Genomic DNA, 57,671 nt, shown 5'->3' on the forward strand with positions numbered 1-57,671 from the left:
TACACAAACACCAGCTCTATTTACCACGTCAGAGCTGATTGTATCGTTTGGTGTAATCGTTATACTAGGCTTAGCTTTTTTGATTCGCAATCATAGCAAAGCGTTCAATTTTGCCTTATTCACGAATCTCGTTGGCTTCAGTTTGCTACTGGTGACCGTTTTAGGGTTGGATAATGGTCTTGGGAAATTCCAATTCATGGTCTTGGCTGGCTTGGGGATATACCTGCCTTATGTCGCCGTACACGCGGTCGTGTTCGAACGGCTCATCGCCATGACCCGCGAACGAGCTACTGTAGGTTTTCTAATGTATATTGTTGATTCTGTGGGCTATACTGGTTATATCGGGCTGCTCATCTTACGTTATTTTACCCCGATTGGCGAATCAATCCTATCCATCTTCTTGAAACTAGCAGTCGGCTTTGGCATGTTGAGTGTGCTGATCGTTCTATTTTGCTATGTGTATTTCAGGCTCAAACTACATACGAATGAACAGCGAACAATCAATTTTCCCGCCGGGCAAAGCAGCTCTATTCAAGGGGCCGGGTAAGCCGTTTGAGATCATTGCTTCGGAAATTCCGCCGATCAATGATGGAGAGATATTGGTAAAAACCTTATATACCACCCTTTGCGGTAGTGACATACATACGTATTGTGGTCGTCGCCAGGAACCGCCAAACGTAGTATTAGGCCATGAGATTGTGGGTGATATTCTTTGGCTGCCGGAAGGGAGAACCGTTACCGATTTCAGGGGCCAACCGGTTAGCCTGGGCGACAGAATCACCTGGTCTATTTTCGCAGTACCGACTCATGTAGAACCTCCCAGGAAGGATATGCCGCAAAAGAGCGATCAACTATTTAAATATGGACATACATCAGCCAGTGGCAATGATGTATTCAATGGCGGTCTTGCCGACTATTGCATTTTGCGTCCGAATACGGCATTTATTAAACTATCAACCGACATTCCGTTAAACGTAGCGGCTACGATCAGTTGCGCCCATGCTACTGTTGCCGGAGCACTGAGGGTTGCGGGTGACATCGCCGGTAAAAAGGTGCTGGTATTCGGGGCGGGCTTGCTTGGCCTATCCTGTACGGCTATGTGTAAGGAGGCAGGGGCCAGCTGGATTGGATTGGTAGATACGGACGAATCGCGACTGGATTGGGGCAATAAGTTCGGCACGGATGAAACCTATCTGGCTACCACTACCCCATCCTGGCCAGAAGTCGATGTAGTATTTGATATGACCGGTAGCCCCGATGCCATGAAATCCGGCTTAAATTCCTTAGCACTTGGCGGCAGCGCGATATGGATAGGTGCAGTATATCCAGCAAAACCGGTAGACGTGGATGCTCAACAGGTCGTCCGTAAATTACTAACCATCAAAGGATTGCACAATTATAATTATGACGATTTCGTAAACGCAACTGCATTTATCGAAACCAATTATAAGAAATACGCCTTCAGCGAATTGGTTGAAAAAGAATATGCGCTGGTGGAAGTTGAGGAAGCCTTCAAATTTGCACATGAACACAAGCCAATACGAGTTGGCATTAAACTAAATTAATCACTCACTACGAATTCATTCAAACGCACAAACGCAGCATGGAGAACAAAATAAAAATGGTGGTTTTTGATATGGCAGGAACTACAGTTGACGAAAATAATGTGGTTTACAAAACTGTACAAAAAGCCATCAACCAATTTGGTTTTGACGTAACGCTCGACCAGGTGCTTGAGCAAGGGGCCGGTAAAGAAAAGCTTCAGGCGATAAAGTCTGTACTAAGCACGTATGTTGATAATACCGATGCAGAACTGGCAGAAACGATCTATCAGGTTTTTATCGGTGAATTAGCCGAGGCCTATAGCACGCTGGAAATACTGCCGCAACCAAATGCAGTTGAGGTATTTTCTGCCCTAATGGAACGGAATATACTAACGGTACTCAACACGGGCTACAACCGGGAGACCGCCGAAACTATCCTCACGAAATTGGGTTGGGAAGAAGGCCGGGAATTTGACGCGCTAGTTACCGCTACTGACGTTGCCAAGAACAGGCCCAACCCGGATATGATAGTATATGCAATGGATGATTTTAGCATTGAGAATGGGGAAAGCGTGATCAAAGTGGGCGATTCGATCATTGATATTGAGGAAGGCAGAAATGCTGGCTGCATTGCTTGTATTGGCATTACTACAGGCGCACATACCCGCGAGCAATTGGAAACCACATCGCCGGATTACATAATAGATAACCTGATCGAGTTGGTATCCATCATTGACGCGTATTCCACAGAAAACGCTTGACACAAACCCTGTACAGTTGGTTCAATAATAAGTACTTATCCATCCTTTGTTTTGTTAAACGCTCGCGACGATGGCTGGTCCTTTAAGGTCAAATCTGTGATTGATTCTTCGTCTCAGTTAGGAGTTTTTTTTAGAATCCACATTTAACGCCGGAATTTCCTTTTTATTCTCTAGGAGGTTAGCTACATTCAATGGATTAAGACACTAGTACTTATCAAATGGGCACCCATAAATGGAAACAAAAAGGCTGGCAGGCACTAAATCCTATAGGCTTGTTTTGCTAGTCTTGAAGAATCGAAGAAACCCTCAACTTTAGTCAGTGATTTTCTTAATTATTATGAGGATATGTGGTTGGCGTAATAGCTATCATACGATAATAATGATGAACCGTATTAGCTTGTTTCAAATAAGGATTTAGAAATTCACTCACAATTAATGACGTCGCTTTGTCAGTCATTCCAACTCTATAGTGAATGTAGGCTGTCGTAGAAGTCGAACCCGATCTAGAAAGAATATACTTGATAAGTACATTTTTATTATTCAACTCCTTAACTTCAGCACTATCTCCTACTGGTTCAAAATAACGTCGTTGAAGTATATCATTTCGGTAGAAAGAAATACTGGCGGGGGCAATATCATTGTACCCATTTCTACGAACTTTAAGTTTCTAAGAATAACCGATAGTACCAGGAGTCAATACACGAGTAGGGGTTATAGTACTGTCCCATTCAAAAGTTCCATAGGCATAGCCAGCAGGAGCATTATTGACGGGTACATCCGACGGACATCCTTGTATAGTAAGTGCGATTACTGCTATAGCTAAACATGAATATAGTCGATATATGGCATCCATAATGCTTCAGTTCAAGGATTAATCGTTTTGCCCAATAGACCCCAACTCTTGGTTCCAAACCAGGTAGGTGATAGATACCCTTATTGATTGCTGCTTCAATAAACGCCCCTATTATGAGCTGTTGGTTTCACCTTCGTAACCATTTGCAATATGTCGTCAAAGCTGTCGCAACTTATCGTCTCACAAATCAATCTTTTGATCGTCAAACTACCACAATGTCGGCTCATAAATAATCCGCCCGACACAGGGTCCTTTTTAATAAAACACCTCTATTTGCTAGCGAACTATTAATTTTCAATGCAAAAAAGAAAGCCACTCCGATGTGGAGTGGCTTTCTCAATAAACGACCTGAAACAGTATCGCCTTACTTCGCTGGTTTTTTAAATACAGACTCGTCTACTTTAGGGTTGACCGTAATTTTGGTGGTAGACATGGTTATCGCTCCCATTTGTGCGTTCGCGATTTCCATGGTATTGGGAAACTGGACACCATCTATGGCTTTATAGTCTGAAAAACTAATTTCGGCATCCTGACCATTCATAGTCGATTTGACTTTAGTCATCATATAGGTGGTGGCGTCAATATACTCGTCCACCGTCTGACCATCTTTGGTTGTCACTTTCAAATGGTAGGCGTCCTTTTTATCTACTTTTTCTTTACCCACCAGTTCAACTTTATTGCCTTTTTCTTTGTAATTGACCAGCGGTCCAAATGGGTCTAGCTGACCTTTTTGTTGTTTAATCTGATCGGCAGGCATGTCTTCGGGTTCGCCTGTTCCCTGCATCATAGTTGGGCGTAGCATCCAGCCGGTTTCGCCACCGTTGTCGACTACCTGAATCATTGAATTCCCCATCACCGACGATTCGGTTCGTAACGCCTTATTGACTACCATCGTCGTTTTGCTGGGTATTTCCATGCCTTGTACCGAAAGAGATCGTTCTACGATAAGCGTATTTATCCCTTTTAGTTTATCCAGACCACCCAGAGCGGCAACGTGTTTGTCAACAATTTCGTCGACTGTTTGAGCATAAGCACTTACTGATACAAGGGCAGCTACTGCAGCAGCCAGGAATTTGTTCGTTTTCATTTTACTATAAGGGTTGTTTAAACTCTTCTCATTCGTTTTTGACCGCAATATCACTTAATTACCGCGGTGTTCCGCCACCAGGAGCACCACCGCCCGATTGGGTCTGACCGTTTCCATCACTCTTTACGTCATCGTTATTAACCGACTTGGCTTTTTTACGTGGCGCATCCATGGTCATCTTCCCAATCTTATAGCTGAATGTCAGGCGAATACCCCGGTTGTAGAGATACACATCGTTTACCTGATTGAATTGAGCTGAATTCAACACGGTGTGGATATTAAACCGATTCGAGAGGAAGTTTTCTGCAGCTAGCCCTATGCTTCCTTTTTTGTTATTGATATCCTTCTTGATACCCACTGTGTAAAACCCGAAACCACCTTGCTTCCCTTGTAATTGCACCTGCGAACCCTGCATAAATCCAAAGGCTTGAGCACCCCAGCCGTGGCCAAATTGTGCGTTGGCAAATGTTCCTCCACTAAGGTTAAAACCAGTATTGGTCAGGTTTTCGGAAACACCATCAGCATTTGTTGTCTGACCGGTTAGGCTCGTGTAAAATAAATTCAAAAACACACCAACATTAATTTTCGAGGTCACGGCCACATTGGCAAATGTGTTGGTACCGTAAGCATATTGACGACCAATGTTCTGATAGGTAGTGATAATTGCACCCGCCAAGGTATCAGATGGTTGTCTGACCTGCGTAATCGCATTGTTCGTTACCCGTCCGAAGAAGGTAGCATTGATAAATGTCTTCTTGATCGTTTTACTCAAGCCCACTTCAAAGTTGTTGGTGAGTTCAGGACGAAGAGACGGATTACCGATCGTAATATTCTGGGGGTTGGCCGTGTTAAAATTCGGATTCAACTGCTGGAGTCCAGGACGCTGAATCCGTCGGTTATACCCGAGTTTGACGGTCGTTCCATTAAATGTTTTCGAGGCATTCACACTCGGAACTAATACACCATAATTACCGATGCCAAGGGTTCCATCTTTTTCAGTACTAGCGTCAATAAAGGTATGTTCGTAACGAAGTCCGCCTTTCAGCGTATACCGTTTCTTGGTCGTGTAAGTGTATGAACTGTATGCGGCAGCAATGTTCTGGTGATACAACAGAGATCCCTGAGTACCATTTTTTTCTGTCGTAAATTCTCCCGTTGGTCCGGCCAGTAAGTAACGATAATCGCTGTTTACCTGCCGAATAATCCCTTTCGCACCAAACTCGATCAACTGATTTTTCTTAATAGGTGTTTGATAATCAGTCTGTAGCGTAAATTCCTGGTTAACGTTTTTATTCAAATTCTGCTGACGGCCAGTTAACGAACCCGTGCCGTTGAGCAGATCGGCATTGAAATTATTCGTCAGATCGTTCCGGCTATACAGTGTCGAAATACTCCACTCCTGCTGAGGTTTGAAGGTATGAAGGTAGTCGATATTGGCATCTACCGTTCCCGACAGGTTTCTGGTATCTACATTCCGGTAAGAAACTGAGCTAGGTGTTCCGTTCGTAAAAAGCTGGGTAACCAGATCCTGTGGGCTGATCATATTCCGCACGCCATACCGTACACCTGCGGTCAGGCTTTGGTTTTTAGCCAGATCGTAGTCAAACCCTAAATTATATTGCCCAAACAATCCCCGGCTTGTACCATCACCCGTCTGACGAGTCAGCGTAGACACCCCATTTACCTCACTGGTTTGATCGAGGTTGGTTTTTGTGATGGTGTTATAGATACCGCGACCGAAACCGCCAATGGTAAAACCAGCCTTGCCTTTACGATAACTGCCATTCAGCGATAACATGGAGCCCCGGTTACCAACCCCTGAATCCACGTTCAAATTAAGTCCCTGTAAACTGTTCTTTTTGGTAACGATGTTGATAATACCGCCTGAACCCTCGGCATCATATTTAGCCGACGGGCTCGTAATTACCTCTACAGTTTTAATCTGATCGGCAGGAATTTGCTTGAGTGCGTCAGAAACACTGCTGGCAACAATGGTACTGGGTTTGTTGTTGATCAGAACCCGAATATTGGAACTTCCCCGCAGCGAAACATTACCGTCGAGATCCACAGTGAGCATCGGCACTTTGCGCAGAATGTCGGTCGCATCTCCACCTTTAGCCGTGATGTCTTTATCGGCATTATAAACCAGACGGTCCACTTTTTCTTCAATGAGAGCAGCCTGTCCAGTTACAGTAACCTCGTCGAGTGTTTTCACACTAGAGCTCAGTTTAATGACACCGAGGTCCAAACTTTGTCCGTTTGCCAGAACCAGGTTATCGATCGTTTTATTCTTAAAACCAACGAACGTGATTAACGCCCTATACTCGCCTGCTACTAGTTTCGTCAGGGCGAACTTTCCTTTTTCATCCGCCACGGTTCCATCTACCGCTTTCCCGCTGGCTTTATTATAGAGTGCGATACTGGCAAATTCGACCGCCTTCGCTTGCGTCGAATCGACAATAGAACCGATTATTTTAGCGGTTCCTTTAGGGCTTTGGTCGCCTGCTGTGCCTGGCAGGGCTTTGGGTTGCGTAGCTCCACCCATTCCAGGAAATTGAGCCTGAGCAGGCGTTAGCAGATTGAACGCTAATAATGTGGCAGCAATAAGTAAACTGTACGATTTCATGGAGGTTGCTTTTAACACTACAAAGGTGTAAAGGCAACCGAAAACCCGAAACCAAAAGCGGACAAAGGGCAGAATCGACCGGATGGACATGGGTTTATTCCTGACGAACGAATTCTGGTGAGGGTTTAGATCAGTACTTCGCGATCCGACTGCGCCATCAATCCAACGCTTTCTTCCTGCAACGTTGCAACGGTCAGGCCACGAAACGACTCTTTTTCTCGTACAGGTAAATAGAAGCAAATAAGCCGTTCTGAGCTAAAAATAGGCATTATTAAGCGTCAAATGGCCCTATTTCGGAATTGAGAACGACTAAAAGGCAGCTCGTTAAATTGTTAAAAAGTCCTAAAAGCAACGGTAAGACCAGACCACCAAACCTCCGTATTCGATGATGTAGCTGTACGTTACCTTTTAAACCGTGAAACAGCGGATAACCTGAATCGCTCACCCAATGAAACGTACGCACATAGCCACCCAGACAAGTCAGCCACAAGCCACAGCACAACCTGCGCTACAAGTTTTATTATCGCAGTCCGAAGACGGATTTTACGGTAGCCTGCAACGCATTTGGAACAATGTCGTGAAACTAGAAGACATGGGTATCATTCAACAGGAGAATGATAAGTTCATGTATGCCTATCGCTTTGCCGAAGCCGAACTTCAGCGAGCCTATATTGATCAGTTCACCCAAACTCCTCCCTTAGCCGATTAATTCACCCTGATTGAGTTCGTATGAAAACCTACCAGAATGAGCATGTCATGGTGGAAGTTGATTGTAGTATACACCTGTTGCAGCAAACATGGGTAGGCTTACCAAGCAGCGAAAGCTTTCGGGATGGATCGCTGGCGATTCTGGCATTAGCCAAGCGTCACCAGGTCAAACGATGGTTGATCGACCTAAGGCAACTGCGGTTATTCAATCCGACGGATTTGCACTGGTTCATTCAACACTGGCTCCCACAGGCCAATTCAGGGCCGATTTTGCCTCAGAACGCCCGAGTCGCCATTGTTCTAAATGATCTTAACCAATTCGGGAAATTAGGTTCCGACATGCTACTGAGAGCTTCTGGCAGTCTGAATGCATCATTGGCCAGCCGCTATTTTGTTGGCAACGAAGATCCCCAACAATGGCTATTAATAAACCCATAAATCGAATTTTCTCAAAAAGCCGTGGCAAGATTTTAGTAAGCTATCCAGGCAATGCACGGCTTTTTGAGAAAATTTGGCAAAATATAATCTGATTCTGCATAGAGTTCCATAAACGCCTTCTTGCCCCTCCCCTGTTTATTCATATATCAGATTAAAAGTTGCCACATTTTAGAATTATTCAGCGTATTATTTATAAATACCCAATCGCTTAGTATCCTATTAATTACCAATTAGTGATTATCAACCATAATAGTGGTAGGGAGAACAGCGTGCGTATATTTCTGGATAACTTTACTTTAGCTGATACTTGAGTAAGTCACTATTGATCTACTCTGCAATTAAACAGTAACTTGTTAGCCTTTTTAGTATTGAATACACTTTAGTACCCCAAGAAGTACCACCCATTACAGTCGTAAAGAGAGAATGACCAGGAGATTTAGAGCGACTTGTTTATGCGTTTTTCTACCTTTCAACTTTTAGTCTGGCTTTTTGCATTAAGTTCTCCATTGGTCGTGCTGGCATCTCACCAGGTTGGCGGACAGATCGAAATGCGAGCAATAGGCGATGTATTTGGGCATTTCCACATTACCGTCACCAACTATTTAGAGGATGGAACACGGGGAGCTGCTATACAACAAACTACGGGCGTGTTAGGTATTTTTCGCCAACGCGATAATGTGCAGATGATGTCTTTTACAGTTCGTCAGACTGGTACTCGTGTTCCGATTATCTACGCCAACGAATTCTGCGCGGCTCAACGTAATCTAAAATTTATTGTCCTTACTTACGAGGCCGATATTCAGCTCAGTCCTGGTAACTATAACGATACGCAAGGCTATTATATGTCGTATCAGACACGTAACCGGAACGCGGGTATCAATAATATCAGCATTCCTGACCAGACAGGCTTTACATTTTATCTTGAATTTCCGGCTCTCGTACAAAATGGGCAAGCATTCTCAAACTCATCTCCTCACTTTGGCACCATAAATGGTGAGTACGTCTGCATAGGTGACCCGTTCAGACTCCCATTTGGCGGCACGGATCCCGACGGTGATGAACTTCGGTACTCAATGGTAACACCGCTCAATCAGCAGAGTACGCTAACGAATGCGGTGTCGTCAGGCCCCTATCCTGATGTGACATGGCTATCGGGTTTTGGCCCCGATAATGCCATTCCGGGAAGCCCTCCATTGAGCATAGATGCGCAGACGGGCCAATTATCCGTTACGGCCACCCAATTGGGCTTATTTGTCTTTGCTGTGAAAGTGGAAGAATATCGTAACGGCATAAAAATTGGTGAAGTAAGGCGTGATTTTCAGTTATTGGTTATTGATTGCCCTCCCCAAACCACGCCCGATCCAGCTGTCCAGATTCTAAATATGCCTAAGGCAACGAAAACGACCATCTGTCAGGGCGATTCTGCTATTCTTAAGGCTGCGGTCGATACCAGTTGGAATTATCAATGGCGCCGGGATGGTATTAATATTCCAGGAGCAACGAACCCAACGCTAACGGTACGCCTGTCCGGTGAGTATACATTAGTCGTATCGCAGAAAGTAGTTTGCAGTAAGGTTGGCAATTCGAATATTCTGGCCATCACCGTTATTGGAAATGAAGCGAAAGTATCGACAAGTGGGCATTTATGTGCCACAACAGGTACAGTAACGCTCTATGCTACCGACGATTCTAATGTAACCTACCAGTGGTATCGCGATGGGCAGCTTCTTTCGAGCGCACCATCGGTTGATTCGATGAAAACAAACCAGCCAGGCAAATACTGGTCTGTACTAACGCACAAAACGTTAGGTTGTAAGGCCAATACCGATACGGCTACAATTGCGCGTTCGACAGCTGTTCAGGCTGTTATTAAATCGGCTTCGGGTTTTAATCGTATTTGTCCAAATGATTCATTACGGCTAGATGCCAGTGGCGGCATTAGTTATAACTGGCAAAAAGATGATACTCAAGTAGGTAGTAGCAGTTCGCAATATGTGGCCACAGAAGCTGCGACTTACGTAGTTATCGCCACCGACATTTTTGGCTGTAAAGGCACGTCAGCGCCTGTCGAAATCACTCAGCTTGCGCCAGTAGTCGTCACCTTCGATTCCATTCCGGGAGTTTGCGGTCCTAATGTACCTGCGTATTCGCTCGCAGGTACGCCACCGGGTGGCGAATTTGCCGGCCCAGGTGTAACCGGTAGCGAATTCAGTCCCAAGCTGGCGGGCATTGGTAATCATACTGTGACCTACACCGTGAAAGCCGCTCCTGAATGTGCCGGTACAGTAGCCACGCGAATCGCCGTCGTCGCCCCCATACCGACTATCCAACTGGCCGATTCCATGACCACCTATACGGGTAATACGTTCACGATGAATCCGGTTTATACGGGAAATCCCAATCAGTTTCTATGGGCATCAGCTACGTATTTAGACAGCACTACAGTAGCGAACCCGACAGTGAGGGACATTCAGAAGGATATTACATATACCATCAATGTAAAAAACAGCACGGGTTGCGAAGCCAAAGACACCATTCATATTACAGTCTACCCTCGGGTGTACGTACCTGAGGCATTCAGCCCCAATGGTGACGGCCTCAATGATACCTGGGAATTGTTCGGTATTGAAGCTTTCCCAGATGCTGTCGTAACTATTTTCAATCGCTGGGGAGAGGTAATTTATTCATCAGGGAAAGGATATACCCACCCCTTCGATGGTACACTGAACGGTACTTCTTTACCTGTGGGTTTGTATGCTTTCACGCTACACACCGTACCACAAAAACCCGTGATTCGGGGAAGCTTAATGCTGGTTAGATAGATTTTTGACAGGATTTACAGGATAAGACAGGATTAGTTATACCTAAAAAAATTCTGTCTTATCCTGTAAATCCTGTCAAAAACTCTTCGTCATAACGTACTTTTCTTCTTGCCTGGCCCCCAGATAGCCCGCCCTGGAAAAACGTTGGTATGTTCACCATCTTTCAGAACAAGCTTCCCGTTGATCAGTACATGCTGAACACCTACGGAATATTGAAATGGATCGGCAAAGGTTGCTTTGTCAGCAATGGTGGCCGGATCGAAAATGACCACATCGGCGAAATAGCCCGAACGCAGCACCCCCCGATTGGGTAATTTATGGTTGGTGGCGGGTAAACTCGTTAACCGACGGATAGCTTCTTCCAACGACATAACATGTTCATCCCGAACGTATTTACCAAGTAGTCGGGCAAAATTGCCGAATGTTCGGGGGTGAACAATGCCATTGTCTTTGCGGTCTTCGGAAATGGATGCAGCATCCGAACCAAACGATACCCACGGTTGACTGATGCCTTTTTTTACATTTTCCTCCGACATCAGAAAATACGTCGTCTCAACCCGACTCTTATCAGCAACGATCAAATCCATCACGGTTTCGATAGGATCTTTATGCCAGATCGTGGCTAGCTGACCAAGCGTTTTCCCATTGTATTTTTTCAGCGAATCAACTTCAAAAGCGGTTAGCAGAATATTATCTGTCGATCCAGCTAGCTGAAACATGTTTTCCCAGTCCTTGCCTTTTTGCTGTACTTCGGCCTTCAATTTCTGACGGGTAGCAGGGTCCTGCAATCGTTTCCAGCCCGCCATAAATCCACCATTGAATAGGTAGGGTGGCAGACAGGATGTGAGACCGGTGGCTCCTGCCGTATACGTGTACATATTGGCCGTTACATTCTGTCCCTGCTTCCGGGCATTATTAATCAACGTAATTGTCGATTCCATTTTAGGCCAGTTTCGCTGCCCCGATGCCTTGAAATGGTAAAGTTCGACCGGTACATTTGCTCGCTTACCAATGGTAATCAACTCATCCACAGCCTCTTCAAGCCGATCTCCTTCGCTCCGAATGTGAGCAATATAACGGCCACCATATCGGCCCGCTTCCTGGCAAAGAGCAACGAGTTCATCCGTATCGGCAAAGGAATTAGGCGGATAAATCAGCGCTGTTGTAATGCCTAAAGCGCCTTCTTCCATTGCCTTGCGAACAATAGCCCGCATCTGGTTTAGTTGCGCTGGCGTTGGTTTTACGTCGTTCTCACCCAATACAACCTGACGAACCTGTGAAGCACCCAGGTAGGATGCAATGTTAGACGTAATGCCCTTATTCTGTAGTTTCGTCATAAACTCAGCCAGGGTCGTCCAGTCGCAGGTCAGATTATAGGGTTTCAAATAGAGATTAACCTGTTGACGCATGGCATCGGTACTGAGAGGCCCCCACGAATCTTCGCCAAAAACCTCGGTCGTAATCCCCTGTTTGGTGTCGCTCATAGAATGGCCATCCCGTAGAAACTCTAATCCGGTGTGCGACAACACATTGATAAATCCGGGCGCTACCGCTTTACCTTTAGCATCAATGACCGTAGCGGCCTTTGCATTGGGAAGTTTGCCAACAGCAACAACACGATCACCCCGGATGCCCACATCGCCTTGATGAGGTGGCTGACCAGATCCGTCATAGATCAGTCCATTACGGATAAGAATATCGAATTGGTTGTTTGCTGACTTTACTGATTGAGCGGGCAAGTGGCCTAAACTGGCCAGCAGCAGAATGAGGAAAGGTATAAATCGCATAGCAGGTTGTTTAATAGCCCAAAATACGAATTGAGTGGCGTAATCCCTGCATCTTTTTATGCCTAAAACTCTACTGCTCTAAACTCAGCCTGAACTTCTTTTTTTGATACCGTCTGATCTGGACAGAAACCTTTGACCTGATAAAGTGTCGCGGTATAGCTCCCGGTGACGATTGTTTGCCCATTCACTTGTTCTACTTTAGTGATGGTGACATGCCCAGGCGATGCGACATCATTATTACAGTCATAGTAATAGCTGTGATAGCTACTGGGTTGAGGATTTAGTAAATCAACCGTAGCAACAATTGCTTTCCCATTTATATGCTCTTCATTATCAGCCCCTCCTTGATAGAACGGATACGATCCCACCTGGATTGACTGTACGTGAAGATTCAATGAAAGCCCTTTTGTATTTGTAAGATTGCCCTGAATGAGATACCCTTCCCCCGTGTCGATCAAACCAAAATTGTCACAGTCGTACGTTTGCCCATCGAATATGGCCCGGAAATACGTACCCCCAATATGAATTGCTCGCTTTATAATCGCTTTTCCGGCAGCTCCTTTCCGAGGTTGTTGGCTGGGGGGCAGAAAATTATAGATTTCAACCGTTACCGTTGCGTAACCCTGTACCACATTAGCTGCGGCTAAATACGTGCCCGATACTCTGGACGCATCCACATTGAATCCCCCAGGTCCAAACAGTTGCCAGTTTCTGATGTTGCCAGGATCTTGCAGCGCATGTTGCTGCGCCAGGAAGACCTCTTCGGCATTCTCGACGCCCGAGTCTTTGTTTAATTTTATGTCATACATCGATATGGTAAACTTCGCCGATTGCCCCGGCATTACTTCATACGGATTGACTGTCATATAATATTCGGCAAAGGCGCCCCAGTCACTGAAGTGTTTTGTCGTAACGGTCAGTGTTTGAGCCGATTCGTCCAGTTCTGTATTTGTCAATGCCTTCCAGTAACCATCACTGCCCTGATAGGCCATAAATAATAACTGTGAAGAAGTTCCGTCCAGGCTGGTGGTATCGTAATGGTATTGAAGTTTAACCGGTTGAGCAAACGTTTGCCCTTCAGGCAGGAGTCGGAACGATAAGCCACCAATCAGGCCTGGTAATGTCGGTGTAACGGGTTGAACCGTAAATGTGGTGGTCTTCGCTACGGCACCCGCCGGAATCGTCAATGTAAGCGTTCCATCGGCTGAGGCCAATGTGCCCCCTTCAGGTCCGATTGCTTTTCGGACAGGTTCTCCCACGGGAGTACCTTTATCATACACAACACCCTGAATGGTGGTCGTATCTTTAGGCACAGACGGAGCAGGATCAGTAGGATTAACGGCATCCGTTGGCTTCTGACAGGCGAAAAAGCCACTCAGAATTAAAAAGGATAAAAACTTGGTGAGTTTCATGGCGAAAAAAGTAGAATTGGCGATAAAAAAGGCTACATTAATTAATGGCGATTCGTATAGCCAACACTCATGCTGTTGAAGCGGGTAGCCGACTCAGTTCCCAAGAAATCCATTGTCACTGATGGTTCGTAGACAAGCTCATCACTAAAGTCCCAGGCGTTACGAACCAACAGTTGCTCGCCCGTTGGTTTATAGACCGCCGTGACTTTATAGCGCCCCATCGGAATATCTTTTATGGTATCGTTGTAACGCTTCTTGGCCTGTAGTTTCAACACCTTACCCGTTGACCCGTCGATCAGTGGCCCAACTGGCGTCAACGTAAATTCAATGTTCTCGTTATCCCAAAGGTCATCGGCGTTCAGGTCCCGGGACATTTCCATTGTGCCGCCATAATAGAGATCCAGGCTTAAGTCGGGGATATGGCCGGTCAGTTTCCACTGGAAATTGCGAACAGGTTTTTCAGTGCTCGTAAATGGGGCATCGTTTTCAGGATCGAGATCAATTTTATAGACGCGATCATTATACTGTTTCAGAATATACCCTTTGGCGATCCATTCACCCGCAAAGTCGACCATTTGAACCTTATAGGCGCCATCAGCGGCTGTCTTAACTTCGGGACCATCGCCCGTAAAGACCGTATGATCAACAAAAACCGTTGCCTTAGGTAATGGTTTACCCTGTGGGTCAGTCACTTTACCGACTAAATAGCCATCCTGACCGGATGTGCCAGGATCAACTCCTGTTGGATTTTTGGGGTCAACGGGTTGCTTAGTGCAGGCAGTTAGTATAGATAGGCTGCCTATGAGAAGTAAAAAAGCACTTGATAGAATACGAACTGAGTGTAGCATGTTTTTCGTTAGTTGTTGTTTGATGGACCAAAATTGGTTCATCAAAGCCGCCTGCTCAACGATGAGCGGTTTGGGCTGCAACAAGCAACGTATGAGTTGGGAAAATGACCGCTTTAATCGTCGAAACTGCGGCTTAAAACACAAGCCTATTTTCGATGCCAAGGCCACTCGTATCCGATAAAGCGATGTCCTGTCAGCGTGACTTAAATAGTGGAAGCCTTCTAATGCCTACGCCAACCGACCTTATCATCGGCTTCTGTTACTTACTTTCATGTAAGTTTTTTTTTGGTAACAATTGGGTATTTGTTAACCTTGTAGTGTTTTATGAAATGCCCACCGAATATACTTACAGGAAAGAAGTAAATGAGAAAGGTGATCCTGACTCATACGCTACTATTGCTTATCTCCTTTTGCGCAACAGCACAAAAGGCAACGTTTGAGTTTTTTACGACAGCAGATGGATTAGCAGGTAATAACACATCATCAGTCACGCAAGATGATCAGGGGTTTATCTGGTTTGTGAATGATGGTAAAATCCATCGCTACGATGGGCGGAGTTTTGTCGTATATCCAGCCCCAAAGGAATTATCGACTGGGAAGGAATTTTTATCGGGCTTAACCTCATGGCAAGATTCATTACTGTTCGTATGGAGCGAGCATTTTCCTTTCCTGTTTAATCCAAAAACAGGAAATTGGCAACGCCTGCAACTTAAACAGAAAGGCACCCAGAATGATGGAAGTCGGCTTTGGACAAGTCCAGAACAAGCTAATATTGTAGTGACCAAAGTGCGAAAAGGCTCTGGTTCCCCCCATGCCTGGGATTCTAAACACGGTCAGGTCACCCCGCTCCTTTCAACAAAATACCCCCAATTACTCAACACCTATTACTGGAACTTTGCCAATGCGTTCGACTACACGATCAACTATCAGGACACACTGTATCACCTCAGCAAATCAGGTAAGGTTACGCTGGCAACACCATTGAATACCATTTGTACAAGCTATGCTAATCTTTGGATTCAGTCTGGATCGAATGAGCTAGTAATCCTGCCGCTAGACAAGCCTTTTTATAAGCTGGATAAAACTAAAAACCGGTTCGTGTTACATCCCGCCAGTCGATTTTTAGGCAATGGCCGCAATCCTTTAAGGCAGTTTATTCTGGAAAAAAATGGCAGTATCTGGGCATGTGGGCTGGATAGAAGCCTCATTTATTATGATGCCTCAGCCGATACATTGTACAATTTTCAAGATGAATTGAAAAGACTTATGCCTAATCGAAATGATTTCATGGGTCTATTTCATGACAAAAGCGGTGTTGTCTGGATAAGCACACGGCTGGGTCTACTAAAAGTAACGCCCCGAACCAATCCATTTGACACCTATTTTGATGGGTTAAATCAGACCAATGCACACTATAGTTTCAGAGGACTCACCGAGGATAATCAGGGAAGGGTCTATGGAGTGTATTATGATGGGATAGCGCGATTTGATCGTATCCACAAAAAAACATCGCAATTCTATACGTTCACCCCTCTGCTTAGTTTATTCGATCTCTCTGCAGAAGGGGATAAAATCTGGGTAAATGGATGGCAATTATTAGACCCAAAATCAGGCAAAGTAAGCAAGGTACCGAGTCCATTTCGTGAAAATGCCTTTTCAGATAGTGGTTTTTTTACCAGAGAAAAAGATGGAACGCTCTGGTGGGCTTCCCATTACCTGTTGTATCGCTTACATAAATCGACAACTGGGTTTTATTGGACTAAAGAACTAGAACTGCCAGAGCGGGTTTTTAATAAGACCGAAGCCCTCCATTTTGGTACCCAAAGCGGAAAATTATGGATCGGTTTTAATGGAAGATTACTGCAATATGATTCAAAAACGAAGAAACAGCACTGGTTCGATCCTAAGAAGTGGGGCCTGCCTGTTTCTCGTATTATGACCATTGAGGAAGATTCGGCAGGAAAACTTTGGCTGGGCACTGATGTCGGACTGGTTCAGGTTGATCCTATCAACGGAACTACTAATCACTATACAATGGATGACGGTTTGCCCAATAATTTTATTTGTGGCATGTTGACTGAGGGTGATTCCTGCCTATGGCTGAGTACCAACCACGGGCTTTCCCGTTTTCATATAGCTACTAAAACATTTGTCAATTTTTTTAAAGAAGATGGGCTGACGCACAACGAGTTTAACCGGAAGTCCTATTTTAAAGCCCGCAATGGCCGGATGTTTTTTGGCGGTATGCGGGGTATCAATGCCTTTTTCCCTAAAGAGGTCATACAGACGTATCGAGATCAGGGTTCTCAATTGGTGCTTTCTTCGTTTGAATACACAGATGAAAGGCGGGACTCTGTGCTGCGAGAAACCAAATTTGCCCGAAATCCCGAAATCCATCTCAACTATTGGGACTGGTCCTATACGTTTGAGTATGCACTGACGGATTACGACAATCCCAAAGAGATATTCTACAGCTATAAAATGGAGGGCTATAAAAACAGCTGGTCAGCCCCTTCCAAATTTAACTTTACCCGATTCAACAGCTTACCCAGTGGCCACTATATTTTCCGGGTAAAAGCGCGGGATAGTCGTGGACGGTGGCACCCAAATGAACTGGCCGTGAAGGTAGTGGTATATCCACCCTGGTGGGCTACCTGGTGGGCTTACCTCACCTATTTTTTACTTCTTTCTGGCCTTGCCTTCGCCATCTATTCGTTTTTGAAAAAACGCCTACTGCTCCAAAATGAATTGCAATTGAGGCAGGAAGAAGCCCATCGCCTGAAAGAACTGGACCAGTTTAAGAGTCGACTCTACACGAACCTTACGCACGAATTCCGTACTCCGCTAACGGTCATCCTCGGCATGATCGGTCAAATCCGGGACCAGCCGAAAAAACACCTGGAAGAAGGAACAAGGCTAATAGAAAACAACAGTCAAAACCTCCTGCGGCTCGTTAATCAACTACTCGATCTGTCTAAACTCGAAAACAAATCGTTTCAGCTCCATATGCAATTTGGTAACATAGCGCCTTACCTACGCTATGTAATCGAATCGTTCCAATCTTACGCCAATAGTCTGAACCTCTCACTTCGTTTTTTTACCACGTTGGAGTCACTGATGATGGATTATGATGCCGAACAATTGAAACAAGTGCTGATCAACCTGATTTCCAATGCGCTCAAATTTACTCCATCGGGTGGCGATATAATGGTTCGGCTGACTGAGGATGTAAATCAATTGATCATCGAGGTTCGGGACACGGGCATCGGCATCGCCGAAAAAGACATATTTTATGTGTTCGACCGCTTTTATCAGGTAGATGGCTCTCACACGCGTCTGGGCGAAGGTACCGGAATTGGCCTGGCCCATGCACAGGAATTAGTCAAATTGATGGGAGGGGCAATCAGTGTACGAAGCGAACTTGGCAAAGGAACAACGTTTATGGTTCGCTTGCCAGTGACAACAAAGTCCTCAATAAGTGACCGGCAAACGGCAATCCCCCCCCCTGCAGGTGAGATGATTACATCAAACCACGCAGCCTTGTTACTTGAGGAACACACATCACCTACCCTACATCATACATCGTTACCCGACCTTCTCCTGATTGAAGACAATCCCGATGTCGTAATTTACCTGAAAACCTGCCTCATTGGGTTATACCAGTTGGATGTGGCTTACAATGGAAAAGTCGGTATCGAAAAGGCACTCTCAACTATTCCTGACCTCATCATCAGTGATGTGATGATGCCAGAAAAAGACGGCTATCAGGTTTGTGATACCTTAAAAAACGACGAGCGTACCAGTCATATTCCAATTATATTGCTAACCGCCAAAGCGGGTACTGATGCCAAAATAGCTGGTCTGAAACGCGGTGCGGATGTCTACCTGACTAAACCCTTCGACAGGGAAGAACTGCTGGTAAGTCTGGAAATGTTAGTAGCCAAACAAAAGCGATTAATTGCCCATTTCTCAAAAAACAACCTCATTGAGGTACCAGCACCGGTTATTGAACAAGAGCCAGAGGAAGCCTTTGCCCTGGAAGATGCGTTTGTGCAAAAGGTGACGAAAGTAGTAGCGGAAAACTTCGCTGATGAAGGCTTTGCTTTACCACAACTCTGCCAGAAAATAGGTATGAGCCGCTCCCAACTGTTCCGAAAAATGAAGGCCCTAATGGATACATCGCCTTCCGATTTCATTCGCTCTTATCGCCTTGACAGGGCAAAATTCTTGTTAGAAACAACCGACCTCAGCGTCTCGGAAGTGGCCTGGCAAACGGGCTATAAAAACCCCGGCCATTTTTCTACCTCATTTCAGGGAGAATTTGGATTTTCTCCGAGTTCAATTGATAAGTAGTTGATTTTTAGATTTTTGCGCAGGCGTTTAATTGTTGTGTGCAACAATTAAACGCCTATTTTTTGCTCTATGCAACGAATTGAGTAGCATTTGGAACGAATTGAGAAGTCGATTATATTTATATGTCACATTTTTGCAGAAATTATTTGCTATTTGAGACTGCGCATTGGCTTATGACTCTGGCGTAGAAGGTGGTAGGCGGGCGTCAAGGACACTTACATCAAACGGCATAGAATAGCTAGCGTCGCAATAGACGTATGGCTTACTGTTCTTTTCAATTATCGTTTTCCCTAACTTTTAATTTTAATTATTATGTATCAAAACACAACATGTGATCAGACCGGGGCTACAATTGCAGACCCTTATAGTTGTGATCATTATTTTGAATGCAACGAGAGCGGAGGTCAAAGAGTGTGGGTTCATCAAGATTGTGCCCCTGGCACACATTGGGATAGAGAGAGAAATATTTGCAATTGGCCAGAGGAGGCAAACTGTTGGGAAATACCACTCCCTTAACCAAAAGCCTTTTGACCAATGTGGTGTCGCATCTCAATGGATGTGACACCACGTATGGTTTATGCTTCAAATCAGGCACTATAGATTATATTGTTTGTAATGGATTTTGCTCTTCTCCTTGTACAAGTATCCCTCTCCCTTGTTTTTGTCATTGCTGCTTTTGCTAAACTAGTCAGTGTAGAGAAAACGAAACGAGCAGTGGCTGATTTTGGTATCCCGGGGAAATTAAGCTTTGTAGTTGCCCTGCTTTTATCTTTAAGCGAGTTGGTCATCGGCCTTCTACTACAGCCTTTCTGTTGGCCCTGGTTTGGTGCTTCGGCAGCGCTTTTTGTACTGACTATCTTCACCGTCGCTATTGTATATCATCTACTTAGAGGGAACTCAATTAGTTGTAATTGTTTTGGCGAAATGCAGACCAAGCTCATTGGGTGGACAACTGTTATTCGAAATGGGTTCTTTATGAGCATGGCCATTTTTATTCTGACAGTGGGACCCAGCCTTAAAAGGGTTCAGGTAGCCACTTGGATGAGCGCTTTACCCGCAGACCAATTCCTTGCTTTACTAATAAATGGATTGACACTATTTATCTTGATCATTGGCGGATGGTACATTGTATACCTGTTGAAAAACCAGGGTAATCTGTCGTTAAAACTCGCTGAACTGGAAGGTCGCCTTATCAATATTGCCCCAACAAAAGGATTACCGATAGGAGCTTTTGCGCCTTTCTTTAGCCTACTCAATAAAAACAATGAAACCGAAACGTTAACTACACTTTTAGCGAGCCAAAAACCACTGCTACTTTTCTTTGTTAATCCCGATTGTGGCCCCTGTAATCAATTACTGCCCAAGATAGTAGAGTGGAACAATACGTATGTTGGTCGATTACGAATTGCACTGATTACTATGGTCAGCAGCAAAGGAACTTCTCCTCCCGACTATGCGATACTAAAAACGCTCATAGAGCAAGACAGGGTCGTATCAAAAAGTTTTCAGTCAATGTCGATGCCAAGTGCTGTACTAATCAGGCCCGATGGAACTATTGGGAGTCCGTTAGCAATCGGCGAACTCGCTATTAGAAATTTGATCAATTGGGTGCTTGATGAAGATAAGCACACTATTTAATGACTAATTGAGGAGTGGGTATTATTGAAATGCGTTTTTAAAGGATTCCATGCTGCCCAACTCTTGTCGGTGGATAAAGTTGTCATACATCATCAATTAAACCGTACAGTGTCTTAGCCCCCTATTAACTGGACAGATTTTCTGAAAAGGTTGTGTCGTAAAGTACCTGTGCTTCTTCCCATTTTTACTGGGGTGTTATAAAACCAATCGAACGGTGAAGTCGGTGAAAGTTGTAGTGGATAAAATAACGCCCTAACATTTCTTTGGCCTCATAATAGCTGGCAAACTCATTTCGCTCAATGACATCGTGTTCTAAAATGCTGTGAAAAGCTTCAATGCAAGAGTTCTCTTCGGGGGTGGCTACATGAGTGAATTCTTGCTTAATCTCTGAGCTTTTCAAAAAGTTACGTACCGAATGAGCGATAATCTGGCTGCCATTGTCATTGTGTAGAATGACGCCCTTCAGTTCATGATTCCGGTTTATGCGTCGAAAAAGATTGATTAAGTCGATTTGACGAATACTGCTGCTTCGGCGGTCCGATTTGAAACAACCAGTCCAGAATTTTGCGACTATAAACATCAATGACGCTCAGCAAATAGTAATTCCGTCGTTCCCCATGTACCCAAACGTATTTGATATCCCAGCACAGGTATTCCAAAGGCTTGGTAGCTTCAATGCGTTTGAATTTAACAAATTCCCGCTTGCCCGTTGGTCGGATCACTTTGCCTAGGAGTAAATTATGTTCCTGCATGAGCCGATACACCTTTTTCTTGTTGATCAAGTACTCTTTTTTCAACTCGTAGGTAATGTATTCGTAGCCAAGAGCATTGAACTCGACATCCAGTAGCTGACGAATACTGGTCACTATCAGTTGATTGTCTACCCACGACCCATCCAACTTCATAGTCACTTGGCTGGGTCGTGCTCCAGGCCTACCTGACTGAGGTTGGTAATAAGATACGCTCCGAGGCACACTAAGCTACTGGCATAACAGGGTACGACTAGCTTGATTTTCGAACTGTTTCATCAGGTTTAGCTTCTCCTGGAGTGAAGAGGAGTTTTTTTAGTAGTTCGTTCTTAATCTCCAGTTCCAAAGCCTGTTTAGCTACAATCCGCTTCAGGCGTTCGTTTTCCTCTTCGAGGGCTCGCAGTTGAGGATCGACGCGTTCATAGGAATCTTTCAGCCCTTCTTTGCCTTTGCTCAGATATTTCAATCGCCACTTGCGCAGCAACGAAGGGGATAAATTGTATTTGCGACAAGTCTCAGCATAGCCGTCACGAATGGCTTCCTAGACAATAGAATAGCGGTCATCGGGAGTAAAACTTCGCCTTATTTTGCTCATGGAATCTGAATGTAAGAAGACTAAACTGTTTTTATAATTTTGTCCAGCCATTCAGGGGGTTAAGACCAGTACGTCCTGTTTTATGAGTTGGATGCTTTCGTTTTTCGGGATGAACTCATGGAATGGTGCCGAAAAGGATATGATTATATAGGGGCCCCCTGGTTGGAAGGATGGAGCATGGCTACACCAACTTCTCCCTTTATTGGGGTAGGAAACGGTGGTTTTTCGTTACGAAAAATAAGCTCTCTCTTAAAAGTATCTAACTCATTTTCTTACATCTTCTGGCCGTCCGAATTGTGGAAAAAATTTCAAGCGGTATCATCTAGAGACAAGCCAGCGGCTTTGGTGGACTTGGCTAAAAATTTGACTATCAGGAACAATACGTTTCACTGGTTTAACGACAGGGCAAAGACGGAGGATGTCTTTTGGGGCATGTTCGTCAAACGAAACTTCACCTGGTTTACAATCCCTGATGCCGAAGAAGCCACACAGTTTAGCATCGAAGCACAACCTCAGCGTCTGCATGAATTGAATCAGCACCAGCTGCCCTTTGGTTGTCATGCCTGGTGGAAATATGATCTGGAATTCTGGCGACCATTCATTCGCGAGTTTGGTTACGACATTTAAATGTGTCCCGACCCAATTAAAACCCACCACCGTAAACAAGTTTTTAACATGCACGCTAATATTCATCCAATTTACGACTGCCTGACGCCCCGTCATGAACGGGAAGCACGGCTTGGGCAGCGTGGTAAAGTTCTGTGGCTGACGGGCCTTTCGGGCGCAGGGAAAAGCACGATTGCTGCGGGATTGGAGCAACGGCTATTTCGCGAAGGTTTTTTTGCACAGGTACTCGATGGCGACAATATCCGCACGGGAATCAACAGCAACCTTGGGTTCAGCCCTGAGAGCCGATTAGAAAATATCCGCCGTATTGCCGAAGTTGCCAAACTGTACCTTATCAGCGGGATCATCACCGTCAACTGTTTTATCAGTCCGGCCCGTGAAATGCGTGAACTTGCCAAAGCGATTATTGGAGCCTCCGATTTTATAGAAATTTATATTAATGCACCTCTGGATGTTTGCGAACAACGCGACGTTAAAGGGCTCTATCAGAAAGCACGTCGTGGGGAAATCAAGGAATTTACGGGCGTCGACGCTCCCTACGAACACCCAGAAAAACCCGCTCTGGAAATTCACACTGCCGAAACGACGATTGATGCTGCTGTAGAAACAGCTTTCCAGTTTTTACTACCCCTTATCACGTTAAAACAGTCCCTAGATTCAATAAGGACCGGAGTATAGCTATTAAATTTATATCGCCTACCCAGGCGAAACGTATTCTACAACTATCTCCTTATTTACTTTGTGGCAATAGATATACTATTCACTGGCGTAGATATTGCTGGTTTTGAGCTATAAACTCAACTAGCATGGCTACAAAGAATTCGCTTGTACCGAATCCCTGGGCAATAGGGCTACTTATAATCTTCTCGTTGCTACTGCTGACCTCCAAATGGCTTTGGGCTCACTTATAGTAAAGTAAATACTGTACCGTTTAATACCATTATGCCTCCTCTAAAGCCAACTCATAAAATTTTACGTTTATAGTATAACTGGATGCATACTGCTATGGCTATACGATTTTGGATAACATCGCTCAACTTGCCCAAGGTACTTGTCTGGATAGGCATGCTGGGCCTTTCCCTCCTATTCTGGGGGTTAATCATCCGGCTTTTGTTTTAACTATTTTTCTATTATTCGGTCAATCTAAACCACCTACGCCTGGCGTATATGTTACTTACTTTTTTGTAACTACTACAGCCATGACTACTAAAAAAGCTTACCCTTTCCCGTCTGCCGGTCGCTACTGTTATTCTGTACCTGTAAGTTGCTCTGGGTCATTGTGGAGTGGGTTTGGTGGATGGCTTTTTCGGGCTTTTTCCTGGGAAGAACACAAGCGTCGCGCTAAACGAAGTCAGCGAAGACTCATACGTAGAGCCTGTTTGATCATACAGCCAGCTATTGATTATATCGATCGTGCTTACCCATCCGGTCATCTCTATCCCTGCCTATCTCAACGAAGTAGTCTACTTTTCGGCACTCATTCATCAATTCCTTTTAGTAAACCTTGTCTGGTAATACGTTTATGGAAATGAGAAAAAGTAAATCGTTCGTCCATGTTAACTCAAAAGCTGCTTTAAACTACTTAAAGAGTAATTTTCAAGCAATCTTTAAAACACCATCCCACCCATTATACACTTATAATCAAATACTTACAAATTATATCTCTTAATTTTTAGCCTAAAAAGACAATTGGCATTAGAATTGCTTTGCGTTGGTAGTAACGATCTCTTACTCTACCATGACTATTCGCATTCGCATTACCTATTCTGATGCCATTAGTGCAGCTATCTGGCTGGGTTTACTGACCTTTTCTGTTGCCTGCTGGGCTTGTATTCTTCACTTCATCTTTTAATTCTCGATAGTAGCCTAAATCGCTCTTGTTACCGCTACTCAAATTACTTAATCAGGTAATCTATTTCTTGCTTGAACTAAGTATGCTGGCATCATTCGGCTACGCTGGCTTTCATAGCAGTGATCGTCCCTATCGTAATTATTTAGTAGGGTTTGGTCTTCCTTTGGTAGCAGCCATCTTATGGGGTATTTTTATGGCTCCCCGATCCAATTACCGTTTAGGGTCGCCTTATCGCTCCTTTTTGGCCCTGATGCTTTTTGGTATTTCAGCCTTTTTACTATACCGAACCGGTCATATGCACCTGGCTATTGTCTTTGCAGGAATTGCGCTGGTAAGTGAATTAACGGCTGTGGCATTAAAGCAATAAACTACTACTGCCCGCTAGTTCCAGCGAGGATTGGTCAGGATGAGCACTAAAAAGAAAATCCCACACAATAAGCCCGGTACAGCCAGCACAGACAACAGAATCTTGGCTCCTACTACGTGCTGATTGGTATGCAACCAATAGCCTCCTCCCAGAATAGCGCCCAAAGCAGCCAGTATAAGCGCCCATAGTCCAGCATTGAACGACGATACAGTGCCATCGGCCATACCGACAAAAAAGAAGTAGAAAAAAATTAGGGCTATTACAGCATCAATGGCCCATAAAATCCAGAAGAGGTTCATGCGTTATGTGTTTGTTTAAGCAGCGTGATTTAGTGTCGTTTAGTCGACTATATTCTGCCAGCGAAATTGACCCGAAAAATCCCGAAACGCTATGGGTAATGAACAATCGACAGGATTGAGTGAATAACTAACAGAATTATCAGTTTAGCTGCATCACCTGACCTCCGCGCCCCTTCTGGTTCAACACTCTCCATCGAATTCTTCCCTTCGCTGAAATTGGCGATTGATAAACCGGACTTTTCAGGCTTGGTTCACTACCATCTGTCGTATAATGAATAGGCAAACCCGGCAATTGGCTGTTCAACTCAATTTTTCCGTCAATTAACATAGCCCCGGCCGCTGGTATTCGATACGAATATCCTCCATTATAAAAATCTAGTTTGGGTAATTCCCGTTTACCCAACGTATTGACAAACACCGACCAGGCTTGGTCGTATACCTTTTTCGCACGAGTACTATCTGGCTCCTTAGCCCAATCGGGATCAGCTGCCCAGGCACGCTCGGCTAAGGCTAGTAAGCGTGGTAAGAGCATATAGTTCAGTAGCGAGTCGGCCGTAATATTTTCGCTCCACAGCGCCCCTTTCAAGCCAGCAATATGCTGTTTTCCAACCTGTGTTAGATGCTCTTTTCGATCAAAATGTCCACTGGGCCAGGCGTTTCCGACTACATCGGTACGGTTATTTCGGTAATAATCGTAGGGTATAAACTGGAACAGTTTGTCGATATCCAGATAGCCAATCCAGGCATCACCCGGCTCTGCAAAGCCGGGTTTATGGGCCAGATCGAAATAAAAATGATCAAAACAAGCCAATACGGTTGGGTAGCCAGCATTGGCCATCCGGTACGGAATGTCTTCATTTCCATACATATTCCACCAGGCATCGAGTTGTACCTGATCCTTGATAAAATCGGAAATGACATCCACCCGCCGGGCGCTGTCGGGCGCGGGTTCATGAACAACCAACTCTTCCCAACCTGTTAACATAAGTCCGCGCGCTTTAAGCATGGTTTTCACCCGGCTAAAGAAAAATTGCGATAACCCTTTGGCCGTTTTTACGGACGTATCCTGCTGCAATTGAGCAATTACCGCCGGCGATTTTTCCCAGGCACCATGCGGCACTTCGTCGCCCCCCATGTGCATCATCGATAAAGGCGCACCTGCCTCGGTATACATCCGCTGTACCTCATCAATCACCTTCTCAATAAATCGATACGTCGAGGGCAAAGCCGCATTCATCACATTATCGGTAAAATACTGCGCCGATCGGTACTGAGACTGGTCATTTGATTCTGTTAATCGATACCGCTCTGCTTCTTCTGGCTGATTTTTACCCATATAAGCTGTATAGCGAGCTTCCATGGCTTTGATAGCTGCTCGTGCATGACCCGGCGATTCTATTTCGGGAACGACTCGAATATGGCGTTGGGTAGCGTATCGTAAAATCTCAATAAAATCAGCACGGGAATAAAAGCCGCTGCCCATCAACCGACCGGCCACAGCGCCCGAGCCATAGGAAGGCTGCAACCGCTCATTATTGCTGAATGGGTATCCACGCTGCGAACCTACCTGGGTGAGTTCGGGTAGATCGGGGATAGCTAATCGCCAGCCTTCGTCGTCAGTCAGGTGAAAATGAAAGACGTTTAATTTATACAGTGCCATTACCTCCAGCAGTTTCAGGATTGCCTGCTTCGGCTGGAAATTTCGACCGACGTCCAGCATAAACGCCCGCACGGCAAATCGGGGTGCATCCGATACGCTGACTGTCGGCACAGAGAGGGCTACCTGTTTGTTAGCCCAGACAGACGTTGGCAGAATAGCCTTAAGGGACTGGATTCCATAAAAAATACCAGTTCCGTCTGTTGCCGAAATCGTTATGCGCTTAGGCGTCACCTGCAGCTCATAGGCCTCTTTAGGCAGGTTTATTTTCTTAAGCACAATAACCTTGTCCGCTGGTTCTGTCTTAGCTCTAGGCAGAGGTTTTCCCAACAGTTTTTTGATTTCTTCACTCAGATAATTCGCTTCGGCTTGAAAAGACTCATCAGCCACTAGTGTTGTTCGGCTGTCGAGAGTAAAAATTCCATTTGTCTCCCGATACGAAACGGGCGTCGGGAGTATCTTTGGGAGCCTGGCTATGGGGATATCCTGAACCACCTGATTTTCATTAAATAAGGCCCTGGCCTGTTCAGCTGTCGACTGCGCTGATTGTATAAACGGCTGAACAACAACCTGATTGGCCGAAATTGCCGTTTGTGGAGTAGCGTCATTTACCCAGAAAAAACCAGACGGGGCATCCTGATAATTTGCGACCCGACGTGCACCGGTAAATTCCAACCGAACTGATTCGCCAGATTTTAAAGGAGTAAAGTCTAGAGTTGGCTGCAGGTAAAACAGTTCACCATTGACATTTTTGATCGTTAACTCCTTACTAAGAGCGGTTAAATTCGGGCTGTGATAGCGTAGATTGAAATAGAGTTTCCAGCCCGATACGGGCATTATTTCCTGACTACCATTAGTCACCACTAAAGCGGCCAGAAATTGTGGTTTCGCCTGATACTGGTTCTGAACTAACTCCCATTTTATTTTGAGTAGCATGGGGTTAAATCCTTGCTGAGCCGGTGCCGTATGAGCTAGCAATACACAGCAGACAGCAACTAAACCTATAGCTTTTAAGATCCAGTTTTTATTCATGAACATATCCGGGAACAAAGTTTTTGAAGCGCTTTTAGTCTATTGGTTATTAACCAGTTTACCCAGTCAGGACTATCCTAATTAGTCGATTTTTATAGATAACCAGGGGCGAAATAATCGAAAGTCGGCGGCTAAAAATTGTATAAATACGAACTGTTGGATGCGACCAGAAAATGTTGGTTAAATGGATGATGTTGCAATGAATAGCGTGCAGGCGTACTTCCCGTAAATGCGTTGAAGTCACGGATAAAATGTGCCTGATCGTAATAACCACACTCGTAAGCAACATACGTTAATGAGTGCGCTCCGGCGTTCAGGTACTGAAATGTTTTTTGAAACCGAATAATTTTGAGGAGCATCTTAGGGCTTATACCTACCCGTTGATGAAAGCACTGTTGAAGATAGCGATGACTGAGACCAGAAGCACGGACAATAGCGTCAAGGTCTGTTACATCTTTTTGAGATAGAAATTGTCTGACAGCGAAATCGGTTAATTTATGGCGGCTACTATCAATTTGATTCGTTAATCGACTTCTAAAAAAAGCATTTAATGGAGTAACCCATTGGGTAGGTGTGGAAGCTTCGGCAATTTGCACAGCCACGTCCAAAATTTCGGTTCCCCATATATCCTGAACTGCAATTGTCTGATCATTAAATTGCGCAATCGTTTCTTTCGTAAAACAAGCAACTGTATGGGGATAAAACCGTACGCCAACAATTCGGTTTCTGCCCTGCGTACGAATCTGATAGGGCTGCGTCATCTGCCCAATAAATTCAACAGATGGGTTCATGGAAACCCGCCCATCTATTGAAAATCGTTTTACCTGCGTTTCCAGATTGAAAATAATTTCTGGACAACCATCTGGAAATGAGTAGTCAGTTAATGTCGCATTAGCCAGCGCATCAATTGACCAATAACAATTGATAAAGGGAGTTAGCTCTGGACAAGGCTTGATTTCGCAATACATACGTTACGACAAAGCAAAACCAACCTTTCTGCTGGTCTGTATATGTACGAACTCCTGGCTGGCAATTATTTACTCATTGCAGCCCTTGTAATAGAGTGTATTACACCCAATTAATCCCTTTTTTTAGTTGATGGAGAGTCTGTTCTTCACGACTAACAGCTTCGGGCCTAAAATCGTACGTCCAGTTGGCTTGAGGAGGCATACTCATCAGAATAGACTCAGTACGACCATTTGTTTCGAGCCCAAACTTGGTCCCTCGATCCCAGACCAGATTGAATTCGACATAACGTCCCCGGCGTAGTAATTGCCATTGTTTTTCACGCTCGCCAAAGGATATGGTATGGTTCTGCCGCATGAAGTGCGTATAAATTGGCGCAAAGGCATTCCCCACATCCTGAACAAACGCAAACAGGTCGGCTTTGTGAGCGGTATTTTCCGGCTTGAGATAATCAAAGAAAATACCCCCAATACCACGCGTTTCCTGTCGGTGGGGAATGTAAAAATAGTCGTCGGCCCAGGGTTTAAATTTATCGTAATAGGTCGAATCGTGGCGATCACAAACGGTTTTGAGCTGCTGATGAAACCAGTGAGCATCATCGGCCACCACATAATGGGGTGTCAGATCAATGCCGCCACCGAACCAATTGTGGCCAGTACTCAGCTCAAAATACCGAACATTCATGTGAATAATGGGTACCATAGGGCTGTGTGGATGCAGAACAATCGACACGCCTGTAGCATAAAACGTCGGTGGTGATGCCGCATCCCGATCAGCAAGTTGTAAGGTGCGTAACGTGGCTTCTGTCGCTTCGCCATAAACGGCCGAAAAACCTACCCCTCCCTTTTCAATAATACGCCCACCAGCCATAGTGCGCGAACGTCCTCCACCCCCACCTGGTCGCTCCCAACTATCTTCGCGAAATCGACCCGTACCATCCGCTTCTTCGAGCGCCTGACAAATCCGATCCTGCAAACCCTGAAAAAAACCAGTAATTGTCTCTTTTGTAATTTCTTGCTCTGTGGTCATCATATTGGCAAAGATACAACTTGATTATTCTGCCAGTTTGAGTGCATAACGTACTGGACGGGGTTTATCAATCAAAATCAATAACCCTCGCTCGGCCAGTTGGCGCAACAATTTACCAGCTCGGTAATCGGATATATTAATGAGTTTAGCAAATTTATCCGCAGTAATATGCTCGTTCTTACGGAGGTATTGAATTAGCGTCCGGGCCATTGGTGATTTGATCAACTCACTAGTAGCCATATCCGGCGTAATAATGAGCTTACTGGTCGGCACAGACTTATCTTTTGCCCGAACGTAGATGGTACGTTTCCCGGCCTCGTCGACAACATAGTGAGGTTTCTCAATACTTTCTCCAACGCTGATAATCAACAACATCCGGCCATCGGGAGCTATTGTTTCGTAGCTGATTGCCAATGCTGGTTCAATAAGTTGGTCGGTTGCCTGCTCAATCTTTTCAATCTCCCGAAACTCCGACGAGACGCCCACAATTTTGCCATTGTCGGCAACTCCAATAAGCAATATTCCGCCTGACGTATTTGCAAAAGCAGCCAGCGTTCGGGCAATCCGGCCAGGCGACGACAATTGACGTTTGAATTCTAATCGGGTATGTTCGCCCTGTATAATAAGATTATCGAGTTGGTCGCGGGTCATAATCAGAAAACCTTGTGCATAGGCTCTTGTTTTGTTTTCAGGATAGATTAATAAATCGCCTATAAATTACCTTGTGGTACGCATAAAATAAACCATTTTAGAATTTAATTCCGACAGTCGGACATAGTTATTTACAACTAGCTGTAAAACTAATATACACTAAAAAAGCGGGTTAATTGCCCGCTTTTTTAGTGTATAAAACCAATTTATTTTCAGAACTAATAACACATAAACATCTTATTCTTCTGTTGGATTCAGACGCTTACGGCCACGTGGTTTACCTGTATATTCAGGCTTCGGGCTATCATTAGTCAATTTCAATTCATAACCTGTTACATCATCATCATAGTCGAATGGCTTGACAGTGAACGTATACTTTACATTTGCAAAGTCGATACCGCCTTTCTGAAGAATAAAAGGTAACGAAATGCTATGGCTCTTGGCTGCTTTCTCCAACTCAAATGATTCTTCATTTTCGCCAGCGCCAGGAATCAGGTAAAGTGATTTTATTTTGCGTTTGCCTTCCTGAGTACCTACTTTAAACAGGTTATTTTCCGTATCAAGTCCTAATTGGGCGATTGATTTGTCGGGGAATACGACTTTTCCGGCTGACGAAATATATCCCGTAACAATGACAGGTTTAGCAGCACTTTTCTTCTTCTGTTTTTTAGAGTCGCTATTCTCGATCGGAGAAAAGAACCGAATTTGTTTTGCTTTCATTCGACAATTTATTTATCGTTAATGGGATTCTTACGGCGCAAATATAGTAAGTCTTCGTGCGAAAAAGTCAAATCTTTTGGCAAGTATTATTATTTTAAAGTAATAAACCTTTTCTATTATTTACTACAGGCAATTATATACCTAACTAAATTCTACTATTGACTATAACTCAAAAGACGGAAATAAATGAATATTAGTTTAACCTACGCTTAAGCTATAACTTATAGAATCAGCCGTAAGGAGTTGAGATGCTTCTTTTTTATTTTAATATAATTTAGGAAAATATATTATCTGAATATGACCAGGCAAGGTTTTTATGTATCCACTTTTCAGTATTTCATAAAATAATGAAAGTTTTTACCCTTATTTCTAGTATGTTTTTTTTGAGTCAGTAGCAAACCAATCAGCAGAATTCACACATAAACACGGCAAATTAAATTAACCAAATTAACTGTATAACAATCCTTTATCTATTTTTCCTATAAAATATGCACTATAGAAAGCATCAAAAATTATGTAAGGATTTGATTGATTTTGCCATGAAATAAAGGGTAAATATAGTTGGATACTGTATAAAATTATACTCGTTAGGTCAAAGCTACTTTATTAGCGAGCGTCTTCATTAGGGCAACATAGTCAGTACCGCTACAACACAAGGTCGAATTGTCAGTCCTTACTAACTATAATTTGTCTATTCGTTGCTTTAAACTCCTTGTCGATAGGCCTTTCAGTCTTTAGACTGCAATTCGGATCGCCTACACGTAAGTGCTCGACGGTCGGATATCGCACAAAAAAAATACACGATAATCATTTATTAAACGCGCGATTTTGCAGCTTTTTAGTTTGCGCATACGTCTTTACAACAGGATCAGTCAGACTAAACCGACTGGTAGAGCTATAAACAACCAGGGCAATGAACGCACATTATAAATCTGATAAAGAGCCAATTGAACTATTACTGGGCATGGGCGGTGCTGTCCAATACCTGGAACATTCACTCATAGACGAATCGAATTATTCGGTTTGGGTAAAAACTAAAACGGGCAATAAGCAAATTATAATTCCAATTGAAGCGGTTCGATCAATTCAATCCAAAAAGCCAACACCTGAAGTTATTGACTCCATAAAAAGGCAGCTTACACCCGAATTCTCTGTTGCCAATGCTACTTTCCATGACCAGACGGGAGATCCACAGCCAACATTTCGCTTTTGGCACCGATTACTTGGCCTTGTAGGAATTAAAAAATCATCCGATTAGCAGAAAAAGGAGTGAGCGTAGGACATAATGTGGCCAATAGGCATTCTTACGTTAACAGCTATAATTCACTCCGACTTTTTTTGGCTTTTCGCTCATTACATGCCCTTTCTTCGTCGATTGAACGACGTAAACCCTTATTGGAGGCATATTCAACCTCAAAGTCACTGCTTTGTACCCTATCGACAAAATGTATTGTATGGTTTTTGCCATTCCATTCTGTGGATTTATAGCCGACGTCTTTTACTTCATGAGGCTCACCAAATTCCTTGCGATACATGGCATGTAGTTGAGCCGCTGTCTCATAGGTGTCTTTTGTATAGAGGGTCGTTCTATAGAGGCTATCCCTTACAAATTCCAGTTCGACTTTATCAAATCGAACCGCACCAATCAATAAATACTTATCTGATTTTATCTCGTACTTCTTTGTTGCCTTACACTGATCATACTGCGTTAGGCGCATATCAACTTTTTTCTTCAGTACCTCGTAGGGGGCATCTAAAGTCAGCTCTTTATAGCCACTTAATGCATCCACTTTCTCATAGTATGTTTTGGATGGTTGGCAGCTCAACAAAGTCAGTAGTAAAAAGCCAAGTAAAATTTTCTTCATTGAGGGGCAGGATTTTTGGGTGAAGGGCGAAACTACATGTTTTTGCTATACTCAATTAGCGTATCCCATTTTTCTTAGTTACTAGGCTATTCAACTATCCATATTTTCAAAGACTCAGTCTACATTCTGAAAGATCGCAACCCATTTTATAAAACGAATTATATTGAAAAATGAGAGATTACTGCTTCATTCACAATGGCGCCAGGAAACCAAACGTAACGCCAACATAAAATTAGATTTATTGCCATTAATCAACGGGCGCTCAACCCCGATCAGCAAAATATACTGGATTCTATCTATTAATACCTGACTGAAGCAACGGTCGATATACTGATCATCCTATTTGGAAGCTAGTTATTTATAAACAGGTATTTGAAACAATAGCGACTTAGGTATCGTCTGACACTATTAATGGCTGCGTACAACATGGTATACATTTATAGCTAATCGAGTAATTGCTTAAGAAGCAAAATGGCTAACCTCATTACTTGGCTGAAGCATGCAGTTCTCAGCTCTAGGGTTGATCAAAATCACAAATCTAGACTATACAACTGGCTCCACAACTTTTGGGTTTGATCCATATCAAACGCTGTTGAAGCAGGATTATATCTCAAAAAGAAAAATTCCCGCAATAAACTGAAATACAGTTCATTACGGGAATTAATGCAGAGAGGAAGAGATTCGAACTCTCGATACGGTTGCCCGCATACACACTTTCCAGGCGTGCTCCTTCAACCACTCGGACACCTCTCTATTTTTTTATTTATATAATTGATTATGAGTCACTTACATCTCCGACTTTGCTCTTTCTTGCACCTCTTTGACGGCCTCTGAAACTGGGTTTTTATTCGGAATTTTACCAGGGGGGCTACTAAGAACGCTAAACGGAGCGCAAAATAAACGAATCTGCGGGTAACCTACAAATGTTCAGAGGCAAAACGGTCAAAATAGTATCTTTACTCGCCTTGATGCTACTCTTATTTTACCGCCAAGTCTTATGGCAGTATGCCCCTCCCTTGTTAGACTGTATATATTAGTCCTCTTCTCAATCAACCCATACTCATCAGCTGGCTGGACTGCAATTATAGTACCAGTCAGGTGTAGATTTGGTTATTACTACAACTTCCACCCTGCCAGTTAAAATCTTAAGTATGTAGTCAATCTGTTCCGATGGACTTAGACTTTCTGGATCTTTATTCATGCTGTGTATTGTGTGGTCTTCTCGCCTGTCCAGGGAGATGGGGTTATTTTATAATTTACTACTGTTCCATCTGACTAACAATCTCCAAGTGTTCAGTAATCAATGCCCACTCTGATACATAATAACTATTCAACATAGGCAGGTCAATACCATCCGAATTGCGGATATAATCGACTTCTAATAGATTAGTTAGAAGAAGCTTTTTTTGAGTAAGCAAGTCATTATGGTTCATTGGATTATTTCTTGATCAATGCCCTCAATTCATCAATCTCCGCTTTCATCTCCTTATTGGCCTTCTGTTGCTCAAGTAGATACAGCGTCAATTCCTCAACTTTTTCAAGCAGCTTCGCATTCATCTTAACCAGATCCACGCCCTCTTTTGCTACCTCCACAGCTGAAGGTATTCCTGGCAAATGCTGATTTGCATCAATAAACTTCTTTACTTCCGATAAAGGTTTCAACTGATAGCCCGGTACAAATACCTTATCGCTCCACTCCGACGGGTTATTGATCCGAAGTTTATACCCTGCTTTGATTACATTCCCTTTCTCATCAACAGATAAAAATTGATCAGTTGACTGAGTAGCCGGACTGGCCGTGGTTAGATTGGATAAGCGCAGGCCACTATTATCAGGTGTTTCACTGACAACTTCTAAACGGGTTGTGGGCGCTGAGGTACCGATGCCCACATTAGCTTGATTGCCCAGGATCAGGGCGTTGCTGATGACTACGCGGGAACCGGATCCGATGGCCGTGGCATTGTGCAGGCCATCTTCAGCTTGGGAGCTGTAGCCGATTAGAACGTTGTCATCGCCGTTTGTAATAGTGGTTCCTGCGTTAGGGCCAATGATGATATTGTGGGAACCCGTAGTGTTGCTGTAACCAGCTACGTGTCCATGAAATATGTTATAACTTCCAATTGTATTATTGTACCCGGCATTATTACCAATGAATGTATTATAACTTCCATTATTCTGATACCCAACACCATCACCAATCATTACATTACTAACTCCCGCTACATTCGAATACCCGGAAAAACTTCCTACGAATGTATTCGAGATACCAAACCTACTATTTGCGCCAGCATAACTTCCAATAAACGTATTGTCATAACCAGGACCAGCATTAAGCCCGGCGCTAAACCCAAAAAAGCTATTGTCTCCACCCGTTAAACTAGTAAATCCAGCACTAGCGCCAACTACGGTATTTTCCAAGCCAGGCGAATCGGAATTAGCTGTATTGGCGATATAATTCCTCTGCGCCTTAACCGAGTAAATAGAAATTAGTAAAAAAAAGGTAAAAAGGTGTTTCATGGGAGTGCGTGTAAAAACGTTATATTTAGGATATGGAAATACAAGTAAAGGAGGGGATCAAGGTTATTACTAATCCATATTTAACAGAGGTTCATAGTGCAAAGCTTATGGAGATGGACTATTAAATAGTTCCACATGATTCGTCTGCCACTTCCCAAGCATCATCGGTTAACTCCGAAATTGGGGTTGAAGCGTCAATAGGCGATAATCCATATATTGAGAGGGCATACCTTAATCAACTTCAGGGGTTGGATCGTCAAAAGGCTATGCATAAATCAAGCTATGCTTTCCAGCCAGAATCGGCTCTCCCCGACTGAAGGTACATATAAGGCAAGGGTTTGGTGCATCAAAAATAGCGGCAACTGTTTCTCCGTTTGTCGGTGAATTTTCTCCAACGGTTTCAGTTAGCTGTTTTCCATTGTGCCAATATGAAATCTCTCTGATTCGAGTGATAGAAATCTTATTACCTTGGCTGGCTATAAATTCCTTTATTTCCCAGTAAACTCGTTCAGCTTGTTCGTCATCAGTAGCGGCAGGTAAAAGAATTTCATAGATGTGGAGGGTTATCAATTTCATTTAGTAAAGTATTTTCATCCGACGACCTACCAGAAAACTGTATGTCGTCAGCCAAAAGTGGACAGCTGCGGGTGAAAATGGGAAGAGATAGTTTTAGTCACTTTGTATGCGCTGAAAAATATGACTTTTCCGTCCACTAATCATGGATGACTGCTTGATTTTTTATCGCTCTACTAAGATTTGCTCCTTACGGCCCCAATACGCATCCGCTGGCGTTACATTATCTCATGATTCATGGTATCAATAGTGGACCCACTCAACCAGACAACTGCCCAGTTCATAGGACTGTAATAGTGCTCCACTAACAGTACGATTTTCATCTCTTTTTTTCTTCAATGGTGTATTGGCGTCAGGTTTGACGCTGGATGTCTTTGGTGAACTACTGGTTCAGCGCAAGGTGTATCCGAATCGATGGAGTTTGTCAAATTACTTTTAATGCATAGGCCGTCGCTGGGGGTACCCGTCCGATTTCTGTTTTTTTAACTTTACCGGCAAGTGACACAACGATTACGTTCGATCACGTATCGGGCATTACTTATTTGGTCAGATCATTCACCATCACCCGTCCTGCTGGCGCTTAAGAGTAGAAAAATTACCCAAAAACCGTAACACAAATCAGACATGAAAAAACTACTCTTATTTCTATGGCCAATGCCCGCCTTAAAATGGAACAAAACGTCCGATTTGCCAGAAACGGCTTATGTGGAGATAAATCGGGATGGTATCACGGGCAATAGTGCGAATTTGTATACCGAAAAACGGGCCACATTCGCCCCTTCACCAACTACTTTAACTGCAATTACCACAGCTCCCTATAGCTACACACCCATTACCATACTGAGTGTTTGGCAAGACTTAATGACTTTACTTTTTAATTAATCCGTCGCAATGAAAAAGCTACTTTCACTTTTATTTCTTCTGGACTCACTATCTGGTTTTGCGCAGACGATAAACGATCCAGTTGCGCAAATCAATTACAAATTAAATTACCTCAACAACCAGTATGGTCTTTATCCACGCGCTGATTCGCTGAAATTAGCCAGCATTTCCTCAGCTACAGCCAACATTCAGGACCAGGTCAACCAACTCGATAACTTGACTCAGGCTAGTTATGCGGCTGGTGCTGGAGCAATACTGACGATGCACATCAATAGCATTGCGGCCAATACGGTCAAATTAGCAGGCATAGCCGCAGACGCAACGGCCAACAGTCCTGGCGCGATGTTACTAACTCAAAGTAATCATCTTGATACGCAACCATTTAACACTATTTCGGGCATTGCTACCTCCGCGCAACTTGCCCCAAGTACACCCTTGGCTGGCAAGTATCCTGATGGTACGCGAGCGTGGTTGCCCCTTCCGTCTGGCGCATTAGACACCAAGCGAAATCTGGCAGGCGATCGACATGCGAACAATCCTCCAATCGAGGATTTCGACCGGCCTGACGGGACGCTCATAAACAACCTGATTACTATTTCAGGCCACACATTGACCGCATCTGGGCCTGGCAATACAACGGTACAGATCCAGGGAGGGAAAATGGTCTCATCCAGCAACGTATATGTAGGTATGTCCTGGACAGAAGCTACGCCACCAATCCTTCGCGTGGCTGGGGTATGCTCATTCGATGGAACGAATAGCGCTGGCCTACCCCGACCTGTAATCATGTTCAATGGTGGACCTACGAATACCTCACTACTTAAGCTCATTCACCTTGAGGTCAACAACGGCTCAGTCACGTTAAAAGTGACAAACAATGGTGTGGCTGGCACCGACCTAACCGCCTATGCGGGTACAGTTACCGAGCGTTCAGGGCAATCAACAACGCAGCGATTCCTTCGTTCTTTCGTCACGAACGAGCGTATACCGATCAGCATGGAGTACAAAAAGGGAGTGTCTGTCGATGGAGCAGATGATGTGCTGTCAGTCTTCATGCCCGATGGACGAATCCTGGACTTTACCGGCGACATTCGGGTACGTGATGTAATGACCACTTGTACACATGGCACCTTTCAACTGACAGCTGCGGGTTGCGCCTGGCATGTCATTCAACTGGGTGATACTAGAGCGACCAACCTTCGCGCATTGGGGAATGCCGCCAGTTTTCGCCAGACGGCTACTCTTAACGGTGAAAATTCCTTTTGGCCTGCTCCCCAATACCAATATTTCCAACCCACTGGTACTGGTTATTACACGATCGTCCAAGCGTCAAGTACCTACTCGCCTAATACGAATACATCGACACTAATAGGATATCTGACGCTTGTAGCCACTGACAATTTGGGCAGGGTATTACGAACTGAATTTTTTGTCAATAGTCAATATAATGATCGACCTGTCATTCAGAACCTGACGACCGGAGGAGGAGCACTTGCTGGGCTTCAGGTCAGCAAGGTGATGTTGGTTAAGGACAACTCGGCAACCGGCGCCAAACAGCTTGAAGTATACGTCAATACCTACAATAATATTGTTGATAGGATTCTTGTGATTTGGCGGGGTAGTGGGGCAGTTATACAAAATCCAGTTACGGGCGGAGATGCCACAGCTAACCCTTTGGGGGATTTTAGAAACCGGGTCGTGGCAGGCACGACGGCGGGCACCTGGCGAGAGCAGAACGTAATTGATCCCAAATTCAGCGTAACAACGTACTCAGGTTCTACAGCAACCAGCTTTGAATTAGGCACAACAGGAAGAACACTAATCATAGCGGGCGTTCATGCAGGTAGTGCCACGCTGACCTATACCCTGAATGATGCACGGGCTAACCTTCAGGATGAGATTACTATATTACGCCCAACGGGATCAACAGGAAGTGCCGCCATTGCCAATGCGTCCGATAGCGTCGTACTCACCACTCTCTCGGCGGGTACATCGGCTACCTTTAGGTATTCAGCAGGAAAATTTATCCTGGTTGGTAAAATGACTTTATAAAATGAACAAAATTCCGATGAGCAGCCTCTCAAATTAAAAGATCATGTCCCACAGGCTACTTATAACGAGCCAGACCATTGCCATAGAAATGAGAACGATCAGGGTCCAGGGACCGGGAATGAGCAAAGATTTTTTCTCGATTCTCATGATGGTTAGGCGGCTAATTTTCGGGATTTTCCAGGCAGCACAAAGGGGTCATCAATCTTTCGCCAGGTGCGCAAAACAGAACGAAGCGGACGAGAAGGAAACGAGCTACTTACGTAGTTCACTGTAGGTGGGATGAACTGGCATGTAGAATTAGTGTAGTGGAATTTGTGAAGCGCACTACGCTTACTAATCAAAAAGGAACAGGCTCTGTAATGCCAGCCTCCATAACCTGCCCATAATGAGCCGGTCGTACTGACCGGAACTGTGCAGCAGTAGTGGCTAGCATAGGTAACGAAGTGAGGTTTGCCATTCATAACGTTATATATTTTCTTTTAAAACGCTATAAATGGTCAACGAATTATTCTAGCTCCATATCCTTATCAAACGGTTTGCAAAGCACTGGAATCCAAGACCATAACTTGTCGGCCAATTCAGCATCTGTACCTACTTCCTCCACTGTCTCACCCACTGATTCAATCCAGCAGGCTATTTCTGAATTTAACCGACTTAGCAGACATGAAAACTGAACGCCTTGGACTCATTGCAGTCATTCTGCTACTGAGTGTTGCCCTAAGTCTTTTTTGTGTATGGGCAAAAACTCAGCCATTGCCCGCCTTCTTTAATCCAGATCTGGCTTACTGGTATCATGAATTCCAATCTGAACAAGGCGCGCCGATAGACTGGAACGGTCAGAAAAAACGCCCATTCTGACGATGGATAAAGCAAGCGGCTATGCCAATAACCCTTCGGACAAGGGGAAGAAACGTATAAGGGTATTTCGCGCGTCTTCCATCCAGATTGGCACTGCTGGGCAACGATCGGCGTAACGAAAGAAACCATGCGCAGATCTGACTTTACACTGGAGCCGATATTACTCAGTAAATTACTCGCTTCAGATCCAAGATTGCAGACATCCGTCCGCGTGTTCTACAAAGCAAACTACTAAGATGTTAGCAAACTTCACCAGGTAATCAATCAGAAAGTAGCCAATGAGTTGTTTGATACGGGCGTCAACTGCGGAGTCGAAACCGCTGCCCGGATGGGTCAGGAGTTACTTAATTTTCTAAACGTGCTGGGCAAGCTATACCCTGATATTGCTATCGAAGATTGGGCCAACTACCCTACGCATCCAAAGCCCAAAGCCTTACTAAAGCTGCTTAATATTCTTCAAGGGGAACGATACGTATAAATTATTTGAAAAGATGAAACGCAGGAAGTCTTTGCCAATAGCTGGCTTTTACGCGTAGTAGTATAGAGGTAGTCTGTAGTTTACGATTAGGCAGGAAATGTAAAACGCCCGGTTAGTGATTAGCCAGGCGTTTTACATTTCATATTTTAAAAATAACTATCAATTTGTTATTTTTAAAATATGAAAACTATAAGTTATCTTTAATTGGTTTTTATACATACAAATACACTTATTGGCAAATAAAAATCACTAATGAATCTAATTGACCATTAGTCTTATTAGTAGAGATTGGCAATCAGTTACAAAATAGTTAATCCACATCTTAACTTTGGTAATTTGTTCGTTATGGGTCTATCTAATAGCGTCAAAACATATGTTGCTCTTGCAATTACGACTTTATTTCCTTTAAAGAACTGGTATATAGTAGCTTATGCCGTTTCTGGAGTGATGTCTTATTTATATAAACCACAAAAAAATAAATATACTAATACATGGGCGATTAATCATGCCTACAGGCTAAACGGTCTATTGGCTGTGATGACCCGTAAAGGAAGGTCTTTTCCAATGCCTGTCCATGGGCGGGGTGAAGAGCTATTTTTTAAGCAAAGGCCTAACGGTTTGGTGCTATGTTCAACCCATATTCCTCTATCTAAAGTAGCCTTACGTTACTTAATGGAGTGTGGATTTAAACCCACTGTTGCCATAGTAGGCGATCCATCTGTTCAAGATTCCATTGCTGTTTGGGGAAGTCTTGAAAAGATACCGGCTATCCATACAGGTTCTTTTGTCCTACAAAAAGCCAAAAGAATACTGCAACAGGGTGGTTCAGTTGTTGCGTTGGTTGATCATCATTTAGGTGATCCATATTCCCCCAATATTTTTCGTTTAGCTGAAAAACTGAACAGTGACATCGTTTTTTTTGATGCAGCATTGCAAAAAGATGGTACGGTTGACGTTCGATTTCGTGAATCCGAATGGAATGGAAGTTCTTGTGCAAATCGGGTACACCAACAAATGAATGAACTCTATCAGCACACGGCTAACTTGCTCCAACACTATGGCAACTCTAGCTATTTTAAGCCTCCTGTAGAAGTAAGTGAACTAAGTCTAGTCAATTAAGTCGGCCTTAGTGTTTCTATCACCATCATTATCGTCTGGTTGTTTTGCAGCCATATACGTCTAATTATAATGTAGAATCAAGTGCATTCTAAATTGAGGACCAGTTAATTCATAGACCGAACACACAAAGAAGGAATATTCATAGGTCTTGTCGAAAATCCAGGTGGTGTAGTGGATTGTCATGGGGTAACTCACGGAAGGATGTCCATGTGATAAATTAGCGGATAGTCTACAACCTCCCTATCCAATCAGCATAAATTAAACGCAGTTGAAACAGAATTGCAACCAAAAAAAATATTCCTGTAATTAACTAAATTTCAGCCAATTACAGGAATTAAAGCAGAGAGCGAGGGATTCGAACCCCCGGTACCCTTGCGAGTACTTCTGATTTCGAATCAGACCCATTCGACCACTCTGGCAGCTCTCTATGATTTCGGTGGTCTGCCGAATCGGAGTGCAAAGATGCACGATTGACCGTAAAAACGCAATAGCTAACTCAGCAAAAATCGACTACTCACTCATTTCGCCACTAATTGACTGAGCCAGTAGTGTTCGCAAACGGGTTGTAGCAACTACTCCCCGATCACTTTCGCGGCCAAGTAATACCATAAGTTTGGTGATGGCAGCTTCGGTCGTGATATCGGCTCCACTTACTACACCAATTTGGAGTAATTGCTTGCTGGTTTGGTACTGGCCCTGCGTAACTCGCCCTCCTTCGCACTGCGACACATTGAAGACCAACACACCACGGTCAATAGCGGCTTTGATTGTGTCTAGAAACCAAGCGTCTGTAGGCGCATTACCTGCTCCGAATGTTTCGAGTACCAAACCTCGCAGTTTGGGGATGTTTACGATAGATTCCACGACCGGTTGTGTAATACCCGGAAAGAGTTTCAGGATCGTTACGTTCGTGTCCAGTACTGTTCGGAGCGTCAGGGACTGGTTAAACTGGTAAGGGCGAATAAACGGTCGATTATAGTCAATACGTACGCCAGCCGTGGCTAAATGCGGATAATTTTCCGATGAAAATGCATTAAACTGAACGCTTTCCCGCTTGGTAGATCGATTCCCTCGTAACAATAACGAATTAAAATATACGCACACTTCAGGCACCATGGGAAGGCTACTTTCCGGAGCGTCAGCATCTTCAGGTATATCCATAGCGGCTGCAATTTCGAGGGCAGTAATAAAATTCTCACGGGCATCACTTCGGGCTACCCCAATGGGTAGTTGCGCACCAGTCAGAATAACGGGTTTGTTGAGTCCAACCAGCATAAAACTCAATGCCGATGCCGTGTAGGCCATTGTATCAGTACCATGCAGAATCACAAAGCTGGTGTATAGTTCGTAATTCGTCTGAATAATACGCGCCAATTCGACCCATACGGCGGGTTTCATATTCGATGAATCAATAATTTCGGGTAGTGTAAGCAGAGTTATATCGAAATCTAACCGATTGAGTTCGGGGAGACGGTCAAGTACCCGCTCGAAATCGAATGGCACGAGTTGACTTGCCTTAGGATCATAAACCATACCAAACGTACCTCCCGTATAAATTACTAACACAGAGGCAAGAGAACGTTTGGCTGAGGTCGGATTAATGTGAATGGTTCTGTAATGCATTAATAGTAAATGGATAATGTCGAATACTCCATGAGCTGTTCATTAGTCAATACTGGGGAGCAAATTGGCATATAGGGTAGGTAGTAGCGATAATGCGTTAGCAGTCGTATGACGCGCTACCTCATCAAAACTCAGTTGCTTGATATCAGCAATTCGCTGTGCAATTAGTTGCAGGTAAGCGGGTTCGTTACGTTTTCCCCGATACGGCACAGGGGCTAGATAAGGCGCATCGGTTTCAAGAACGAGATGTTCTAAACTAATGTGAGGCAGCACTTTATCGATACCTCCATTTTTGAACGTAGCCACTCCGCCAATCCCTAGTTTAAAGCCCAACTCAATAGCCCGGTTGGCCTCATCGAGCGTTCCAACAAAGCAGTGAAAAATGCCCGTTAAATTCGGCAGTGCCAATTTCTCAATCAGGTCAGCTGCTTCGGCGAAGGAGTTCCGATCATGGCCGGAGCGAGTGTGCATAGAAACAGGTAATTTTTGTTCAGACGCCCAGCGAAGTTGGGTATCAAAGGCTATAAACTGCTGATCTACGTAGGTCATATCCCAGTAAAAATCCAGGCCAATTTCACCTACAGCCATAAAGGCATGTCGATTCAATTGATCGTCAACCGTTGCCAGTTCCTGCTCAAACGTATCGTTGACATAGGCGGGATGTAGGCCCATCATTGGTAAACACCGATCCGGATATTGGTCAGCAAGAGCCATCATACCTGATACTGTTTCGCGAGCACAGTTAGGCATCCAGATTTGGCTAATCTGCTGCATTTCAGCCCGATCAAGCATAGCTTTCTGATCGGCGATAAACTGCTGATCGTAAATATGGGCGTGGGTATCGATAAGAGTCATATTCCTTACTCTTCACTTATAGTTTCTTCCTTTCCAGACAATCTTCGTCGGCAACAGGTAAAATACTACCGATAGCGGCCCGATGATGAGTTGGTAAATTTCAAACAGCAACGCATATGGCCATAACTTGGTTTGCCTTAATCGGCTCAATCCAAACGAAAGTACCATGGTCTGGATCATCAATTTGCTCAAATAAATTCCAAGCGCAAGTACAGGTGCGAGTAAGGCTAGCAAAAGTAAAAGTGGAGCAGTCAGGTATTGCATGTATAGCATCACGACCATCCACAGGGGCAAATTGGCTGCGCCACGCATCCAGCGCTTACGTTGCTGGAAAAATTCTGAGATTGTCTGAACAGGTTTTGTGCGAGCTAACACGCTCACGTCCAAAAGATTTCGAAAACTATATTTCTGCTTTATAATGGCCCGAAATAGCGCATAATCCTCAGTCACGGAGAAAGGAAGCGATTCATACCCACCAACAGCCTTGTAAGCTGTCTGACTCACGGCCATGTTATTGCCCATCGCTGTTACGGGTATGCCAACACTACTCATTAAATGTGTCAGTGTCAGATTATAAAGCCAGTCGATCGTTTGGAGTTTATGAAAAAATTTCGGGCCTTCGGGGAGGGTCACTCCGGTAACAATGCCTCCGTTTCCGATAAGATATCGGCTCATTTCTGCCAACCAGCCAGGCGGCACTTGTGTATCTGCATCTGTAAAAAACAAAAGTTGACCCTGGGCCTGTTGGGCCAGCTGTGCCAGTACATTGGCCTTCCCTCTTAAGCCAGAAACAGATTCAGTGATAGTTACTAACCGAAAATTGGGTCGCTCGTGGATAAAACTGATTACAAGTCCAGCAGTTTGGTCCGTAGACTGATCATTCCCAATCAGCACTTCTATCGTTCTATGGCTGTCATGAAGTTGGTCAATAGCTTGCAGGCATTCCAGAATAGTTGCCTCTTCATTGCGGGCAGCAATCAGGATACTAATCGACGGGTGATCTGGTGCTGGCTGGTTAGTATCCAGCATAAACAGGTTGAGGAACAGCCCTAAACGCATAGCCCCGCTCTGCAAAATAGCCTAGCATACGCGGCAATACATACCGCATGGTTGGCCAAGCTTTCAGGCTATCGTGAAATACAACGATCGAACCAGGTTTTGTGTATTGAATCGTTTTCTTAAGGCAGACATCAGCAGGTAGTTTACGGTCAAAATCTCCGGTAAGCACATCCCACATGACAATGGAATAATTTTCCATAACCTGGGCAGCCTGCGTCTTTTTAATGCGACCGTAGGGGGGTCTGAACAAGGATGTTTCAACGCCTAGATAATCCTGACATTTTTGGATATTTTCCAGATAAACCGAATCATCCGTTTTCCACCCATTAAGATGATTAAACGTGTGATTACCGACCATATGCCCTGCTTCAAGCACTTTGTAGAGCATGTCCCGGTGCTTGCGAACATTATCGCCAATACAAAAAAATGTCGCCTGAGCCGAAAATTTATCCAGTTGACCCAACACAAACTCTGTCACTTCGGGAATTGGCCCGTCATCGAACGTCAGATAAATCGTTGGCTCGGATTCATCCTCGATCTTCCACCAGCACTCGGGATAGACCGTTCGGAGTAGGAAGTTAGACTTATGAAGAAAAAGCATTGGTGCTACAGTAAACGATTGATACTAAATTAGTTATCCCTAATTATTCAGTAGTCTACTGAAAGCTTACTGAAACTTTTTTACCCCACTCCCACCCGAGTGTCTAGTATTTGATTGCAAGTATATACCATTACGAGTAAAAATTTGTTTTGTTGCACTAATTAAAAAATTTATAGATTCGGTATCATAAACCGTTTTTCTTAGTGCAAAACCCCGACTCCCAAGCCATCAACAAACGCTTTTTTGCTGCCATCGATGAGCTAGTCAAACAGAAAAAGCTTCGCGGTCGGCGCAGCTTCGCCACCCTCTACAACCTCAACTGGGGCAATTTTTATCAACTTCGCAAAAAGCCGGAGGGGGAATTTCAACTGAGCTATTTAACGTGGCTTGTGAAGGACTTTGGCATTTCTTCCCAATGGCTTTTAACGGGGGAAGGCGAGATGTTTTCGAAACGATTAGTCAAATAAAAACGCCGGGCTCATCCCATGACCCGGCGTTTTCTGCTTCCTCTTTTTTAACCAATAAAACCTAATCTATTTTCTTTACGCTTCCGGATCGCCATTACTGGTATTGAACCAGGCGATTTTTAGTTTAGCGCCAGTCGGATTACCGGGGAACATCAGTCTCACGTAGTTAAGGTAGTTACTACTAGGAAAAACGCCCCCCGCCGGAATTGGAATACCAACAGTGCGCCAGGTATCATCGGCCACAATCGTAAAATTGCCCATTTGACCAGAGCCCTCCTTTTCCTGATCTTGGGGGCTTTGCCCGACCCGACCAGCCACAATATACCCGCCTGTTGGCAACCCACTCCCAGCTTTATAGCGCATCCAAAGGGTTGTGACCGAACTGGCGAGGAGCGAAACCAGCGGAAAATAGAACCGGAAACCACCCGACAGGGTCAGCTCCATCCCATCTTCGGGCGTTGGGAAACCGGTATCCACCGCATTTTCCCAGTAGAAGTAGCCCCGCCCGTTGCGGGAGTTGAATTTCCAGCTGAGCGTATTGCGGTGGTCGGTCTGCGCATTGGCCCAGGCGCGAATCTGTGTGACAGTGCCCACGATAAAGGCATGGTGACTATAATAGACTCCGTTCCAATCGTAGGTGATGTGCTGCTCACTTGTGTTGTAGTTGGCGGGGTTGGCAAATTCGTCGGTGGCCGAATCAAAGGGTGCATAGCGAAACTGCGAACTGGCAAAACTACCTTCCCGCCAGAGCCCTACGCCGAGACTATCCGCACTGGCTTCAGGCACCATCGCTGTCCAGTTTTCTATCTGGTGAACCGGGGTTTGATCCCAATCGGTCAGGAACGTCAAATTGCCGTCTCCAGCTACCCGCGCGTTATACTTGAGTGGTGCGTTGACAATGAAATTGGGGTATTCGTTCGAGCGGGCCGGGTACTGGGTTTGATCGCCCGTACGGTTATGGGTGAGCTTAGTCCAGACGTGCACGGCCCGCCCGTCGAGTCTGACCCATTGTTCTAAAATCACGTCGGTGGGATCATTTTGCACCGCCCAGTTCATCATGCGCACTTTTATATAATGCGTTGTGCCGTCGTTTCCGTAGGCCATAACCACCGCCGGGTTATCAAACGTATCCCCTACCTGAATCGGATTGTTGCCGACTCCTGCCCCTTCCGGAGTTGCCCAGGCGGGTTCCACCGCTTTTCCTTCAGATTCTACCTGCCGGGTGCGACCGCCCCGGTAAATGGTCAGTCCATTGCCTCTACCCCAATCAAATTGGTTGATTAAGTTGGGTCCACCCGAGAAGGAAATGTGCGCGGGTGAGCCGCCGAAATTCTTCCAGAGTTCAACGTGAATGGTCCCGTTGTCCAGTACTGCTTTGGGGCCAATCGCCTGCCCCCTGTGCACACGTGTATCCGTGGTGGGCCAATCGGTATTGGTCGTAATGGGCTGATACGCGAAGGTCTCCCAGGTGGGCAGGTTGGGGCCAACCGAACCCGATACCACGACATGAATGGTTTTCGTCGCTGGAGTTTGCTGGTTATCGGTTTGCTTGGCGGTAATCGTTACCGAACTATCCGCTGACAGTCCAGAAGGGACAGTACCAGATATTTTTAGTCGTTTTGCCCCACTCACCGTTTCAGTCACGGCGGTTAAAAAGGCATGACTGGCCATCGATAAGAGCGTAATGGTTTGCCCACTGGCTGCCGTGGCCGCCGAATAGGGCACTATCCACTCATAGGCTGAGCCGGGCGTCATATCGGGCGCTGTTGGCAAACTCAGTGAAGGAGCCGCTGCGGGGGAACACTCCCGAACCGAATCAATCTCAGGGGCCACATCGGTCGTGGCCGCAATCACCGCATCAATCGAGGCCAGCCCGCGAAAATAGGTTTCAGCCTCCTCACAACTCCAGCTTGAATACAATAACCAGCGGTCGGTACCGGCTGGCCAGCCCGTCACACCCGTGAAGGGGTTGCGGATCTTTTTGGCGTATTGATTACTTGTCGAGGGCATAATCAGCGATGGTTTTTAGCCCCGACACCGTAGCGGTCGAGGTCGTTGGTGTAGGTATCTGATCCAGTTTTATCCAGTAAAATCCACTGGCGGCCGTAGCGCCCCACATGCGTTTTTCGTAACCGGCCGGCGCAAAATTATCCGGTGGTGAATAACCCGAATTGGCCGTTGCGACGCCTTTAACAACAACACCGGGTAGTTTGTCAAACTGAATATTTGACCCCCTCGGCGCGATTTTATCAGGTTCTCCCTCCACTGAGTACACTTCAATTGGGTTGTCATAGCCCGTTGCCTGCACAATAGGATAGCCTCCCCGTGTACCGAGTCGGGTGCGCGGCAAACCAAATACGGGAGGCACAACCACCGGAGGTGTGATTGGTGTTGGATCGGCCGTTGTCTCATTCCCAATAAGGGCTTTGGCCTCTTCGAGCAAGTCAATGAACTGATCGAGAAGGGTTCGGAGTTTTTGTTGATTAGCGGTCATGGTGCCAGGGGTAAAATGGTTGTACGATCAATGGCCCCGGTTACCAAATACGAGGCCGTCTGGATATTATTGACCCCATCAGGGGAAAGCGACACGTTAAGAATGTCGCCTGGATAAGCCAGTGAGACAAACGCACTGGACTGATAGCCGTAGGAATCGGGTTCTGGTAGCAATGGGACCGGTGCCCAACTCCCGGCAAAATGCCCCACATACTCAAGCTTATAGTTCCAGCTGGAGGGCGTTCGAAAATAGAAAAACACGGAAAATCCATCCGAATTCGGCGTAGCGTAGACATCAATCGCCAACGGCAGCGCTAACACATAATCAGCAAGGGTAAGCAGTCCCGACACCGGCGGATCGGTTGGTGGCTCACCCGGATCGGTTCCGCTGCAAGAGGTCGAAAGTGACGATAAAGGCCCCGCGTAGCGGATAAGGCCCGAACGAAGCGGTATGTGCTTATCTCCAACAACTGGCAAATCGATGCCTTCAGGCAGGACATAATACACCTTATCGGTGGGCTGACCCGTTCCGGTCAGGGCCAGCTCGGAGCTAATGCGGGCAAACCGGGCAACGTAGCGCGTAGCCATATCAGGGCAGTTCAGTTAAAAACGTGGTGACCAGTCCCGCCAATAAATTCCGGGCTTTGCCCGACGGATCAGAATGCGGATGCACATTGTCCGGCACCCAGTAGCGAAGCGCACTCATGTCGTGAGCGGTGTCCGCACCCGACGAATAACTACTCCAGGGCACTGTAGTCCACAGGGCCTGCGTGCCCGGCACTTTTTGTTGACCCCAGCCGGTTTTCTCCCAAAGTTTTAACAGCGGAAATTGCCAGTAGGTGGCCAGCGTTTGTTGACCTAATGCCACTCGGGGGTCGAGCTGGTTTTCATAATGGCCTTCCAGGGCGATTTTGGCGCGGGGATTATAACTTAAAATGATATCAATGATGTAATTGGACGCGCCCAGAAAATAATTCCGGTTGTTACGGGTGGCCGGAACGGTATCAAATTCGGCTATAGTTTCCGAAGTAAAGCGGTCGTTATAGCCATGCGATAAGACAAATAAATCGGGCATGGGGTAGGTTCCATTCAGGTAAGGCACCAGACTTCGCTCGTAGGAACAGTTCAGAAAATAGACCGTATCGGCAGGAGTGAGCACATTGGGTGGTGAATTGCCCAAAACGGCACTGTAAGTGCTCCAGCCCGAAATCAACGCCCGCTTTTCGGCCAGTGTCATACTTAAACTGTATGCCACGTTCTGCCAGGGCACGCCCGCCCAACTGCCCGTTTTATCGGCTTTGCGAATAGTCGAAGACGGCACCGCTTGGTTGATTAATGTGGCACCAACCGCTTCGCTCGCCAGCTCCCAATAGCCTCCCAACGCCGGAATGCTGGTTCCACCTAACCAGATCCGTTTGCCGGTTAGATTGGTGGCAGGCCTATAGGTATAGGGGTAAACGGTGGTGGCGGTACTGCCTTCCTCAAATTGAAACAAGGCCGGATCGCCAATGACGGTTAAGCGAACAAAGGCGCATTTGGCCGGGGTCGTAACGCTCAAGGCGGCTCGGTCATAGCGAAGGCCTGAGATAAAGATTTGGGCCGAATCATAGAAGCAGACGAATTGCTTGTTGGTGGGCGTGTAGACGGTAGCTGGCTTAACGGGTATAAAGCCTGACACCATGCCGGTGGCGTAGTAGGTTAGAAAGTTGTTTTCGTCCAGGTAGCGGTACCGAATCGTATCCGGTGCATTTTTATTGAACAGGTTTTTGCCCTGCACAAAAACGCCGTTCAGCGTCGTAACGGCCTGTACTGCGCGGGCTTTGGCTTGTCTGGCCGTCACCATGGCCGTCGACGCCTGAGGGGTCGTTACGTCCAGATTGACCGCATAGGGAATGTAGGTGGTACTGCTGGTAGTTCCCGCTTCGACCATAAACGCGTCTTTCGGGGTGCCCAGCGTGGCCCGAATATAGTAGGTGCCTGCCGTGACCGTAAAGCTATTGGCCGGCCGGTCAAAGGCGGCTCCTGTGCCCAACGGAACTTGCAAAGAATCGTAATACGCTACGTTCTGCCGGGAGCCGTTCGCTACGTACACGCCCGACGGAGTCACCGGAATAAAGCCTGACACGAAGTAACCCGACGCGAAAGTGAGTACGCCAGCCGGGGTCACGTAATAATTATCTTTACTGCCTTCCGTGTCGTTTTTATTATAGAGGTTTTTACCCCCGGACAATTGGCGAGTTAATACTTTACTGGCTAACGCTGTGCGTTGCGCCCGAAGTGCCGTGCGCGTCTCCCCGTTCAGAGTTAATTGGTAACTAGGTGCTCCCACGATGCTACTGCCCACCTGCAGCTGAAACGTGGTCAGTAAGCTATTGGCTACCGTAATCCGAATGTAATAGGTGTTTGCGGTAACGGTAAAGCTATTACTGGGCCGGTTATAGCTGGCCCCAACGCCTAAGGCTACCTGCTCTTTGGAGTAATAGGTCACGTACTGCTTATCACTAGCAGTTAAGACCATTCCGGGGGAAACCGGAATAAAATTCGACTCGGTGTAGAGCGCATTGGCGATGGTGTCGCCCGCCGTGTTGAAGTATTTGCCCGGCATATTGCCCGGATCCGCGTAGTTAAAGAGCTGTTTTCCCCGAATCAGCACGCCCGACAACTCACTGGCCATGGCCTTTAAGCCTAGTTTGGCCCCCAGTCCTTTTACCTGATTGGGGTCAATGGGCACTTTGAACGGCGTGCCAAATTTGGGCGTCAGGACTAGATTATTGCTGGCATCAAATGACAGATTATACACGCCCTGAAGCGTTGGGCGCTGAATGCCGGGACCGATTTCTACTTTTTGCCCAAGCGCAACAGTAGCGACAAGAAGCAGGAAACATATGGGAAGTTTAGTCATGGTCATGTCGTTGGAATTATTTTTAATGATAATACCCCGCCCGCGTAATCGGAGACGCCGTCGGGGTAGTTGATAAGAAAATGGGTATTATCGGGAAAGGTCAGTTTCATGGTTTGATCCAGCCCTCCGGCCGCATCCTGCAACAGTTTACGAAACCGTCCACCGGGCAGATTGAACCCATGCAACTGAGGTGTACCGATCATATCGGCACTCAAATAAAACAAATGCTCGTTATCCACCGTGAGTCCAACCACCTCCTCATCTTCATAACAAAAAATGGCTTCAATCACCCGCTCATCCCCCGGAATCTGGCCGGTGCTAAAGGGAAGTAATAGATCAGCCACGTAGGTTAGATCCGCATCCGATGCCGCCGTGGTTAAATTTAGCAACGTGGGAATGACGCCATTCACTAATTCATAGCGCGTCAGGAGCGTATTCCAGTGCAAAACTAGGGGTTGCGCTTCGGCGGGAGCCGTTAGAATTACTGGGTATTGGGAGTCTTCGGGTGTCAGATCGCCGTCGGGCGTTGCCGACACTACCCGACCACTTTCGGTGAGCTCAATCGAGGCTGCCAGTACCTTTTGATACGAACCCGGCTCATCGGTCGGCAGTAGCGCATTTCGGGCATAGAGCCAGTACAGCACGCCGGTTCTCAGATCGCCCCCATCCGGGTCCTGATCGAAAATCAAATCTACCGACCAGTCTACCCAATCGGTAAAGAGCCCATCGCGTTCGATCCGATATTCCCAGTTGGGGCCTGTAGCCGTCCCCGTCGGCGCAAAGGGCTTACTCATAATTTCTTTATGGCAATGGCCTGAAGCTGACCAATAATTGTCTGTTTTACATTCTCGGGCGGTCCATCATACACGGCAACCTTTAGAAAATTGCGTACCAGTTGGTTATGCAGCAAAGGGGTAAACCCCTCGGGTACCGGTGTCGCTGATAAGGTATAATTCGTTGCGTGGGCAATGACACGAATTTGATCACTGACGGTTTGCAGAATTTCAGCTTTATTCAAAGCGGCAATATCCGTGCTGTTTTTGCCCACCAATGGATCAACCAAACCGCTCCCATTGAGCACCTTTGTCATATCCTTTTGGTGGGACAGAATTCTAGCCAGCAAAGGGACTTTGGGTGCATCACCAAGGGTAAGCGTGTACTTATACGGCCGAATCACATCCCTGGTAAACCCAATTATTCTTGCGTAGCGGTCAATGCCTAATTCCGTGTCAACTAGTCGAATCTGATCTCCGACTGAGAAAAAGTTGGGTGGATTGTCAATGGGAATTGACCCGGTATCATTGGCCAACTTTTGAAGGTACATTTCATCAAGCGTCAGCGAATACTCCACCGCTGGCGTACTGTTTTCGCGGAGCCATTGGGTGCCTGCGGCTAACAGTTGGGCTTCGGCGGCTTCGACGTATTCATCCGGCATGATGATGTCAGTCATCACGTAGGTATCACCCGCAGCAATGCGAAACGGGGAGCCATCAACCGGATCGGGAAAAATTTGACCCCGCTCATCCGTGAATGATTTAATCGTAAACGTCTTGGTGGTTGGATCAAACTTGACTAATTCAAAATCATAGCCAGCCAGTCCCCCCGTTTGAAAATGAATTTTTATAGTCAGACCATCAATTATATATTGATAGTGAGGCTTACTATTTCCATTCACGACATCATACCGATCAATGGCCAATGGGTTGAAGGGGATATCGGGATCGGTGAAGGTGAGTTGTGATGCTGAAGCGCCGACGGTTCCCGTTCGATGCGGGTAGACCTCCTCAAAAATCTGGGTACCTTCGATGAGGCCAAACGCAGCAATAGCCGCACTGTTATCAAGAAAGGAATCATCCAGCGAGGAGGTGCCAGAGCCCGCAAAAGGCAACTGTAAGCGTGTAGCATAGCCCCGGTAGCCACTGGGTAGGTTTTTACTTGAGCCAAATATATACGCCCGCGTCACAAAAGGCGTATTCTCAACGGATCGACGACTCAGCTCATACAAGCCCTTTCCCTGTCCATACTGGAACGTATACTCCAGTACCTGACCGGCAGGCTTAATGTGTAAGACTCGATTCGGCGCATCATTCGGTCGGTATTCAATTTGAAACTCAGTTCCCCACTCCGTGCAGAGTCGTTGCAGCACCGACAGACAATTCTCATTCTCGAAGGTGAGGGTTTTGGTGACCGTATCTTCCCCATCGATGGGAGGTCCAACAGTACCGGTATCATCGACTTCGCCGGGAATCTGAACCGTGCCAAGACCCCACGCTCCGCCAAAGACGCGGGCCATGTTACTCTGCAAAACGGTCGAGAAAAATTGGAGATTCCCGGTTAAGGAAAACGAAGAGGAAAGGGCGTTGCCACTGGTTGCCGAATCAAAAAAGATGACTCGGAGTAAATGGTACTGTGGACCCTCCAGTTTGACTTCGTACTCAAACCAATCCTCTCCTTTTCGGGTCAGGGCAGGCACTTGATTGGTGGTGTACAGCTGCCCAAATATGGGGACGGTCACCCCAATCCCGACCACTAACGGCGCCGTGGTTTTTACCGAAAATGTGAGTGTATCCGCATTCAATAATTCCTGTTTCTGTTCACCTTTTTCCAGGGAACGAACAGGCGCAAGGGCTAAAACGGGTACCTCGTCGCCATTGGACTGCCTTAATACAATCGGGGCCATAGGACAGTGAGGTTAGTTTTTGAATGTTCCGTGAATCGCTCCAGTTCGCCCGCGATGATTAAGTAATACAAGACCCCACTAGAGCCGCCATAATTGTGGGTGTAGGTCTGATTGGTACCTTGGGCAATGGTAACACTGCCATCCCCCCAGTGAAGTTTGACGGGCGTAACGGCGGTGATGGTAATTGTTGCAGTTGTTGCGCCTGCACCAACAAGAGTGTATTTAATGGGCTGTGGCTCGGTTAATTCCAGAGTGAACTGACCGAACATCTTTTTGCCCTGCCGCCATTTCTTTTTGATCGATATGCCTGACCGCATATAGATCTCATAGACCATGGGCTTAGCCGAAAGGACACTGATGCTCAGTCGCTGGGTTTCTGATTTGAGAAACTGCGCTTCCATGGCGTTAACTTTTGACACAAAATCAACCTCATCCGTAGCGACTAGACAACAGTCCAGTTTGATTTGGCGGGGTTTATAGCGCGGTCGCGTCAAGTCGACTACTTCGCCATGGGCGTCGGGCCACTCCACTGTAAAGGGGTCTTTTAGCTCCAGTCCATCCAATATCCCATCCGAACCTGATACAATCACGCCGAATTGAGAAAACAGAACCCCATTTATGGAATAGATTACGCTCATTACCTTACGCAGTTATCTGCTTGTATTATAAGCAGTTTAAAAGCCCATCAAGTGGCTACTTGAAACCCATTAATTATAAAATTCCTTTGGCGCGAAGGCCATCATTCAAGCCTGAGATCGTTCCATCGATCTTTTCAAGCAGGTCATTGGTCTTTTCAATTCGCGCTGTGTTACGGTCTATATTGCCAAGTACTAGCAGCTGCTGATTGATTAGTTGATTCGTATTAGCCTGCTGTATTCGCATCGCATTCGCCTGACCAACCAAAAGGCTGGCCGTATCCTCCTGTATGCTTTTTACCGCATTAGTGGCCGCAGTTGCTGAAGATGCGCCCGACCCACTTGGCTTAAAAATATCCAATCCATACTGCTTAGCGGCATCCTGCGCATCGGCAAGCCCCTGATTAAAGAGTTTCGTGAGATCATCCGCCTTGCCAAAGAACCGGCCGAAATCATCCACCCAGTTATTATCTCCGTTTGGCCCAACCGATTCCTCCAGTTCTTTCTGCAACTGATCGAATTGCTTCGAAAAGACCTGATTGAAAATGAGTTGAGATAAGAGATTATCCAGGATCTTGGAAACCGAATCACCAAAGGCTTGAGCCGAATTAGTGCCATCCTCAAAAGCACTAACGAGCGAGTTACGAAGGTCATCGCCGAGCGAACCGGCCAAAGTACTGATGACTTCGTGGATAGCTTGTTTTGCTTCGTCTATTTGCTTTTGCCAGTCGAGGGTGGTTTGGAGTAATTGTTTAGTAGCCTCATCGACGGAATTGGTTGAGATTAGGCTCTCGGCCAAGGCGCTATTCAGCTCGTCTACTCCGTTTGTGCCTTTTTTAATTAAGTCAGGATATACACGAAGTAAGTCCGCAAACTCCTCTTCCTTTTTACTGGCCGAACCAAAAATACCCGCCACGAAACCCGCGACCGCACCAACAACGGTTCCTACACCGGGAAGTATAGCCGTACCAATAGCCGCGCCTGTTAAGGTGGATTTAGCAGCAGCGTTCCGATCCAGTGAATCGATGAGCCCTACCTTAGCCCGACCTTCTGCCAGCTTTTTCAGGGATGCCTGGTATTTCTCTTCAGCGTCAGTGAGTTTTTTATAGTTATCCTGAATCTCACCTACATAATCTGTTGTGAATACATTTTCCCGATTTTTGGCCTGTAAACCAAGTTGTTCATTCAGCAGGATATTATACTGCTCTTGTTGAGCAATAACAGATTGATAGTACTCTGTTTCAGCCTGCTTCCTTTGCTGATTGGCGGTAGCAATGCCATCAATTAAGCCGATAAGTCCCTGAACGCCAACAGCAATTCGCTCGGTAGCAGTAGCCCCTTTTTTGGATGCCTGAGCAATTAAATCGACACTTGAGGCAAGAACGACTAACATACTTCCAGCCGCCCCCGCTTCGCCACCTAATTGGGAAAGGGTCTGCCCTAATTGACTGATGGCTGATGTATATTGACTAACAATATTGGCGGTACCTGCACTGAACGTTTTTTGAAGTTCATTTAGTTTTTTCTGGGCAGTCTTGTACTGTTCACTATTTGCTCCAAATTCACCAAGGGCACTCGCTACAAGATTCTTTTGTTTTTCAATTTCAACCCGTTGCTGTTTTCGCCCTTCCTCAACAATAACCTTGGTCGTGTTTCGATAAGCTTCCGATTCTTCAAATTTGCGTTGCTTAAACTCCTCAAATTCCCGTTGCTCTTTCGTATTGATGTCGGCAAGGGCTACTTCATATGCTTCAGTTCGCTGACCATTATACTCCTTATCAAGCCCTAGTCGCAGGTCGTTATATTTCCTCCTAATGGCTAACTCCTGTTCACCGGAACTAGCTGACGATTGCAAAAATTGATTAACCTGATCTTTGAGTTGCTGCTCAGTTTGTACTTTCTCTTCAGCGGCTCGCTTGTTGATGGCAAAGTCCTCCCCTGTTGTCGGAGTTTTGCCACTTAATTTATCCTGTATTTCATTGAGCTTTACCAGGTAGTCGGCTAAACTCTTGGACTCAACCTGTGCCTTTTGGAGACTCTCATTGAATACATCAATAGGTGATTTCTTTTGCTTTATTGTGTCTCGTTGCTCTAGTAACGAAGCCAGATTGGTCGTTTGGCTTGAAGTCAATCCAGCGTTATCACGCTCGTTTTCCAGATTCGCAATTTGGGTATTTAAAAAGTCGAGGTAGGATTGGCCAGATGCTTTAAGGTCAGCAAATTGACTGTCAGCGGCTTGTTGCCCATAGGCTTCAATCCATTTTGTGTATAGTTCATACTTGGCTTTTTTGTCTGCTATTTCCTCGTCGAAACTTTTAATAGCCAACTTCTTACGTATCTCCTCGACTTGCGCATCAGCGGCAAGTTTCTTGGCATTAAGTTGGTTAAGTGTAGTAGTATCGGTTTTGGGAGTTTTTGAAATTAATTCCTCGAAGTGCTTACTTACGGCTTCGTAGTAAGACAGGGAACCAAAGGGGCCGGTTTTGTCAGCTTCCTTTTGGGCCTTCTTTTCTTCTGGGGTTAATTCTCCGGTTAATCGACGCCGTTGAGCTTCAAGGGCGTCGATTTGGCGTTGGATTTGAGAGTTTTTG

51 protein-coding genes and 2 tRNA genes (2 of these 53 cut by a window edge) are annotated in these 57,671 nt (G+C 45.4%); 19 read left to right on the forward strand and 34 right to left on the reverse strand.

Annotated features, from left to right (window positions below; translation table 11 throughout):
• The 3 genes in view from GO755_RS34525 to GO755_RS34535 are tightly spaced (at most 38 nt apart) and all read left to right on the forward strand, a layout consistent with a single transcriptional unit that may run on beyond the window.
• Positions 1-547 carry the final stretch of a DUF5690 family protein gene (locus GO755_RS34525; RefSeq protein WP_157590001.1) on the forward strand. 770 nt of this gene lie to the left of the window's left edge, so the window shows 547 of its 1,317 coding nt (coding positions 771-1,317); the start codon falls outside the window, past its left edge; the stop codon is at positions 545-547.
• Positions 486-1,565, forward strand: a complete 1,080-nt coding sequence (locus GO755_RS34530) for a zinc-binding dehydrogenase (protein WP_198175019.1) — start codon at positions 486-488, stop codon at positions 1,563-1,565. Before GO755_RS34525 ends, GO755_RS34530 begins: the two co-directional genes overlap by 62 nt.
• Before the next feature lie 38 nt (positions 1,566-1,603).
• Positions 1,604-2,305, forward strand: a complete 702-nt coding sequence (locus tag GO755_RS34535; protein WP_157590003.1) for an HAD-IA family hydrolase — start codon at positions 1,604-1,606, stop codon at positions 2,303-2,305.
• A 1,217-nt stretch (positions 2,306-3,522) separates the two neighbouring features.
• Here GO755_RS34535 and GO755_RS34540 read toward each other — a convergent pair.
• The 3 genes from GO755_RS34540 to GO755_RS34550 all read right to left on the reverse strand — a co-directional run bounded on the left by GO755_RS34540 (position 3,523) and on the right by GO755_RS34550 (position 7,140).
• Positions 3,523-4,245 (reverse strand): outer membrane lipoprotein-sorting protein, encoded by a 723-nt coding sequence (locus GO755_RS34540; protein ID WP_157590004.1) that lies wholly within the window; start codon positions 4,243-4,245, stop codon positions 3,523-3,525.
• 58 nt (positions 4,246-4,303) lie between these two features.
• Entirely contained in the window at positions 4,304-6,871 is a 2,568-nt protein-coding gene (locus GO755_RS34545) for a TonB-dependent receptor domain-containing protein (RefSeq protein ID WP_157590093.1), read from the reverse strand.
• Between the two features lie 125 nt (positions 6,872-6,996).
• Entirely contained in the window at positions 6,997-7,140 is a 144-nt protein-coding gene (locus GO755_RS34550) for a hypothetical protein (RefSeq protein WP_157590005.1), read from the reverse strand.
• 179 nt (positions 7,141-7,319) lie between these two features.
• Between GO755_RS34550 and GO755_RS34555 the strand changes: the two genes are divergently transcribed.
• The 3 genes from GO755_RS34555 to GO755_RS34565 all read left to right on the forward strand — a co-directional run bounded on the left by GO755_RS34555 (position 7,320) and on the right by GO755_RS34565 (position 10,839).
• Positions 7,320-7,580 carry a hypothetical protein gene (locus GO755_RS34555; protein ID WP_157590006.1) on the forward strand — a complete coding sequence of 87 codons (261 nt, stop codon included), beginning with the start codon at positions 7,320-7,322 and terminating at the stop codon, positions 7,578-7,580.
• Between the two features lie 20 nt (positions 7,581-7,600).
• Positions 7,601-8,017, forward strand: a complete 417-nt coding sequence (locus tag GO755_RS34560) for a hypothetical protein (protein WP_157590007.1) — start codon at positions 7,601-7,603, stop codon at positions 8,015-8,017.
• Between the two features lie 452 nt (positions 8,018-8,469).
• The gene (locus tag GO755_RS34565) at positions 8,470-10,839 is read left to right on the forward strand and encodes a gliding motility-associated C-terminal domain-containing protein (RefSeq protein WP_157590008.1); all 2,370 of its coding nucleotides are present in this window, start codon (positions 8,470-8,472) and stop codon (positions 10,837-10,839) included.
• An 89-nt stretch (positions 10,840-10,928) separates the two neighbouring features.
• Here the strand turns inward: GO755_RS34565 and GO755_RS34570 are convergent, their stop codons facing one another.
• The 3 genes from GO755_RS34570 to GO755_RS34580 form a co-directional block, all read right to left on the reverse strand.
• Positions 10,929-12,626, reverse strand: a complete 1,698-nt coding sequence (locus tag GO755_RS34570) for an N-acyl-D-amino-acid deacylase family protein (RefSeq protein WP_157590009.1) — start codon at positions 12,624-12,626, stop codon at positions 10,929-10,931.
• 62 nt (positions 12,627-12,688) lie between these two features.
• Positions 12,689-14,038 (reverse strand): hypothetical protein, encoded by a 1,350-nt coding sequence (locus GO755_RS34575; protein WP_157590010.1) that lies wholly within the window; start codon positions 14,036-14,038, stop codon positions 12,689-12,691.
• Between the two features lie 41 nt (positions 14,039-14,079).
• Positions 14,080-14,886 carry a carboxypeptidase-like regulatory domain-containing protein gene (locus GO755_RS34580; protein ID WP_198175020.1) on the reverse strand — a complete coding sequence of 269 codons (807 nt, stop codon included), beginning with the start codon at positions 14,884-14,886 and terminating at the stop codon, positions 14,080-14,082.
• 22 nt (positions 14,887-14,908) lie between these two features.
• Here GO755_RS34580 and GO755_RS41085 point away from each other — a divergent pair, with 22 nt between their 5' ends.
• The 4 genes from GO755_RS41085 (at position 14,909) to GO755_RS34595 (ending at position 20,877) form a co-directional block, all read left to right on the forward strand.
• A complete protein-coding gene (locus tag GO755_RS41085) occupies positions 14,909-15,067 on the forward strand; it encodes a hypothetical protein (protein WP_198175021.1) in 159 nt (52 codons plus the stop codon).
• A 182-nt stretch (positions 15,068-15,249) separates the two neighbouring features.
• Complete coding sequence (locus tag GO755_RS34585; RefSeq protein ID WP_157590011.1) at positions 15,250-19,239, forward strand: hybrid sensor histidine kinase/response regulator transcription factor; 3,990 nt, start codon at positions 15,250-15,252, stop codon at positions 19,237-19,239.
• A gap of 312 nt (positions 19,240-19,551) precedes the next feature.
• Positions 19,552-19,755, forward strand: a complete 204-nt coding sequence (locus tag GO755_RS42245) for a chitin binding peritrophin-A domain-containing protein (RefSeq protein WP_157590012.1) — start codon at positions 19,552-19,554, stop codon at positions 19,753-19,755.
• Positions 19,756-19,854: 99 nt separating this feature from the next.
• Positions 19,855-20,877, forward strand: coding sequence for a MauE/DoxX family redox-associated membrane protein (locus tag GO755_RS34595; protein ID WP_198175022.1), 1,023 nt, complete (start codon positions 19,855-19,857; stop codon positions 20,875-20,877).
• 184 nt (positions 20,878-21,061) lie between these two features.
• On the opposite strand, the gene GO755_RS42250 is transcribed toward GO755_RS34595, so the two are convergent.
• The 3 genes from GO755_RS42250 to GO755_RS34610 all read right to left on the reverse strand — a co-directional run bounded on the left by GO755_RS42250 (position 21,062) and on the right by GO755_RS34610 (position 22,161).
• A complete protein-coding gene (locus GO755_RS42250) occupies positions 21,062-21,457 on the reverse strand; it encodes an integrase core domain-containing protein (protein ID WP_157590014.1) in 396 nt (131 codons plus the stop codon).
• A complete protein-coding gene (locus GO755_RS34605; RefSeq protein ID WP_157590015.1) occupies positions 21,345-21,782 on the reverse strand; it encodes an IS3 family transposase in 438 nt (145 codons plus the stop codon). Before GO755_RS34605 ends, GO755_RS42250 begins: the two co-directional genes overlap by 113 nt.
• A gap of 97 nt (positions 21,783-21,879) precedes the next feature.
• Complete coding sequence (locus GO755_RS34610; protein WP_317166021.1) at positions 21,880-22,161, reverse strand: transposase; 282 nt, start codon at positions 22,159-22,161, stop codon at positions 21,880-21,882.
• Between the two features lie 135 nt (positions 22,162-22,296).
• Here GO755_RS34610 and GO755_RS34615 point away from each other — a divergent pair, with 135 nt between their 5' ends.
• The 3 genes from GO755_RS34615 (at position 22,297) to GO755_RS34625 (ending at position 25,067) form a co-directional block, all read left to right on the forward strand.
• A complete protein-coding gene (locus GO755_RS34615; protein WP_227687206.1) occupies positions 22,297-22,848 on the forward strand; it encodes a DUF5672 family protein in 552 nt (183 codons plus the stop codon).
• 48 nt (positions 22,849-22,896) lie between these two features.
• A complete protein-coding gene (cysC, locus tag GO755_RS34620) occupies positions 22,897-23,526 on the forward strand; it encodes an adenylyl-sulfate kinase (protein ID WP_157590017.1) in 630 nt (209 codons plus the stop codon).
• A 1,241-nt stretch (positions 23,527-24,767) separates the two neighbouring features.
• A complete protein-coding gene (locus tag GO755_RS34625) occupies positions 24,768-25,067 on the forward strand; it encodes a YrdB family protein (protein ID WP_227687202.1) in 300 nt (99 codons plus the stop codon).
• Positions 25,068-25,081: 14 nt separating this feature from the next.
• Here GO755_RS34625 and GO755_RS34630 read toward each other — a convergent pair whose 3' ends face one another.
• From GO755_RS34630 to GO755_RS34655, 6 genes are all read right to left on the reverse strand, one after another.
• Positions 25,082-25,366, reverse strand: coding sequence for an osmoprotectant transporter permease (locus tag GO755_RS34630; protein ID WP_157590019.1), 285 nt, complete (start codon positions 25,364-25,366; stop codon positions 25,082-25,084).
• A 139-nt stretch (positions 25,367-25,505) separates the two neighbouring features.
• The gene (locus tag GO755_RS34635; protein WP_198175023.1) at positions 25,506-27,959 is read right to left on the reverse strand and encodes a family 20 glycosylhydrolase; all 2,454 of its coding nucleotides are present in this window, start codon (positions 27,957-27,959) and stop codon (positions 25,506-25,508) included.
• Positions 27,960-28,186: 227 nt separating this feature from the next.
• The gene (locus GO755_RS34640) at positions 28,187-29,023 is read right to left on the reverse strand and encodes a helix-turn-helix domain-containing protein (protein ID WP_157590021.1); all 837 of its coding nucleotides are present in this window, start codon (positions 29,021-29,023) and stop codon (positions 28,187-28,189) included.
• 100 nt (positions 29,024-29,123) lie between these two features.
• A complete protein-coding gene (gene hemF, locus GO755_RS34645; RefSeq protein WP_157590095.1) occupies positions 29,124-30,050 on the reverse strand; it encodes an oxygen-dependent coproporphyrinogen oxidase in 927 nt (308 codons plus the stop codon).
• Positions 30,051-30,074: 24 nt separating this feature from the next.
• Positions 30,075-30,701, reverse strand: a complete 627-nt coding sequence (locus tag GO755_RS34650) for an AlbA family DNA-binding domain-containing protein (protein ID WP_157590022.1) — start codon at positions 30,699-30,701, stop codon at positions 30,075-30,077.
• A gap of 237 nt (positions 30,702-30,938) precedes the next feature.
• Positions 30,939-31,421, reverse strand: a complete 483-nt coding sequence (locus tag GO755_RS34655; RefSeq protein WP_157590023.1) for a hypothetical protein — start codon at positions 31,419-31,421, stop codon at positions 30,939-30,941.
• Positions 31,422-32,334: 913 nt separating this feature from the next.
• On the opposite strand from GO755_RS34655, the gene GO755_RS34660 reads away from it, so the two are divergent.
• Entirely contained in the window at positions 32,335-32,679 is a 345-nt protein-coding gene (locus tag GO755_RS34660) for a hypothetical protein (RefSeq protein ID WP_157590024.1), read from the forward strand.
• Between the two features lie 58 nt (positions 32,680-32,737).
• Here GO755_RS34660 and GO755_RS34665 read toward each other — a convergent pair whose 3' ends face one another.
• The 5 genes from GO755_RS34665 to GO755_RS34685 form a co-directional block, all read right to left on the reverse strand.
• Complete coding sequence (locus tag GO755_RS34665) at positions 32,738-33,286, reverse strand: hypothetical protein (RefSeq protein WP_157590025.1); 549 nt, start codon at positions 33,284-33,286, stop codon at positions 32,738-32,740.
• Between the two features lie 666 nt (positions 33,287-33,952).
• Positions 33,953-34,039: transfer RNA gene (locus tag GO755_RS34670), tRNA-Ser, on the reverse strand.
• A 506-nt stretch (positions 34,040-34,545) separates the two neighbouring features.
• Positions 34,546-34,719 carry a hypothetical protein gene (locus GO755_RS34675; protein ID WP_157590026.1) on the reverse strand — a complete coding sequence of 58 codons (174 nt, stop codon included), beginning with the start codon at positions 34,717-34,719 and terminating at the stop codon, positions 34,546-34,548.
• A 4-nt stretch (positions 34,720-34,723) separates the two neighbouring features.
• A complete protein-coding gene (locus GO755_RS34680; protein ID WP_157590027.1) occupies positions 34,724-35,803 on the reverse strand; it encodes an autotransporter outer membrane beta-barrel domain-containing protein in 1,080 nt (359 codons plus the stop codon).
• Positions 35,804-36,067: 264 nt separating this feature from the next.
• Positions 36,068-36,379 (reverse strand): hypothetical protein, encoded by a 312-nt coding sequence (locus GO755_RS34685; protein ID WP_157590028.1) that lies wholly within the window; start codon positions 36,377-36,379, stop codon positions 36,068-36,070.
• A gap of 621 nt (positions 36,380-37,000) precedes the next feature.
• Between GO755_RS34685 and GO755_RS34690 the strand changes: the two genes are divergently transcribed.
• Together GO755_RS34690 and GO755_RS34695 are read left to right on the forward strand one after the other, a co-directional pair.
• On the forward strand, positions 37,001-37,258 hold the full coding sequence (locus GO755_RS34690; RefSeq protein WP_157590029.1) for a hypothetical protein: 258 nt from the start codon (positions 37,001-37,003) through the stop codon (positions 37,256-37,258).
• Positions 37,259-37,267: 9 nt separating this feature from the next.
• On the forward strand, positions 37,268-39,310 hold the full coding sequence (locus GO755_RS34695; RefSeq protein ID WP_157590030.1) for a hypothetical protein: 2,043 nt from the start codon (positions 37,268-37,270) through the stop codon (positions 39,308-39,310).
• Positions 39,311-39,462: 152 nt separating this feature from the next.
• Here the strand turns inward: GO755_RS34695 and GO755_RS34700 are convergent, their stop codons facing one another.
• Entirely contained in the window at positions 39,463-39,771 is a 309-nt protein-coding gene (locus GO755_RS34700; RefSeq protein ID WP_157590031.1) for a hypothetical protein, read from the reverse strand.
• 202 nt (positions 39,772-39,973) lie between these two features.
• Between GO755_RS34700 and GO755_RS34705 the strand changes: the two genes are divergently transcribed.
• Both GO755_RS34705 and GO755_RS34710 read left to right on the forward strand, forming a co-directional pair.
• On the forward strand, positions 39,974-40,168 hold the full coding sequence (locus tag GO755_RS34705; RefSeq protein ID WP_157590032.1) for a hypothetical protein: 195 nt from the start codon (positions 39,974-39,976) through the stop codon (positions 40,166-40,168).
• A 766-nt stretch (positions 40,169-40,934) separates the two neighbouring features.
• Positions 40,935-41,765, forward strand: coding sequence for a hypothetical protein (locus GO755_RS34710; protein WP_227687203.1), 831 nt, complete (start codon positions 40,935-40,937; stop codon positions 41,763-41,765).
• Between the two features lie 340 nt (positions 41,766-42,105).
• On the opposite strand, the gene GO755_RS34715 is transcribed toward GO755_RS34710, so the two are convergent.
• The 5 genes from GO755_RS34715 to GO755_RS34735 form a co-directional block, all read right to left on the reverse strand.
• Positions 42,106-42,192: transfer RNA gene (locus tag GO755_RS34715), tRNA-Ser, on the reverse strand.
• Positions 42,193-42,275: 83 nt separating this feature from the next.
• Positions 42,276-43,388 (reverse strand): asparaginase, encoded by a 1,113-nt coding sequence (locus tag GO755_RS34720; RefSeq protein WP_157590034.1) that lies wholly within the window; start codon positions 43,386-43,388, stop codon positions 42,276-42,278.
• Positions 43,389-43,430: 42 nt separating this feature from the next.
• Complete coding sequence (locus GO755_RS34725; protein ID WP_157590035.1) at positions 43,431-44,243, reverse strand: TatD family hydrolase; 813 nt, start codon at positions 44,241-44,243, stop codon at positions 43,431-43,433.
• A 12-nt stretch (positions 44,244-44,255) separates the two neighbouring features.
• Entirely contained in the window at positions 44,256-45,272 is a 1,017-nt protein-coding gene (locus tag GO755_RS34730) for a glycosyltransferase (RefSeq protein ID WP_157590036.1), read from the reverse strand.
• Positions 45,259-45,903, reverse strand: coding sequence for a polysaccharide deacetylase family protein (locus tag GO755_RS34735; protein ID WP_157590037.1), 645 nt, complete (start codon positions 45,901-45,903; stop codon positions 45,259-45,261). The genes GO755_RS34730 and GO755_RS34735 overlap by 14 nt, the downstream gene beginning before the upstream one ends.
• 203 nt (positions 45,904-46,106) lie before the next feature.
• Between GO755_RS34735 and GO755_RS34740 the strand changes: the two genes are divergently transcribed.
• The gene (locus tag GO755_RS34740; RefSeq protein ID WP_157590038.1) at positions 46,107-46,370 is read left to right on the forward strand and encodes a hypothetical protein; all 264 of its coding nucleotides are present in this window, start codon (positions 46,107-46,109) and stop codon (positions 46,368-46,370) included.
• A 75-nt stretch (positions 46,371-46,445) separates the two neighbouring features.
• Here GO755_RS34740 and GO755_RS34745 read toward each other — a convergent pair whose 3' ends face one another.
• From GO755_RS34745 to GO755_RS34780, 8 genes are all read right to left on the reverse strand, one after another.
• Positions 46,446-48,380 (reverse strand): hypothetical protein, encoded by a 1,935-nt coding sequence (locus GO755_RS34745; protein ID WP_157590039.1) that lies wholly within the window; start codon positions 48,378-48,380, stop codon positions 46,446-46,448.
• A complete protein-coding gene (locus tag GO755_RS34750) occupies positions 48,364-48,864 on the reverse strand; it encodes a hypothetical protein (protein ID WP_157590040.1) in 501 nt (166 codons plus the stop codon). Before GO755_RS34750 ends, GO755_RS34745 begins: the two co-directional genes overlap by 17 nt.
• Positions 48,861-49,451, reverse strand: a complete 591-nt coding sequence (locus GO755_RS34755) for a hypothetical protein (RefSeq protein WP_157590041.1) — start codon at positions 49,449-49,451, stop codon at positions 48,861-48,863. The genes GO755_RS34750 and GO755_RS34755 overlap by 4 nt, the downstream gene beginning before the upstream one ends.
• 1 nt (position 49,452) lies before the next feature.
• Positions 49,453-51,765 carry a hypothetical protein gene (locus tag GO755_RS34760; protein WP_157590042.1) on the reverse strand — a complete coding sequence of 771 codons (2,313 nt, stop codon included), beginning with the start codon at positions 51,763-51,765 and terminating at the stop codon, positions 49,453-49,455.
• 2 nt (positions 51,766-51,767) lie between these two features.
• Positions 51,768-52,559, reverse strand: a complete 792-nt coding sequence (locus GO755_RS34765) for a hypothetical protein (RefSeq protein WP_157590043.1) — start codon at positions 52,557-52,559, stop codon at positions 51,768-51,770.
• A complete protein-coding gene (locus GO755_RS34770) occupies positions 52,556-54,445 on the reverse strand; it encodes a phage tail protein (RefSeq protein WP_157590044.1) in 1,890 nt (629 codons plus the stop codon). The genes GO755_RS34765 and GO755_RS34770 overlap by 4 nt, the downstream gene beginning before the upstream one ends.
• Positions 54,427-55,083, reverse strand: a complete 657-nt coding sequence (locus GO755_RS34775) for a hypothetical protein (RefSeq protein WP_157590045.1) — start codon at positions 55,081-55,083, stop codon at positions 54,427-54,429. Before GO755_RS34775 ends, GO755_RS34770 begins: the two co-directional genes overlap by 19 nt.
• A 73-nt stretch (positions 55,084-55,156) precedes the next feature.
• Positions 55,157-57,671 carry the 3' portion of a tape measure protein gene (locus GO755_RS34780; protein ID WP_157590046.1) on the reverse strand. The gene runs 1,730 nt beyond the window's last position, so the window shows 2,515 of its 4,245 coding nt (coding positions 1,731-4,245); the start codon falls outside the window, past its right edge — the gene reads right to left on this strand; its stop codon occupies positions 55,157-55,159.

The organism is Spirosoma arboris (assembly GCF_009754945.1).
Taxonomy (GTDB): domain Bacteria; phylum Bacteroidota; class Bacteroidia; order Cytophagales; family Spirosomataceae; genus Spirosoma; species Spirosoma arboris.

Excerpts from the sequence above, each read along its gene's own strand:
- GO755_RS34535 (WP_157590003.1), top strand. The coding sequence starts at position 1,604 with ATGGAGAACAAAATAAAAATGGTGGTTTTTGATATGGCAGGAACTACA.
- GO755_RS34770 (WP_157590044.1), bottom strand. The coding sequence starts at position 54,445 with ATGGCCCCGATTGTATTAAGGCAGTCCAATGGCGACGAGGTACCCGTT.
- GO755_RS34700 (WP_157590031.1), bottom strand. The coding sequence starts at position 39,771 with ATGAATGGCAAACCTCACTTCGTTACCTATGCTAGCCACTACTGCTGC.
- GO755_RS34720 (WP_157590034.1), bottom strand. The coding sequence starts at position 43,388 with ATGCATTACAGAACCATTCACATTAATCCGACCTCAGCCAAACGTTCT.
- GO755_RS34560 (WP_157590007.1), top strand. The coding sequence starts at position 7,601 with ATGAAAACCTACCAGAATGAGCATGTCATGGTGGAAGTTGATTGTAGT.
- GO755_RS34760 (WP_157590042.1), bottom strand. The coding sequence starts at position 51,765 with ATGACTAAACTTCCCATATGTTTCCTGCTTCTTGTCGCTACTGTTGCG.
- GO755_RS34580 (WP_198175020.1), bottom strand. The coding sequence starts at position 14,886 with ATGCTACACTCAGTTCGTATTCTATCAAGTGCTTTTTTACTTCTCATA.
- GO755_RS34545 (WP_157590093.1), bottom strand. The coding sequence starts at position 6,871 with ATGAAATCGTACAGTTTACTTATTGCTGCCACATTATTAGCGTTCAAT.
- GO755_RS34725 (WP_157590035.1), bottom strand. The coding sequence starts at position 44,243 with ATGACTCTTATCGATACCCACGCCCATATTTACGATCAGCAGTTTATC.
- cysC (WP_157590017.1), top strand. The coding sequence starts at position 22,897 with ATGCACGCTAATATTCATCCAATTTACGACTGCCTGACGCCCCGTCAT.
- GO755_RS34755 (WP_157590041.1), bottom strand. The coding sequence starts at position 49,451 with ATGGCTACGCGCTACGTTGCCCGGTTTGCCCGCATTAGCTCCGAGCTG.
- GO755_RS34530 (WP_198175019.1), top strand. The coding sequence starts at position 486 with ATGAACAGCGAACAATCAATTTTCCCGCCGGGCAAAGCAGCTCTATTC.
- GO755_RS34555 (WP_157590006.1), top strand. The coding sequence starts at position 7,320 with ATGAAACGTACGCACATAGCCACCCAGACAAGTCAGCCACAAGCCACA.
- GO755_RS34695 (WP_157590030.1), top strand. The coding sequence starts at position 37,268 with ATGAAAAAGCTACTTTCACTTTTATTTCTTCTGGACTCACTATCTGGT.
- GO755_RS34655 (WP_157590023.1), bottom strand. The coding sequence starts at position 31,421 with ATGAAAGCAAAACAAATTCGGTTCTTTTCTCCGATCGAGAATAGCGAC.
- GO755_RS34635 (WP_198175023.1), bottom strand. The coding sequence starts at position 27,959 with ATGCTACTCAAAATAAAATGGGAGTTAGTTCAGAACCAGTATCAGGCG.
- GO755_RS34675 (WP_157590026.1), bottom strand. The coding sequence starts at position 34,719 with ATGAACCATAATGACTTGCTTACTCAAAAAAAGCTTCTTCTAACTAAT.
- GO755_RS34690 (WP_157590029.1), top strand. The coding sequence starts at position 37,001 with ATGAAAAAACTACTCTTATTTCTATGGCCAATGCCCGCCTTAAAATGG.
- hemF (WP_157590095.1), bottom strand. The coding sequence starts at position 30,050 with ATGACCACAGAGCAAGAAATTACAAAAGAGACAATTACTGGTTTTTTT.
- GO755_RS34630 (WP_157590019.1), bottom strand. The coding sequence starts at position 25,366 with ATGAACCTCTTCTGGATTTTATGGGCCATTGATGCTGTAATAGCCCTA.
- GO755_RS34605 (WP_157590015.1), bottom strand. The coding sequence starts at position 21,782 with ATGAAGTTGGATGGGTCGTGGGTAGACAATCAACTGATAGTGACCAGT.
- GO755_RS34640 (WP_157590021.1), bottom strand. The coding sequence starts at position 29,023 with ATGTATTGCGAAATCAAGCCTTGTCCAGAGCTAACTCCCTTTATCAAT.
- GO755_RS34565 (WP_157590008.1), top strand. The coding sequence starts at position 8,470 with ATGCGTTTTTCTACCTTTCAACTTTTAGTCTGGCTTTTTGCATTAAGT.
- GO755_RS34665 (WP_157590025.1), bottom strand. The coding sequence starts at position 33,286 with ATGAAGAAAATTTTACTTGGCTTTTTACTACTGACTTTGTTGAGCTGC.
- GO755_RS34595 (WP_198175022.1), top strand. The coding sequence starts at position 19,855 with ATGGATTTTGCTCTTCTCCTTGTACAAGTATCCCTCTCCCTTGTTTTT.
- GO755_RS42250 (WP_157590014.1), bottom strand. The coding sequence starts at position 21,457 with ATGTTTATAGTCGCAAAATTCTGGACTGGTTGTTTCAAATCGGACCGC.
- GO755_RS34745 (WP_157590039.1), bottom strand. The coding sequence starts at position 48,380 with ATGCCCTCGACAAGTAATCAATACGCCAAAAAGATCCGCAACCCCTTC.
- GO755_RS34660 (WP_157590024.1), top strand. The coding sequence starts at position 32,335 with ATGAACGCACATTATAAATCTGATAAAGAGCCAATTGAACTATTACTG.
- GO755_RS34585 (WP_157590011.1), top strand. The coding sequence starts at position 15,250 with ATGAGAAAGGTGATCCTGACTCATACGCTACTATTGCTTATCTCCTTT.
- GO755_RS34575 (WP_157590010.1), bottom strand. The coding sequence starts at position 14,038 with ATGAAACTCACCAAGTTTTTATCCTTTTTAATTCTGAGTGGCTTTTTC.
- GO755_RS34750 (WP_157590040.1), bottom strand. The coding sequence starts at position 48,864 with ATGACCGCTAATCAACAAAAACTCCGAACCCTTCTCGATCAGTTCATT.
- GO755_RS34680 (WP_157590027.1), bottom strand. The coding sequence starts at position 35,803 with ATGAAACACCTTTTTACCTTTTTTTTACTAATTTCTATTTACTCGGTT.
- GO755_RS34730 (WP_157590036.1), bottom strand. The coding sequence starts at position 45,272 with ATGCTGGATACTAACCAGCCAGCACCAGATCACCCGTCGATTAGTATC.
- GO755_RS34650 (WP_157590022.1), bottom strand. The coding sequence starts at position 30,701 with ATGACCCGCGACCAACTCGATAATCTTATTATACAGGGCGAACATACC.
- GO755_RS34685 (WP_157590028.1), bottom strand. The coding sequence starts at position 36,379 with ATGAAATTGATAACCCTCCACATCTATGAAATTCTTTTACCTGCCGCT.
- GO755_RS34570 (WP_157590009.1), bottom strand. The coding sequence starts at position 12,626 with ATGCGATTTATACCTTTCCTCATTCTGCTGCTGGCCAGTTTAGGCCAC.
- GO755_RS34775 (WP_157590045.1), bottom strand. The coding sequence starts at position 55,083 with ATGAGCGTAATCTATTCCATAAATGGGGTTCTGTTTTCTCAATTCGGC.
- GO755_RS42245 (WP_157590012.1), top strand. The coding sequence starts at position 19,552 with ATGTATCAAAACACAACATGTGATCAGACCGGGGCTACAATTGCAGAC.
- GO755_RS34550 (WP_157590005.1), bottom strand. The coding sequence starts at position 7,140 with ATGCCTATTTTTAGCTCAGAACGGCTTATTTGCTTCTATTTACCTGTA.
- GO755_RS34540 (WP_157590004.1), bottom strand. The coding sequence starts at position 4,245 with ATGAAAACGAACAAATTCCTGGCTGCTGCAGTAGCTGCCCTTGTATCA.
- GO755_RS34765 (WP_157590043.1), bottom strand. The coding sequence starts at position 52,559 with ATGAGTAAGCCCTTTGCGCCGACGGGGACGGCTACAGGCCCCAACTGG.
- GO755_RS41085 (WP_198175021.1), top strand. The coding sequence starts at position 14,909 with ATGGACCAAAATTGGTTCATCAAAGCCGCCTGCTCAACGATGAGCGGT.
- GO755_RS34735 (WP_157590037.1), bottom strand. The coding sequence starts at position 45,903 with ATGCTTTTTCTTCATAAGTCTAACTTCCTACTCCGAACGGTCTATCCC.
- GO755_RS34705 (WP_157590032.1), top strand. The coding sequence starts at position 39,974 with ATGAAAACTGAACGCCTTGGACTCATTGCAGTCATTCTGCTACTGAGT.